60 protein-coding genes (1 of these 60 only partly in view) are annotated in these 57671 nt (G+C 41.6%); 43 read left to right on the top strand and 17 right to left on the bottom strand.

The genetic code is table 11. From position 1 onward, the window contains the following. Positions 1-161: 161 nt before the first annotated feature. The 4 genes from tkt (at position 162) to F946_RS16630 (ending at position 3765) form a co-directional block, all read left to right on the top strand. Positions 162-2150, top strand: coding sequence for a transketolase (tkt, locus tag F946_RS16645; RefSeq protein WP_004984922.1), 1989 nt, complete (start codon positions 162-164; stop codon positions 2148-2150). A gap of 115 nt (positions 2151-2265) precedes the next feature. Further along, the gene (locus F946_RS16640) at positions 2266-2481 is read left to right on the top strand and encodes a hypothetical protein (RefSeq protein ID WP_004696769.1); all 216 of its coding nucleotides are present in this window, start codon (positions 2266-2268) and stop codon (positions 2479-2481) included. A gap of 114 nt (positions 2482-2595) precedes the next feature. Then, positions 2596-3045 carry a GNAT family N-acetyltransferase gene (locus F946_RS16635; RefSeq protein WP_035327334.1) on the top strand — a complete coding sequence of 150 codons (450 nt, stop codon included), beginning with the start codon at positions 2596-2598 and terminating at the stop codon, positions 3043-3045. Between the two features lie 123 nt (positions 3046-3168). Next, positions 3169-3765, top strand: a complete 597-nt coding sequence (locus tag F946_RS16630; protein ID WP_004984916.1) for a YceI family protein — start codon at positions 3169-3171, stop codon at positions 3763-3765. A 103-nt stretch (positions 3766-3868) separates the two neighbouring features. Here the strand turns inward: F946_RS16630 and F946_RS16625 are convergent, their stop codons facing one another. Both F946_RS16625 and F946_RS16620 read right to left on the bottom strand, forming a co-directional pair. After that, positions 3869-4570, bottom strand: a complete 702-nt coding sequence (locus F946_RS16625) for a glutamine amidotransferase (RefSeq protein WP_004984914.1) — start codon at positions 4568-4570, stop codon at positions 3869-3871. A gap of 117 nt (positions 4571-4687) precedes the next feature. Then, positions 4688-5251, bottom strand: a complete 564-nt coding sequence (locus F946_RS16620) for a TetR/AcrR family transcriptional regulator (protein ID WP_004984911.1) — start codon at positions 5249-5251, stop codon at positions 4688-4690. 94 nt (positions 5252-5345) lie between these two features. Here F946_RS16620 and F946_RS16615 point away from each other — a divergent pair, with 94 nt between their 5' ends. Further along, positions 5346-6113 (top strand): SDR family oxidoreductase, encoded by a 768-nt coding sequence (locus F946_RS16615; RefSeq protein WP_004984909.1) that lies wholly within the window; start codon positions 5346-5348, stop codon positions 6111-6113. A gap of 11 nt (positions 6114-6124) precedes the next feature. Continuing rightward, positions 6125-6721, top strand: a complete 597-nt coding sequence (locus F946_RS16610) for a 2-hydroxychromene-2-carboxylate isomerase (protein ID WP_004984908.1) — start codon at positions 6125-6127, stop codon at positions 6719-6721. Positions 6722-6772: 51 nt separating this feature from the next. Here F946_RS16610 and eutC read toward each other — a convergent pair whose 3' ends face one another. The 4 genes from eutC to exaC form a co-directional block, all read right to left on the bottom strand. Further along, positions 6773-7588, bottom strand: a complete 816-nt coding sequence (gene eutC / locus F946_RS16605; protein WP_004984906.1) for an ethanolamine ammonia-lyase subunit EutC — start codon at positions 7586-7588, stop codon at positions 6773-6775. A gap of 10 nt (positions 7589-7598) precedes the next feature. Next, positions 7599-8984 (bottom strand): ethanolamine ammonia-lyase subunit EutB, encoded by a 1386-nt coding sequence (locus F946_RS16600; protein ID WP_004984904.1) that lies wholly within the window; start codon positions 8982-8984, stop codon positions 7599-7601. Between the two features lie 13 nt (positions 8985-8997). Further along, on the bottom strand, positions 8998-10443 hold the full coding sequence (gene eat, locus F946_RS16595) for an ethanolamine permease (RefSeq protein ID WP_004984902.1): 1446 nt from the start codon (positions 10441-10443) through the stop codon (positions 8998-9000). 258 nt (positions 10444-10701) lie between these two features. Next, entirely contained in the window at positions 10702-12213 is a 1512-nt protein-coding gene (gene exaC, locus F946_RS16590; RefSeq protein ID WP_004984901.1) for an acetaldehyde dehydrogenase ExaC, read from the bottom strand. Between the two features lie 198 nt (positions 12214-12411). On the opposite strand from exaC, the gene F946_RS16585 reads away from it, so the two are divergent. Continuing rightward, the gene (locus F946_RS16585) at positions 12412-13587 is read left to right on the top strand and encodes a helix-turn-helix domain-containing protein (RefSeq protein ID WP_035327329.1); all 1176 of its coding nucleotides are present in this window, start codon (positions 12412-12414) and stop codon (positions 13585-13587) included. A gap of 29 nt (positions 13588-13616) precedes the next feature. On the opposite strand, the gene F946_RS16580 is transcribed toward F946_RS16585, so the two are convergent. After that, complete coding sequence (locus F946_RS16580; RefSeq protein ID WP_004984894.1) at positions 13617-14588, bottom strand: alpha/beta hydrolase; 972 nt, start codon at positions 14586-14588, stop codon at positions 13617-13619. Between the two features lie 193 nt (positions 14589-14781). After that, positions 14782-15993, bottom strand: coding sequence for an iron-dependent methanol dehydrogenase (mdh, locus tag F946_RS16575; RefSeq protein ID WP_004984892.1), 1212 nt, complete (start codon positions 15991-15993; stop codon positions 14782-14784). A gap of 239 nt (positions 15994-16232) precedes the next feature. On the opposite strand from mdh, the gene F946_RS16570 reads away from it, so the two are divergent. The 3 genes from F946_RS16570 to F946_RS16560 all read left to right on the top strand — a co-directional run bounded on the left by F946_RS16570 (position 16233) and on the right by F946_RS16560 (position 21126). Then, entirely contained in the window at positions 16233-18197 is a 1965-nt protein-coding gene (locus F946_RS16570) for a hypothetical protein (protein WP_004984891.1), read from the top strand. A gap of 128 nt (positions 18198-18325) precedes the next feature. Beyond that, complete coding sequence (locus F946_RS16565; protein WP_004984888.1) at positions 18326-20041, top strand: AAA family ATPase; 1716 nt, start codon at positions 18326-18328, stop codon at positions 20039-20041. Positions 20042-20142: 101 nt separating this feature from the next. Next, a complete protein-coding gene (locus F946_RS16560) occupies positions 20143-21126 on the top strand; it encodes an ion transporter (RefSeq protein ID WP_004984887.1) in 984 nt (327 codons plus the stop codon). 86 nt (positions 21127-21212) lie between these two features. On the opposite strand, the gene F946_RS16555 is transcribed toward F946_RS16560, so the two are convergent. Then, the gene (locus F946_RS16555) at positions 21213-22433 is read right to left on the bottom strand and encodes an MFS transporter (protein WP_004984886.1); all 1221 of its coding nucleotides are present in this window, start codon (positions 22431-22433) and stop codon (positions 21213-21215) included. A gap of 247 nt (positions 22434-22680) precedes the next feature. After that, the gene (locus F946_RS16550; protein WP_004696797.1) at positions 22681-23139 is read right to left on the bottom strand and encodes a DUF441 domain-containing protein; all 459 of its coding nucleotides are present in this window, start codon (positions 23137-23139) and stop codon (positions 22681-22683) included. A gap of 136 nt (positions 23140-23275) precedes the next feature. Here F946_RS16550 and F946_RS16545 point away from each other — a divergent pair, with 136 nt between their 5' ends. Further along, entirely contained in the window at positions 23276-24010 is a 735-nt protein-coding gene (locus F946_RS16545; RefSeq protein ID WP_004984885.1) for a pseudouridine synthase, read from the top strand. 10 nt (positions 24011-24020) lie between these two features. Here the strand turns inward: F946_RS16545 and F946_RS16540 are convergent, their stop codons facing one another. The 3 genes from F946_RS16540 to F946_RS16530 all read right to left on the bottom strand — a co-directional run bounded on the left by F946_RS16540 (position 24021) and on the right by F946_RS16530 (position 25917). Next, on the bottom strand, positions 24021-24461 hold the full coding sequence (locus F946_RS16540; RefSeq protein WP_004696801.1) for a GNAT family N-acetyltransferase: 441 nt from the start codon (positions 24459-24461) through the stop codon (positions 24021-24023). A 93-nt stretch (positions 24462-24554) separates the two neighbouring features. Continuing rightward, on the bottom strand, positions 24555-24890 hold the full coding sequence (locus F946_RS16535) for a type II toxin-antitoxin system RelB/DinJ family antitoxin (protein ID WP_004984882.1): 336 nt from the start codon (positions 24888-24890) through the stop codon (positions 24555-24557). 112 nt (positions 24891-25002) lie between these two features. Beyond that, the gene (locus tag F946_RS16530; protein ID WP_035327326.1) at positions 25003-25917 is read right to left on the bottom strand and encodes a pseudouridine synthase; all 915 of its coding nucleotides are present in this window, start codon (positions 25915-25917) and stop codon (positions 25003-25005) included. 122 nt (positions 25918-26039) lie between these two features. Here F946_RS16530 and tsaE point away from each other — a divergent pair, with 122 nt between their 5' ends. The 4 genes from tsaE to hfq all read left to right on the top strand — a co-directional run bounded on the left by tsaE (position 26040) and on the right by hfq (position 30009). Then, on the top strand, positions 26040-26501 hold the full coding sequence (gene tsaE / locus F946_RS16525) for a tRNA (adenosine(37)-N6)-threonylcarbamoyltransferase complex ATPase subunit type 1 TsaE (protein ID WP_004984879.1): 462 nt from the start codon (positions 26040-26042) through the stop codon (positions 26499-26501). Positions 26502-26508: 7 nt separating this feature from the next. Next, positions 26509-28449: a DNA mismatch repair endonuclease MutL gene (gene mutL, locus F946_RS16520; RefSeq protein WP_004984877.1), complete on the top strand. Its 1941-nt coding sequence runs from the start codon at positions 26509-26511 to the stop codon at positions 28447-28449. 6 nt (positions 28450-28455) lie between these two features. Then, positions 28456-29400 carry a tRNA (adenosine(37)-N6)-dimethylallyltransferase MiaA gene (miaA, locus tag F946_RS16515; protein ID WP_004984875.1) on the top strand — a complete coding sequence of 315 codons (945 nt, stop codon included), beginning with the start codon at positions 28456-28458 and terminating at the stop codon, positions 29398-29400. A gap of 93 nt (positions 29401-29493) precedes the next feature. Continuing rightward, on the top strand, positions 29494-30009 hold the full coding sequence (hfq, locus tag F946_RS16510) for an RNA chaperone Hfq (RefSeq protein WP_004984873.1): 516 nt from the start codon (positions 29494-29496) through the stop codon (positions 30007-30009). Between the two features lie 112 nt (positions 30010-30121). On the opposite strand, the gene F946_RS16505 is transcribed toward hfq, so the two are convergent. Then, positions 30122-31426 (bottom strand): peptidylprolyl isomerase, encoded by a 1305-nt coding sequence (locus F946_RS16505; protein WP_004696818.1) that lies wholly within the window; start codon positions 31424-31426, stop codon positions 30122-30124. Next, positions 31426-33885 (bottom strand): LPS-assembly protein LptD, encoded by a 2460-nt coding sequence (locus F946_RS16500; RefSeq protein ID WP_004984870.1) that lies wholly within the window; start codon positions 33883-33885, stop codon positions 31426-31428. The genes F946_RS16505 and F946_RS16500 overlap by 1 nt, the downstream gene beginning before the upstream one ends. A 121-nt stretch (positions 33886-34006) precedes the next feature. Between F946_RS16500 and F946_RS16495 the strand changes: the two genes are divergently transcribed. From F946_RS16495 to pyrF, 28 genes are all read left to right on the top strand, one after another. After that, positions 34007-35023, top strand: a complete 1017-nt coding sequence (locus F946_RS16495) for an aminoglycoside phosphotransferase family protein (RefSeq protein ID WP_004984865.1) — start codon at positions 34007-34009, stop codon at positions 35021-35023. Next, entirely contained in the window at positions 35020-35709 is a 690-nt protein-coding gene (murU, locus tag F946_RS16490; RefSeq protein ID WP_004984863.1) for an N-acetylmuramate alpha-1-phosphate uridylyltransferase MurU, read from the top strand. Before F946_RS16495 ends, murU begins: the two co-directional genes overlap by 4 nt. An 84-nt stretch (positions 35710-35793) precedes the next feature. Further along, entirely contained in the window at positions 35794-36426 is a 633-nt protein-coding gene (rsmG, locus tag F946_RS16485) for a 16S rRNA (guanine(527)-N(7))-methyltransferase RsmG (RefSeq protein ID WP_004984861.1), read from the top strand. Between the two features lie 25 nt (positions 36427-36451). After that, a complete protein-coding gene (locus F946_RS16480) occupies positions 36452-37234 on the top strand; it encodes a ParA family protein (RefSeq protein ID WP_004984859.1) in 783 nt (260 codons plus the stop codon). Then, entirely contained in the window at positions 37231-38118 is an 888-nt protein-coding gene (locus tag F946_RS16475; RefSeq protein WP_004696828.1) for a ParB/RepB/Spo0J family partition protein, read from the top strand. The genes F946_RS16480 and F946_RS16475 overlap by 4 nt, the downstream gene beginning before the upstream one ends. Positions 38119-38154: 36 nt before the next feature. Then, positions 38155-38808 carry a MotA/TolQ/ExbB proton channel family protein gene (locus F946_RS16470; RefSeq protein WP_004984856.1) on the top strand — a complete coding sequence of 218 codons (654 nt, stop codon included), beginning with the start codon at positions 38155-38157 and terminating at the stop codon, positions 38806-38808. A gap of 8 nt (positions 38809-38816) precedes the next feature. After that, positions 38817-39239 carry an ExbD/TolR family protein gene (locus F946_RS16465; RefSeq protein ID WP_004696832.1) on the top strand — a complete coding sequence of 141 codons (423 nt, stop codon included), beginning with the start codon at positions 38817-38819 and terminating at the stop codon, positions 39237-39239. Further along, positions 39239-40966, top strand: a complete 1728-nt coding sequence (gene msbA / locus F946_RS16460) for a lipid A export permease/ATP-binding protein MsbA (protein ID WP_004984855.1) — start codon at positions 39239-39241, stop codon at positions 40964-40966. Before F946_RS16465 ends, msbA begins: the two co-directional genes overlap by 1 nt. Positions 40967-40969: 3 nt before the next feature. Beyond that, positions 40970-41974 (top strand): tetraacyldisaccharide 4'-kinase, encoded by a 1005-nt coding sequence (lpxK, locus tag F946_RS16455; RefSeq protein WP_004984854.1) that lies wholly within the window; start codon positions 40970-40972, stop codon positions 41972-41974. Between the two features lie 8 nt (positions 41975-41982). Continuing rightward, positions 41983-42744, top strand: coding sequence for a 3-deoxy-manno-octulosonate cytidylyltransferase (gene kdsB, locus F946_RS16450; RefSeq protein ID WP_004984853.1), 762 nt, complete (start codon positions 41983-41985; stop codon positions 42742-42744). A 19-nt stretch (positions 42745-42763) separates the two neighbouring features. Further along, a complete protein-coding gene (locus tag F946_RS16445) occupies positions 42764-43747 on the top strand; it encodes a DNA polymerase III subunit delta' C-terminal domain-containing protein (RefSeq protein WP_004984852.1) in 984 nt (327 codons plus the stop codon). 14 nt (positions 43748-43761) lie between these two features. Further along, on the top strand, positions 43762-44103 hold the full coding sequence (locus F946_RS16440) for a PilZ domain-containing protein (protein WP_004984850.1): 342 nt from the start codon (positions 43762-43764) through the stop codon (positions 44101-44103). 26 nt (positions 44104-44129) lie between these two features. After that, positions 44130-44903, top strand: coding sequence for a TatD family hydrolase (locus F946_RS16435; protein WP_004984847.1), 774 nt, complete (start codon positions 44130-44132; stop codon positions 44901-44903). A gap of 45 nt (positions 44904-44948) precedes the next feature. Then, the gene (locus F946_RS16430) at positions 44949-45563 is read left to right on the top strand and encodes a TetR/AcrR family transcriptional regulator (RefSeq protein WP_004696845.1); all 615 of its coding nucleotides are present in this window, start codon (positions 44949-44951) and stop codon (positions 45561-45563) included. A gap of 12 nt (positions 45564-45575) precedes the next feature. Continuing rightward, positions 45576-46145, top strand: a complete 570-nt coding sequence (locus tag F946_RS16425; protein WP_004984845.1) for a type II secretion system protein — start codon at positions 45576-45578, stop codon at positions 46143-46145. A 34-nt stretch (positions 46146-46179) separates the two neighbouring features. Beyond that, a complete protein-coding gene (gspI, locus tag F946_RS16420) occupies positions 46180-46581 on the top strand; it encodes a type II secretion system minor pseudopilin GspI (RefSeq protein ID WP_051064966.1) in 402 nt (133 codons plus the stop codon). Beyond that, complete coding sequence (gene gspJ, locus F946_RS16415) at positions 46578-47198, top strand: type II secretion system minor pseudopilin GspJ (protein WP_004984837.1); 621 nt, start codon at positions 46578-46580, stop codon at positions 47196-47198. The genes gspI and gspJ overlap by 4 nt, the downstream gene beginning before the upstream one ends. A 78-nt stretch (positions 47199-47276) precedes the next feature. After that, positions 47277-48227, top strand: coding sequence for a type II secretion system minor pseudopilin GspK (gene gspK, locus F946_RS16410; protein WP_004984832.1), 951 nt, complete (start codon positions 47277-47279; stop codon positions 48225-48227). A 122-nt stretch (positions 48228-48349) separates the two neighbouring features. Continuing rightward, entirely contained in the window at positions 48350-48946 is a 597-nt protein-coding gene (locus tag F946_RS16405; protein WP_004984830.1) for a 6-pyruvoyl trahydropterin synthase family protein, read from the top strand. A gap of 41 nt (positions 48947-48987) precedes the next feature. Further along, positions 48988-49701, top strand: coding sequence for a uracil-DNA glycosylase (ung, locus tag F946_RS16400; RefSeq protein ID WP_004696856.1), 714 nt, complete (start codon positions 48988-48990; stop codon positions 49699-49701). Next, the gene (locus F946_RS16395; RefSeq protein ID WP_004984828.1) at positions 49698-50819 is read left to right on the top strand and encodes an enoyl-CoA hydratase/isomerase family protein; all 1122 of its coding nucleotides are present in this window, start codon (positions 49698-49700) and stop codon (positions 50817-50819) included. Before ung ends, F946_RS16395 begins: the two co-directional genes overlap by 4 nt. 5 nt (positions 50820-50824) lie before the next feature. Then, complete coding sequence (tadA, locus tag F946_RS16390; protein WP_004984825.1) at positions 50825-51325, top strand: tRNA adenosine(34) deaminase TadA; 501 nt, start codon at positions 50825-50827, stop codon at positions 51323-51325. A 75-nt stretch (positions 51326-51400) separates the two neighbouring features. Further along, the gene (locus tag F946_RS16385; protein ID WP_004696860.1) at positions 51401-51832 is read left to right on the top strand and encodes an SRPBCC family protein; all 432 of its coding nucleotides are present in this window, start codon (positions 51401-51403) and stop codon (positions 51830-51832) included. Between the two features lie 17 nt (positions 51833-51849). Next, a complete protein-coding gene (gene cmk, locus F946_RS16380; RefSeq protein ID WP_004984817.1) occupies positions 51850-52533 on the top strand; it encodes a (d)CMP kinase in 684 nt (227 codons plus the stop codon). 113 nt (positions 52534-52646) lie between these two features. Next, the gene (gene rpsA / locus F946_RS16375; protein ID WP_004696863.1) at positions 52647-54323 is read left to right on the top strand and encodes a 30S ribosomal protein S1; all 1677 of its coding nucleotides are present in this window, start codon (positions 52647-52649) and stop codon (positions 54321-54323) included. A gap of 161 nt (positions 54324-54484) precedes the next feature. Further along, positions 54485-54790 carry an integration host factor subunit beta gene (locus F946_RS16370; protein ID WP_004696865.1) on the top strand — a complete coding sequence of 102 codons (306 nt, stop codon included), beginning with the start codon at positions 54485-54487 and terminating at the stop codon, positions 54788-54790. Positions 54791-54807: 17 nt separating this feature from the next. Continuing rightward, positions 54808-55173: a lipopolysaccharide assembly protein LapA domain-containing protein gene (locus tag F946_RS16365; RefSeq protein ID WP_004696867.1), complete on the top strand. Its 366-nt coding sequence runs from the start codon at positions 54808-54810 to the stop codon at positions 55171-55173. A 238-nt stretch (positions 55174-55411) separates the two neighbouring features. Beyond that, positions 55412-56092, top strand: a complete 681-nt coding sequence (gene pyrF, locus F946_RS16360; protein WP_004984814.1) for an orotidine-5'-phosphate decarboxylase — start codon at positions 55412-55414, stop codon at positions 56090-56092. A 127-nt stretch (positions 56093-56219) separates the two neighbouring features. Here the strand turns inward: pyrF and F946_RS16355 are convergent, their stop codons facing one another. Continuing rightward, positions 56220-57128 carry a LysO family transporter gene (locus F946_RS16355; RefSeq protein ID WP_004984813.1) on the bottom strand — a complete coding sequence of 303 codons (909 nt, stop codon included), beginning with the start codon at positions 57126-57128 and terminating at the stop codon, positions 56220-56222. A gap of 45 nt (positions 57129-57173) precedes the next feature. Then, positions 57174-57671: the final stretch of a flavin-containing monooxygenase gene (locus tag F946_RS16350; protein WP_004984811.1), read on the bottom strand. Its footprint extends 1008 nt past the window's final position; 498 of the gene's 1506 nt are visible here — the last part of the coding sequence; the start codon falls outside the window, past its right edge; it ends in the stop codon at positions 57174-57176.

The raw sequence follows: 57671 nt of genomic DNA, 5'->3' as shown, positions 1-57671 counted from the left end.
TGTGATTTTAGGCAATGCCCGCATTTATTAGACATTGATGATGAATAAATAGCGAAATATTGTCCATTAGGCTTTACCCATTCCTCTTTTTTTAAGACAATACACCTATCTTTGAATTCTATTCATCTTACTCTTTAAATCATTTGTTTGGACTCTGACCTATGACAACCCCGCTTAACGAACGTCGTATTGCAAACGCAATTCGTGTATTGGCAATGGATGCTGTGCAAAAAGCAAACTCTGGACATCCAGGTGCGCCAATGGGGATGGCTGATATCGCTGATGTGGTATGGCGTGAGTTTTTCAACCATAACCCGACTAACCCTCAATGGGCGAACCGTGACCGTTTTGTACTATCAAATGGTCATGGCTCTATGCTGCAATATGCGTTATTGCACCTTACGGGCTATGATTTATCAATTGAAGATTTAAAAGCATTCCGTCAACTGCACTCTAAAACGCCAGGTCACCCAGAATTAGGTTATGCACCAGGTATTGAAACTACGACTGGCCCGCTTGGTCAGGGGATTGCAAACGCAGTTGGTTTTGCTCTAGCTGAAAAAACCTTAGCAGCGCAGTTCAACAAAGATGAGATGAGTGTTGTTGACCATTTCACTTACTGTTTCTTAGGTGATGGCTGTTTAATGGAAGGTGTTTCTCACGAAGCATGTTCACTTGCAGGTACACTAGGTCTGGGTAAACTGATTGCTTACTATGACGACAACGGTATTTCGATTGATGGTGAAGTAGAAGGTTGGTTCTCTGACGATACAGAGCAACGTTTCTTGGCTTATGGCTGGCAAGTACTTAAAGCTGATGGCCATGATGCAGATGCATTACGTGCTGCAACTTTGCAAGCAAAAGCTGAAACGAAAAAACCAACGATCATTATCTGTAAAACAATTATTGGTCTAGGTTCACCAAACAAGCAAGGTAAAGAAGACTGCCACGGTGCACCGCTAGGTAATGACGAAATCGCATTAACACGTGAGGCATTGGGCTGGACTGAAGGTCCATTTGAAATTCCTGCTGACGTTTATGCAGCATGGGATGCAAAAGCAAAAGGGACGGCTTCTGAAGCAGCTTGGAATGAATTATTTGCTCAATATGCAGCAAAATATCCAACTGAAGCAGCTGAATTGAAACGTCGCCTTTCAGGTGAATTGCCAGCTGAATTCCTTGCTCAAGCAGATGCGTTTATTGCTGACACCAATGCAAAAGCGGAAACCATTGCTACGCGTAAAGCAAGCCAAAATACATTGCAAGCTTTCGGTCCATTATTGCCTGAATTATTAGGTGGTTCTGCGGACTTGGCTGGCTCTAACTTAACACTTTGGAAAGGTTGCCAAGGCGTTCAAGACAATCCAGCAGGTAACTACGTACACTATGGCGTACGTGAGTTTGGTATGACTGCCATTGCAAATGGTGTTGCGCTTCACGGCGGTTTCATTCCTTACGTTGCAACATTCCTCATGTTTATGGAATATGCGCGTAATGCAGTACGTATGTCTGCGTTGATGAAACAACGTGTAATCCATGTATATACACATGACTCAATTGGTTTGGGTGAAGATGGTCCAACGCACCAACCTGTAGAGCAAATTGCGTCTTTACGTGGTACACCAAACTTAAATACTTGGCGTCCATGTGACACAGTTGAAGCAGCTGTGTCTTGGAAATCTGCACTTGTACGTTCAGAAGGCCCATCTGCGTTGATCTTCTCTCGTCAAAACCTACCATTCCAAACACGTACAGATGCACAAATTGCAAATGTAGCGAAAGGTGGTTATGTATTGGCTGAAGAAAAAGGCGAATTAAAAGCGATTATTATTGCGACGGGTTCTGAAGTATCTTTAGCAATGGAAGCACATGCACAACTTGAAGGTGTGCGTGTCGTGTCTATGCCATGTGCAGAAGAATTTGTGAAGCAAGATGCAGCGTACCGTGAAGCGGTTCTTCCATCAAACATTCGTGCGCGTGTTGCTGTTGAAGCAGCGCACGTAGACTACTGGTGGAAGTTTGTAGGTTTAGACGGTCGTGTAATTGGTATGACGACTTATGGTGAATCTGCCCCTGCGAAAGACTTATACCAATACTTCGGTATTACGACTGAAGCAGTTGTTGCTGCGGTAAAAGAATTGACAGCTTAATTTTTAAAATTAACTGTTTGAAGGACGCTCCAGTTTAGGGGCGTCTTTTATTTTGAATGGCGTATATAATATGCAAGCTGCTGCTGAAGTAGCTGCATAAATTTTAGGTGATGATATGAGCTTGTACGATCAAATTCATGATGAAGTTGTATTGATGGATGCGGGCGAACAGAAGTGGATTGGACCAGATCTACCTTTGGAGGCGATGGTTGCTGTTGAACTGTTATTGCAAGATTTAGCAGAAGATAAGCAAATTAAGATCCGTCGTAAAAACCATGAAAAGCAGACAGGTATGAAGTTGATTGATCGGATTCTGATTGAAAAACTATGATGGTTGTCACGTCTAAAAGAAGCCTTATTGAAGAGATTCAATAGGGCTTTTTCTTTGTGACGATTTCAATTTAAATAAAAGCCGTACAAAAATAAATAGTACTTTGAGAGCAAAATAGAAGTACAAAATATTCATGTTGTGCCACTGACAGAAATCGATCAGTCGATCTGGACTACATTATGGCAAGCTTATCAGGCATTTTATCAGGTTGATTTATTGGAGCGGATATCTGAAAACACGTGGCATAAACTGACTGATTCTAAGCGTGAGCATATATATGGTTTTGCCGCACTTATGGCCGGTCAGGTTGTAGGCATTGTGCATGTGGTAGAACATAATAGCTGTTGGACGTTAAAGCCTTACGCATATTTACAAGATCTGTTTACGCATGAGGACTATCGTGGGCTAGGGGGTGCAAGGGCTTTAATCGAACACGTCAAAATGTATACCGAAAAGCGAGCATGTGATCGGGTCTATTGGCTCACCCATCAGGATAATTTGGTCGCACAGCAAATCTATAATAAAGTCGCGAAGAAAACTGGTTTTATTCAATATCGGGCGTAGCTAAGTTGCTACATTTAAAAACAATTATATCGTTCTAAAGTTGCAACATATCGTTTTATCTTTATAGATGTATTCGTTGTAGAACTCTATAGACTAAGCAGTATTCCAATGTGAGATAAAAACATGAACTTTAAAGCTTTAACAATCGGTTTGGCTGTTGCAACTGCGACTACGTTTGCTATGGCAAAACCTGTGGCATATCAAATTGACCCTACACATACAGCAACAGTTTTCACATGGAGCCACTTTGGTTTTTCAACTCCATCTGCAAACTTCAGCGACATTCAGGGTGTGATTAATGTTGACAATGCAAAACCTGCAAATTCATCGGTGAATGTAACGATTCCTTTATCTAGCTTAAACACCAACGTAAAAGCTTTAGATGAACACTTACAAGCGGCTGATTTCTTTGATGCAGCAAAATATCCAAAGATCACATTTAAAAGTACAAAAGTACAAGCTGTTGGCGCGAATAAGTACAAAATCACAGGTGATTTAACCATTAAAAATGTGACAAAGCCTGTCGTTTTAGATGCGGTGTTAAATAAACAAGGTGAGCACCCAATGACCAAAGCACAGTCAATTGGTTTTAACGCAACCACTTCATTTGACCGTTCTGCTTTTGGTGTAGGCGCATACGTGCCTAACGTGGGTGATAAAATCACTGTGAATATCACCACTGAAGCATCAGTTCCACAGCCTAAAGCTGCTGCGAAATAAGCGATACCTCCAAAAAAGCACCTTCATAGAGGTGCTTTTTTATGTCTGCTGTAAACTTAAAATTTAGAGCAATAGACCCGCCGAACGGAGTAAGGCTGAATTATTAAACCAGTGCTTTTAAATACGCTGCCAAAACTTGTCCAGAGACATGCTCTAATTGAGCTGCAAAGCGTTGATTGTCTGCACGCAATGCTGGAATATTGATGTTCGCTTGACGAAGTTCAGCAGTATGCCCGATTAGCCATTTTTCTAAACCATCCGCTGCGACTTCAGGATGGAACTGTAATCCAAGAATATTTTCTCCTACACGAAAAGCTTGGTTGGGATAAACTTCTGAGCTGGCCAACAGTTCAGCTTGAGCAGGGAGCTCAAAGGTGTCGCCATGCCAATGTAGTACTTCAGTTCCTACCAGTGCTTGTAATGGGTTATGTTCAACGGTATTGAGCTGTAACTGACTCCAGCCAATTTCTTTGATATGACCTGCATATACTTTTGCACCGAGTGCATGTGCAATCAACTGTGCACCTAAGCAAATGCCTAAAGTCGGTAAATTCTTTTCTAAGCGAACTTTAAGTAAGTCTATTTCTTGTTGTAAGAAAGGGTAGTCTTCAGTTTCATATACCCCAACTGGCCCACCTAAAATGACGGTTAGCCCTGTGTAGTTCAGCGCTTTAGCTAAGTCATCTTTGCCTGCTTCAAAATATCGTACTCGATAACCCAATTGATATAACACATCTTCCCATGCGCCCAAATCTTCAAAAGCAAGATGCTGAATCGCGTAAATGGTATCGGGTAGTGTCGTCATAGCAGGCTCGTTCACAGGGGGTTAAAAGAGTGTAAAAATGTACAGGGAAATGCGCAGAAGTTGAAGGCAAAAAATCAGAAAATATGTAGAAAAAAACTATAAATTCAATCCAAGATTTTACTTGAGCTGTAGCATATTTTTAATCATCCATTTGCTTGAGCTTAAAATTTCTCGTTGTAGATGTTCATCCGCCATGCTGCGTGCCATGACGATTGCACCGACCAGTTGACACAGTACCGCCCAAGCTTGTGTTTCACTGCCTAGATGTTGTGTAAAGAGTGCGTGACCACGAAGCATTTCCTGTTGAAAACACAGTTTTGTTGTTTCACTACTACGTGCTACCTCGGCTGCAAGAGAGGGAATAACACAGCCTTGATCTGGGCGTTGCACATGAGACAGCGCTAAATAACGTTCAATTTCGAAGTCAATCCACTCTTCGATATTGTCATGCGGATTGGCTTGCCATGCTTGAAAGCTGTGTTGTAACTCGGACTCGATCAGTGCTTCAAACAATTCATGTTTTGATGAAAAATGCGAATAAAAAGCACCGCTGGTCATTTGAGCCGCTTTCATAAAACCGTCGACGCCAGTATTGGTAAAGCCTTGCTTCTTGGCCAGTTGAGCACTGATTTTAAGCAGCTCTTGACGTTTTTCTTCTTTATAGCCTGTTTTATAGCGCATAGGAGTTTCATCAAAATAAAATTGACTGATGCTGAAAACTATAACATAGTGATCGTTATGATAACGATCGTTATTTTATAAAGGGAGTGTATTTATGGATGGATTACAGCCAGAACAGCAGTTGCAAAAGACTGATGCTAAAAAGAAGGTAGCATTAGTGATTGGCGCAGGAGATGCTACAGGGGGCGAAATCGCGAAACGTTTTGCACGTGGTGGATACATCGCCTGCATGACGCGAAGAAATGCCGAAAAACTCCAGCCCTTAATTGCAGAGATAGAAGCTGAAGGTGGCCTTGCATATGGCTTTGCTTCTGATGCACGTAAAGAAGAGCAAGTCATCGCTTTGGTGGAAGAAATTGAAGCCAATATTAGTGAAATCGATGTTTTAGTGTTTAACATTGGAGCGAATGTGCCATGTAGTATTTTAGAAGAAACTGCACATAAGTATTTTAAAATTTGGGAGATGGCATGTTTCGGTGCATTTTTGACAGGGCGTGAAGTGGCAAAGCGTATGGTCATGCGTGAACACGGCAGCATTATTTTCACGGGTGCAACCGCAGGCATAAGAGGTGCAGCAAACTTTGCCGCTTTTGCTGGGGCGAAACATGCACTGCGTGCCTTAGCCCAAAGTATGGCACGTGAGCTCGGTCCGAAAAATATTCATGTGGCACACGTGGTGGTGGATGGGGCAATTGATACCGATTTTATTAAAGACACTTTTCCTGAGATGTACGCGCGCAAAGAACACGATGGCATATTAAATCCCGTGCATATTGCAGAAAATTATTGGCATTTGTCGCAGCAACCGCGCGATGCATGGACGCATGAGTTAGATTTAAGACCTTGGATGGAAACGTGGTAAAAGGACAAAGCATGAAAAGCGTAGAATTCTATTTTGATTTGGGTAGCCCATATAGCTATTTGGCCTACTATCGTTTACTGCAAATAGCAGAGCAGCAAGAGATTCAGATTGTGTATAAGCCTATTTTATTGGGTGGGGTGTTTAAAGCAACAGGCAATCGTAGTCCGATTGAGATTCCTGTCAAAGGGGTTTATTCAATCTTAGATATGCAGCGCTGGGCGGAGTATTACCATATTCCAATGCAAATGAATCCGCATTTCCCGATGAACACTTTAACCCTAATGCGCATTTTGACAGGCGTTCAATTGTTGCACCTAGAAAAGTTTGAGCAAGTTTTAAAACTTTTATTCGATGCGATGTTTGGTACACCACAAAATCTGAATGAACCTACTGTCTTGGCAGAAGTGTTAAAACCGAGTGGCTTTTCTGTAGAAGATATTATGAGTATGGTTCAGTCGGATGTGGTGAAACAAAAACTGATTACTGAAACAGAACAGGCCATTCAACGTGGTATTTTCGGTGCACCGACATTCTTTGTGGGTGATGAAATGTATTGGGGGCAAGATCGTCTACATTTTGTAGAACAAGCGCTGAACAACGCTAGCTAAAGAACACGCTATTTAAGATCAGCCGTGAAATCACGGCTGATCTGCTCCAAATTAAAATAATCGTTTAGGAGTATGTTCCGTGTCTAGACTGACCATTTCATGTTCATCTTTTAAGTCGACACCTGAGTAGCCGAGTTTCTTAGAGCCACGCATCAGAGACATTAGTCGTTGTACTGCAACAGGAATGCTTAAGCCCGCAGGTCGAACATTTGAAATACAGTTCCGTTTAGCATCCAAAGTGCCTGAGGCTGCTTTCCATGTATAGTAAATGCCCATACTATCAGGTGAGCTTAGGCCAGGCCTTTCGCCAATCAGCATCACGAGCATAGTGGCTTGTAGGCACTCTGCAACTGGATCACCCAAAGCGACTCGGCTACCCGTTGCAATTACGATTGGGGCAACAGTCCAGTGTTCCGCTTGCAGATGTGAGATCAAATGCTGAATAAAAGGCACTGCATTTTCTTCAATCGCCCGTGCAGATAGTCCATCACCAATCACAATGCAGACATCATAGTTTTGCGGGTTACTGGCTTTAAAAACCTCTAAGCCATGTTGTGAAGCTGGACTTAGCAGGCGACCTAGGTCAGGACGTTTTAAGTATTCTTGTTTGTTTTCAGCTTGACTGTGTACCGTCAGACTATCCAAACCTAGTGTATTAAAACTTGCAACTAAGTGTTCGACATCTAAAGCTTGATGAACCGCATCCTGCGCTTCCGCATGTGCCAGTTGAAATTTCAGCAGTTCATGGGTCGGGATGCTACAGCCTGCACGTCCAATGGCGATACGAGCATCGGTAAATTTCTTTAAGTTTTCCCAAACATCCTGATGCTGTTCAGTTTGATAATTTTCTAGAGGAACAAGTGACATAAGTTGCTCCTTATATATGCAAAAGTTTTTCAAATTGTGGCGGGATATGTTCCGGCCAGAGAATGTGCTGCTGCTGTTGTTTAAAGATGCCTTGTTCCGCCAACCACAGATCAAACTCAGGTGCGGCTTTTAAGCCCAGAAGTTGCCTTAAATACAGCGCATCATGAAATGACGTGGTTTGATAGTTCAGCATGACGTCATCCGAACCTGGAATGCCCATAATAAAGTTCAGACCTGCTGCACCGAATAGGGTGAGTAGTACATCCATGTCGTTTTGGTCGGCATCGGCATGGTTGGTATAGCAAATGTCGCAGCCCATAGGTAAGCCTAGGAGCTTGCCACAAAAGTGGTCTTCCAAGCCTGCACGGATAATTTGTTTACCATTGTATAAATACTCTGGGCCAATAAACCCAACCACAGTATTTACCAGTAGTGGGTTAAATTTACGAGCCACAGCATAGGCACGGACTTCTAAGGTTTGTTGATCTACACCGTGATGTGCATTACTAGATAAAGCACTGCCTTGACCTGTTTCAAAATACATCACATTTTGTCCCACAGTCCCACGCTTGAGAGCCAGTGTTGCTTCATAGCCTTCACGCAGTAATTCGAGATTAATGCCGAAACCTTCATTGGCGCGCTGAGTGCCTGCAATCGACTGAAACATTAAATCAATCGGCACATTTTTCTCTGCCAGTTGAATCCCCGAACTGATATGCGTCAGCACACAGGACTGGGTTGGAATATGATGCTCTTGGATCACATGATCGAGTAGTTTGAGTAGCTCCGATAAATTTTGTAGGTTATCGGTTGCAGGGTTAATCCCAATGACGGCATCACCATTGCCATACATCAAGCCATCCAAAATACTGGCCGATATTCCCAAGAGATCATCGGTCGGATGATTCGGTTGTAAACGGGTCGAGAGATGACCTTTCAATCCGATGGTGTTGCGAAATTGGGTGATGACTTCACATTTACTTGCAACCAAGATGAGGTCTTGATTGCGCATAATCTTACTCACCGCAGCCACCATTTCAGGGGTTAAACCGAGCGCAAGTTGTTGTAATTTCTGCGTAGTCGCATCTTCACTGAGTAGCCAGTTACGAAAGTCTCCTACGGTAAAATGTGAAATCGGCGCAAATAAATCACTACGGTGCTCATCGATAATCAGGCGGGTTATTTCATCCTGTTCATAGCTGATCAACACTTCAGTTAAAAACTGCTTCAATGGAACATCGGCCAATGCCATTTGTGCGGCAACACGTTCAGTGGCATTTTCCGCTGCAACACCTGCAAGTTGATCACCTGAGCGCAGCGGGGTTGCTTTTGCCATTAAAGTTTTTAAATCATTAAACACATAGTGCTGATGTCCAATCAACGTTTTATAAGCCATGTCATAGGTCCTTCTATAAGTCTTGTTCTGCCTTACGAATACTTTCAAACTCTTCTTCAGGTGTACCTTGAACGAGTCGATGGCGACTATGGAAAATAAAGTAGGCAATAAAGACCGCATAAATAGCGGCAGCCATAAACCAAACTTTAGGATCCACCACAAAACCAGCAATCACCGCAATACTGGCTAAAACCAAAGCAATCGATGAGGTGAGAATCCCACCTGGAGTTTTATAGGGACGATGCAACTCTGGACGGCTGATGCGCAGTTTAATGTGAGAAAGCATCATCAAGACATAAGAAATGGTCGCACCAAATACCGCCATCAGGATGAGCAGATCACCTTCACCTGTCAGCGACAATAAAAAACCAATGATGCCGGGAATAATAATCGCTAAATAGGGCGCTTTGTTTTTATTGGTCAGTGATAATGAAGTTGGTAAATAACCCGCACGTGATAAGGCGAAAATTTGACGTGAATAGGCATAAATGATGGAGAAGAAACTCGCAATTAAACCTGCTAGACCGACAAAATTGACAAAACTGCCTAACCAGCTGTTTTGACCATAGACTGCTACCAGTGCATCAACTAAGGGTGCGCCTGATTCTTTAAGTTGTTCTGCGCCAGCGGCACCAGCACCTAAGAACAGAATAAGTAGGGCAAAAGCGGCCAAAATCAGCATCGAACCAATCAAACCACGTGGTAAGGACTTAGATGGATCTTTGGCTTCCTCTGCTGCCAGTGGAACACCTTCCACCGCTAAAAAGAACCAAATGGCATAGGGCACCGCCGCCCAAATTCCGATATAACCCATCGGTAGGAAGCTACTTGCACCGATATTTTCAGTCGGTGTAATGTTAAATAAGTTGGCGCTGTTAAAATGTGGTGCCATTGCGATGATAAAGACAAAAAGAGCTACGGCTGCAATGGCGGTAATTACAAACATGATCTTGAGGGCTTCACCTGCACCTTTGAGATGAATACCCATAAAAACCAGATAGCAGATGAGATAAATGATCCATCCACCGACACCAAATAAGGACTCGCAGTAGGCACCAATAAAGCATGCGATAGCCGCAGGGGCGATGGCATATTCAATTAAAATCGCCGTGCCTGTGAGATAGCCGCCAAATGGACCAAATGCGGTACGCGCAAAGCTATAGCCGCCTCCCGCAGTGGGCAGCATGGTGGCCATTTCAGACATCGACAGGCACATGCATAAGTACATGATGGCTACGACAACCGTTGCGATAAACATACCGCCCCAGCCACCTTGAGCAAGACCGAAGTTCCAGCCAGCAAAGTCGCCTGAAATGACATAAGCCACGCCTAAACCAACTAATAATAGCCAGCCTACAGCACCTTGTTTCAGTTGCCTTTTTTCAAAATAGTCGTCAGATGTGCTTACAGTTGAAGTAGAGAGTGGAGTCGTTGAGCTGTTAATGGGAGAATCGGTCATGTGAAGCTCCATATCTTGAGTTTTTATAGATGGCTTGATGGATGCAATATTTATGCAATTTCAGTACCAAGCGACTAGACGTCCTGTCTAATGTTTATATGACACAGTTTTGAATTATTGTTTTGATGGTTGATGGTTGATGGTTGATGGTTGATGGTTGATGGTTGATGGTTGATGGTTGATGGTTGATGGTGAGAGTGTTCAGGGTAACGAATCACCCTAAACACATAGAAAACAGAATACGAATAAGCTAAGAGCTTAGAAGAAGCCCATAGGCTTAGTTGCATAGCTCACAAGTAGGTTTTTAGTTTGTTGGTAATGATCAAGCATCATTTTATGGTTTTCACGACCAATCCCTGACTTTTTATAACCACCGAAAGCGGCATGTGCAGGGTAGATGTGGTAACAGTTGGTCCAAACTCGACCCGCTTGAATTGCACGACCTGCACGGTAAGACGTATGTGCTGAACGTGACCATACACCAGCGCCTAAACCATAAATAGTGTCGTTGGCAATTTTAATTGCATCGTCAAAGTCTTTGAATGTTGCCACTGAAAGCACAGGCCCAAAAATTTCTTCTTGGAAAATTTTCATGTCATTGGTGCCTTTGAAGATGGTTGGTTCAATATAGAAACCAGAACCTACTTCATTACGCTCACTACCACCTGTCAGTACTTGTGCACCTTCACCGCGACCTGTTGCGATACAACCCAAGATTTTCTCTTGCTGTTCAAGTGAAGCTTGCGCACCAATCATCGTTTCTGTATCGAGTGGGTGACCCGTTTTAATGCGTTTCACACGTTCAACTGCCATTTCAAGGAATTTATCCGCAATACTTTCTTGAACTAAAGCGCGTGATGGACACGTACAGATTTCACCTTGGTTAAGCGCAAACATGGCAAAACCTTCAAGGGCTTTGTCTAAGAACTCATCGTCTTGATCCATAATGTCTTCAAAGAAGATGTTTGGAGATTTACCACCTAATTCCAAAGTCACAGGAATCACGTTTTCAGTGGCATATTGCATGATCATTTGACCCACAGCAGTAGAGCCAGTGAATGCAATTTTAGCAATACGTGGATTGGTTGCGAGTGGACGACCCACTTCAACACCATAACCGTTGACGATGTTTAAAATACCGGGTGGTAGTAAGTCTTGAATGAGTTCAATTAAAACCAAAATACTCGTAGGCGTCTGTTCTGCAGGTTTTAAAACAATACAGTTACCTGCAGCAAGTGCAGGAGCAATTTTCCATGTCGCCATCAAAATTGGGAAGTTCCATGGAATGATTTGTCCTACCACGCCCAATGGTTCGTGGAAGTGATAGGCAATGGTATCTTCATCAATTTCAGAAATACCGCCTTCTTGCGCACGGATACAGCCTGCGAAATAGCGGAAATGGTCAATGGCTAAAGGAATGTCCGCTGCAAGTGTTTCACGAATCGGTTTACCGTTATCCCATGTTTCAGCCACAGCCAATTTTTCTAGATTTTGTTCTAGACGATCTGCAATTTTAAGGAGTAAATTTGAACGTGTAGTTGGAGAGGATTTGTTCCATTGTTCTTTGGCTTTATGCGCAGCATCCAGTGCAAGCTCGATGTCTTCTACAGATGAGCGAGGGACTTTTGTAAAAACTTTACCGTCGACAGGAGAGATATTTTCAAAGTATTCACCTTTTACTGGAGCAACCCACTCGCCACCAATAAAGTTGTCATACTGTGCTTTAAATTCTACTTTAGAACCAGATTGGTTAGGGTCTACATAGCGCATATTGAAGTTCCTTTGCTTATTGATTTTTTAAAAGCATCTACAGCTTTGGTATAAGGTACATCTGTACAATATTTAAGTAGCATAACTAATATAAGGTTGGAAAAAGGTTGGAAGGAAGGAGGTTTACACGGCTTTGACAAATGTTTACAACCAAGTAATACAGTGGACGTATATCAGGAATTGTTTTGAGAATAAGGAATGATGGCAATGCAACATTTAATACAGAAAAGACAAGAAATAGAAAAGCTTAGAACCAGTAGTAGTATTTCGACGGTACAAGCTGAACAACTGGGAAAAAGTATTGCAAGTTCATGGCAGCGCTCTAACTCCGCAGAAATTCCAAAAGATCGCTTTGCTGCGCCCATTTCGGAAGGTTCTATGTCACAAGGTTCAGCGCTACAACATGCTTTGAGTTATTGTGCAGATGAACTGAGACATATTGCACAACAGTCATCTATGGTGGTGGCTGTAGGCGATATTGGTAGTACCATTATTTGGAGTGCGTCCAGTAGACAAATGCGTAATGCGGCAGAAAGTGTACATTTTGTTGAAGGTGGGCAGTGGCGAGAGGAATTGGTGGGAACCAATGCATTGGCCTTGTCCTTAAAAACGCAACAGTCCAGTTGTGTCTTTTCAAATGAACACTACATGAGCTCCATCCATGATTGGGTCTGTTATGCTGCGCCGATTATCGACCCTTACTCAAAACACGTCCTAGGGGTGATTGATTTATCCACCACATGGAAAAATCATAATAGCCTTGGTCTACTCGCAGCAGAGCGCTGTGCATCTATCATCCAAACGGCACTCTTAGAATATCAGCGCCAACAATTATATATCCGTGCTTTTGGTGTGCCACAAGTACATTTCAATGGCAAAGTGATGATACTCACACCGCGACAAATTGAAATTTTGACCATCTTGGCGCTGTGCCCGCAGGGCATGACTTTAGATACCTTGCATCAGGCTTTATATGGTGAGCGTAAGGTGAGTGTAGGAACACTCAAAGCCGAAATGTCACAACTGCGTGACTTGCTTGGTGGCATGTTGGGATCTCGTCCTTATCGGATTTTGGCGCATATTGAGGCCGATTTTTTACAAGCCGAGCAGGCCTTAGATGCTGCGTATATCGAGACCGCGTTAAAGCTGTGTTCAGGTGTTTTACTGCCTAAAACGGAAAGTCCATTTCTATGTGCATGGCGCGACTGTTTGGAGTCACGTTTAAGCAGTGCGATTTTTAAAGCCAATGAAACTGATATGTTGTTTAAACATGTTGCACGTTACCCAGAAGCGATAGATGCCGTTGAGCGACTCATTGAGCTGACACCGAATGGACATCCTGCGCATCAGCTACTTGAGAAATATAAAATTTAAGAATTCTTAATTGTGTTGGAAAGGTATATTTACACTATTTTTTGCTCGAGCCATTGGAACAGCTCAGCATAAACTTCGGCACGAACTTCAGGTGCGGAGAGAACTAAGTCGTGTAAGCCATTGTGAATGGTCACTACACTGATGTCACCTTGTAAATTTTTGGCCTGCTTTTCAATGTCTTTAACATCTAAAATCACATCACTGGTTTGCGCGGCTTCGCCCCATTTCTTCGGGTTAAGCGTTTGATGTGAATGCATAATGAGTGCAGGAACAGAGAGCTTTAAACCACTGCGATGAATTTCTTTCTGTGCTTCATGAATTGCACGTACAAAGCTGATCCGAACCATAGAGTAGCTTGGTTGTTTCCACTCCAAATCAAAGTTCCATTCACCATGCTCGTTTTGATGTAGGCTTGGTACATACCATTTATTCAGTTCACTTGGAAACTTGAGGTCAGGAAAACGCTTTGCGAGTCGACTGAGTTGCGGCACGCCAAGTTTGCGCTTAATCGGATGCATATTAAAATCATAAAAAGGGCTATTGGCCCAAAGTGCTTTGATTAGCGGATGCTTAGGATTGTGCGCAGCGTATAAAGTCGTGATTAAGCCTCCTGTGGAGTGCCCTGCAAGTAGCACCGCAGTATGGCCTTCATTGCCAATGATCTCTAAGGCTTGGGTAATTTCAGCATCGTATTCACTTAGATCACGGACGTTGTAGTATTTTTGATGGCTCAAGTGAGAACGACCATATTTTCTTAAATCGAGCGCATAAAAATCATAATCATGCTGATTAAATTGTTCAGCCATTTCGGTTTGGAAAAAGTAGTCAATAAAACCATGGATATACAGCACAGCTTTTTGGGTATTTTGCGGGGCTTTTTTACGTACGAGAGTTGCGCAGATGGCACCTTCATAATCGTCTGGAAAATTGAGTTTTAATTGTTCATAGCCTTCGCCGAGGACATCAGGTTGATACGCAGGATGAGTTTGATTTGCTGACATAATTTGCTCTGGTTGTTATTGTCATGAGTTTTCTTATCCTTGATGAAGTGCAAAACTTTGTCAACCACAAATAAAAAAAGACAATTTAAGTGCACAGGTAAGCAAGGATTAGGCTTACCTGAATGAAACAGTATGGACGTCTGTTTCATTCCACTTAAATTGTCAAAGCAAACAAAAAAGTTAAGGAGAGAACTTAGACCGCTGCTTTAAAATCGACCACTGAAGCACCAGATTTGAGTGCAGCTTTGAAGATGTCGACCACTTGAGCATGGTTTGCTTTACGTGGATTCGTCAGCATGCAGGCATCTTTTTGTGCATTTTCAGACATAACACCCAAATCTTGCTCTTTCACACCCAGTTCAGACAAGCTCGATGGAATACCAATCGATGCAGATAGTTCACGAATCGCGTCAATTGCAGCATATCCAGCTTCTGTCACAGTTAAACCTGTGATGTTAACTCCCATCAGTTCTGCAATACGTGCATAACGGTCAGGGCAGGCAATTAAGTTGAACTCACAGACGTGTGGAAGTAGGACTGCATTACATACGCCGTGAGGTAGGTTATAGAAGCCACCGAGTTGGTGTGCCATCGCATGGACATAACCTAGAGATGCATTGTTAAATGCCATACCTGCTAAATATTGTGCATAACTCATGGCATCACGCGCTTCTAAGTTTTCACCGTTCGCAACTGCAGGACTTAACCATTCGCTAATCATCGAAATGGCTTTTTCAGCACAGGCATCAGTGATTGGGTTTGCTGCTGTTGAAACATAGGCTTCTACTGCATGGGTTAATGCATCCATACCCGTTGCTGCCGTTAAACTTGCAGGTTTTGCAATCATCAGTTTAGGGTCATCAATTGCAATCAGTGGAGTGCAGCGCCAGTCCACAATTGCCATTTTTACATGGGTATCTGTATTGGTAATAATACAGAAGCGTGTCATTTCTGATGCTGTACCTGCCGTGGTGTTGATGGCAATAAGAGGGGTCATTGGAACCGTACTTTTATCAATTCCTTCGTAGTCACGAATATGACCACCACCTGCAGTCACGAGTCCAATACCTTTAGCGCAGTCATGCGAAGAACCACCACCTAATGACACAATAAAGTCACAACCTTGTTCGTTATACGCAGTCACGCCGTTGTGGACATTGATGTCAGTTGGGTTCGGTTCTGCACCTGGGAAGATGTGGCTATCAACACCTGCATCTTTGAGATATCCTGCAATGGTGTCGGCTACGCCAAATTTAAATAAACCTGCATCGGTTACAATCAGTGCTTTCTTTGCACCGAGGTTTTGTGCTTTGCCACCAATTTCTTTGGCGCAGCCTGGGCCAAAAAGTGAAACACAAGGGATATAAAAACCGTTCGTTTGATCTGCAATATTTTTAAAAGCCATGGTGCGATTCCTTCTACCATTATTTATGTTGTTATCGGTGCTCATTACCGTTTTTAGAGTATTGAATGATTCAAAAAACTTGTGTACCTACCAAATACCTACCATGAGTAAGGGAATGAGGAGAAATGGCTTCAACGAACAAAATGGCTATCGATAAAAGGCATAGTCTGTGGTTCAGGATTTGTTTATATTGGTTTTGAAGTTGTGGTGAAAATAGCCAAATTCAAAGAGGAAAAGCCGTGGAGAAAAATGATAAGCTTAAGCAATATCAAAGTCTTGCTATACAGTTCAGACAAGTTGTTCCGAGTATTCAGCAGCTTTATCACGAGCAGGCCGCTTTTCTTTCCACACTCAATGTGCAAAACGTTTTAAGTGTCGATGTAAAACAACAACGGATTCAAATTTTAAATCATTGTTTTCATATTCAGTTTTATACACCGACGGAACAGGCGGAGCTGTGTGTTCCACAGTTTATTTATCAAGGACATTATGCAGAAGCGCTCGAAGAGTTTTGTTTACACGACATTGTGTTTTTAGTGGGTGATCAATCCCCACAACATTCTTTGTATTTGCGCAATAAAGTTAAACAGTTGCGGCAGCTGATTCTTCAACAGCTGTTTGTTTTGTTCGATGGCCCGAGTCGCGTGCAAACAATTTTGACTGAAATACGGCAAACGCAATCAGAACTCTTTCAACAGCTGTGCCAGCAAGTTGAATTAAATACAGCGGATCCAACCTCTGAGCGAGGTTTGCTGGCCGAGTTGCAGCGCTTATGCAGCTTAAATGCAGATCAGGCGGAAGATATTTTACCGCTACAGTCTTTGATGAATAGTTATGACGAGCTGTGTTGCAGTGCCAGTCAATTCTTAGAACCGCATGTTTATCGCATTGTACAAACGGCATTTCCCGAACGGTTTTCTTTACAAGAATTGATTGATCATGTGCATGATATTCATTTGTTATATCCGCATGCTAAAGAGCAGCCCCATATGCTTGGCTTTGTGCGGCTTATGCATCGGGATCTTTGGACATCGCGTGATTTGTTGGCAAAGCGACATTTTTTAAAAGCTGAAACTAAGACATGGCAAAAGAAGGTCGCAAAACTCCCGATTTTTGATGAAAGCCGTACCGTAAATTGGCTATTCAAACAAAAAGCAGTGGTGACAGACTGGGTTAGTCAAAATATCCAGCACAGTAGTATACGCGTTGCTATAACGGCTTTGAGTTATCTCGATACGCAGCCTTATCATCCCGAAATTATTGTGACTACCTTAAAGTACTTCCAACATGTTGCGGCGCGTTTATTTATACAAAGTTGCTATGAACATGCCTTACAACAGCATTGGTTTGAGCTTGAGGCCAACCAGCATGTGGTCTTAAAAAATAGACGCCAAGATATGGATGATCAGCGGATAGCGATTAGCCCGTCTATTTTGTATTTAGATGAATGGCTCGAACTGCTGCGCCGTGTGGTCGAACATCAGCCCGAATGGGGGAAACGGGTCTACACAAAATTGAGTCGCGTAATGCAGGCCTATATTCAGCATCTAGATAAAATTGCGCAGAAACTCCCTAAAGACTTAGTGGTTTATTTTAGCGAAGATAAGCAACAACACCATGATTTTTATCTTCAGTTAAAGCAACATAAACTGCATATTGAAAGCTTTAGACAGTTGTTTTATTTAAATCGTCTCCCTTTACGAATTTCGGTGTTTGATGCTTATGTGCGCGATTATTTGCCTGAACATTTTGAGACGCAAAAGGAAATTTTAAAAAATGTCACATGGAAGAGCCTATTTCATCAGGCTGTGCAGTGGCATGATCAATTGCATAGCCAAGAGCTACTTGCGGAGCTGAAACGAAAGCTTGGTTGTGTGTCATGGCAACCGATCAGTCATGAGGCTTATTATTTTATTGAGAGTTGGGTGCTTGAGGAGCTCAAAGATATTGATCGCATCATTGCTGAGTCACGTCGCTTTCAACATTGTTTAGCAGCCAGTTTTGCTGAGCGAATTATTGTGCGCGAATATGCTGCATTTCATATGGGTCATACCGATGCACAGCGGCACTTGACGCTTGGTTGTCATTATATTGCAGGGCAACTGTTATTTGATCAGCTTGAATATCCAAACAACCAAAAAGCGTTACCTGATGATGTTGTGGTCGCTGAACAATTTATTGCCATGCTGAATCAAACCGAGTAACCAAGCTCTTAAAAATTAAACAACAATGGACCTAATTTGTCGCACATCATTTACTGTGTGACGAGATCTGCTTAACTTTTTTGCAAAAACTCGGTAGGCTATAGCCGTTCATCAATGGTATAGGTCTTATGAAGCAAGAAACTGCACTCAAACTCTTAAAAGCGGGCGAAAATGTCTTTTTAACCGGTTCCGCTGGTGCAGGAAAAACCTATACGCTGAACCAATACATTAACTATTTAAAAGCTCGTAAAGTGCCTGTGGCGATTACTGCTTCTACAGGTATTGCCGCGACGCATATGAATGGCATGACCATTCATACTTGGGCCGGCATTGGAATTAAAGATGCGTTGGGGGAAGATGAACTCAAACGCATGAAAGAACGTAAATACTTAAAAGAGCATTTAGAAAATGCCCAAGTCTTAATCATCGATGAAATTTCGATGCTACATGCCAAGCAACTCAATTTGGTCAATAAAGTCCTTAAGTTCTTTAAGGAAAGTGAAGAGCCATTCGGCGGAATTCAAGTGATTGTTGCGGGTGACTTCTTCCAGTTACCGCCAGTTGGTAAAAATGAAGAACGCAATCGCGATAAATTCTGTTTTATGTCTGATGCTTGGGTAGAAGCCAAGTTTCGTGTGTGTTATTTGACTGAGCAGCACCGTCAGGGCAATGATTACCTTAATGATATTTTAAATGCCATCCGCAGTCAGAGTATTAACTCTCAGCACTTGCAGGCTTTACAAGCCACACGTCAGCAAGATATTGGAGAAATTTTTACACGTTTATATACGCACAATATGGATGTGGATACCATCAACTTCAAACATTTGAATGAAATTGAAAATGAAGGTCGACAGTTTGAGGCGGTGTGTGATGGCAATGACAAGCTTATTGAAACGTTAAAGTCTTCTGTGCGTGCACCTGAAAACCTAACCCTCAAGAAAAATGCCAAAGTGATGTTTGTAAAGAACAACTTTGATGTGGGCTATATCAACGGTAGCTTAGGCGAAGTGGTGGGCTTTGAAGAAGATGATGACTTTGGGATATTGCCGAAGGTCAAACTGACTGATGGTACTGTACTGGTGGTCGAGCCTGAAACGTGGTCAGTGGACAATGATGCAGGTAAAACCATTGCCAGTTTTCAGCAAATTCCATTGCGTTTGGCATGGGCCATCACCATTCATAAGTCACAAGGAATGACTTTAGCAGCAGCGGAAATTAACCTTAGTCATACCTTTGAAAAAGGGCAGGGTTATGTGGCTTTGTCGCGGTTAAAGACTTTGGATGGTTTAAGGCTACTGGGTTTTAATGAACAAGCTTTGGAGTTAGATAGTCTTGCCATTAAGGCAGACCGCCGCTTCCAAGAACTCTCCGATGAAGCCGAAACACATTTCGAGGCCATTGATTTGGAAGCACAACACAAGGCCTTTATTCGTCATTGTGGCGGAACGCTCAATGAAGTTGAGATTGAGCGTAATGAAAAGAAAATTGCCCGGAATGCAGGTAAAGCCAACTATGCCTCTGCAACACTTGATGAAACACGTGAACTGTTTGAAGGTGGTTATGAAATTGCCGATATCGCACAAGAGCGCGGTTTGACGGCTGCAACTATTATCAATCATTTGGCAAAGTTGCATAAAGAGCAAGGCTTGGATATTTCCGTGGCACATCCTGGGGAAGAAGTGGTTGAGCAAGTGCGGAAAATTTATAAACGCTTAATGAAGCGTCAGCAAACAGAACACTTTAGCGAAGATGGTGCGATTAAGCTTCGTCCAATTGTGGAACTGACAAATCCGCGTATGGGCTATGACCAAGTTCGTCTAGCGCTGTTATATATTGAATAACAGATTAAAAGTAGGGCGTTTCGTGCAGAAATTTCTTACTTACATTGCCCAGAACTTCAGTTAAACTGAATTTTAAGGGATAAGAATAACTTAGAATCGTAATGAAATTGACAGCTTGGTACACGCTACGCAAATTTGTTTATAACAATTTGCATAATGAGGATTATGAGACACCTTTAAGTCGAGGGTTGAACTATTTTCTCATTGCACTGATTATGAGTAATGCTGCTGCGGTCTTGCTGGAGTCGGTGCAAAAGTATTATGTGTTATATCAAGACTTTTTCTATTATTTTGAAATCTTTTCTATTATCGTTTTTAGCGTCGAATATCTTTTACGTTTTTGGTCGATTGCTGAATCTAATAGTTTTGAGTCGGATTGGAAAAACCGCCTAAATTGGGTCAAAAGTGGTGGGGCGATTATCGACCTCTTGGCTATTCTACCTGCGTATTTAAACTTTTTTGTTCAGTTCGACTTACGATTCTTAAGAATTGTTCGTCTGCTCCGACTTCTCAAGTTAACCCGCTACTTTGTTTCTCTACAAATTTTATTACGAGTCATCGAGCGCGAAAAAGGCTCATTTCAAGCAGTTATTTTCATCTTAATGATTATGATCATTATGGCGGCTGCAGGCGTGTATTTGATTGAAAGTCAGGCACAACCTGAAGTTTTCAGCTCTATTCCAGCTTCAATGTGGTGGGCCGTGGTTACACTGACCACAGTGGGTTATGGCGATGTGACACCTATTACGCCGTTAGGACGTTTTCTTGGTGCGATTATTACCATTTTAGGGGTAGGTTTGGCCGCATTACCTGCGGGTATTTTGGCGAATGGTTTGGCCAATGAACTTGAGCAGCGTAAAGAAAAACTTGAACTCAGATTTCGAGAACTAATCCAAAATAGCGATATTGATTTTGTTTTAGAAACAGAAAAAATTGAAGAAGTTCGTAAAGAAGTTGGGCTGACCAAAGAGCAAACACACGATATTATTTTACAGCTCATTCGTGAACAAAAAGAAGAATCTTTAAGGCAAGAGCGTGAGCAATATGCCTATTGTCCACACTGTGGGAAGAAACTACCTGAATAAATCGGTGTAAAAAGGCATGTGAACAACGTTAAAATTGTACATTTATACACATGCCTTACTTTATCTGAATAGAGATCTAGATTGGTCTAACAAGTCTGATTTGCATCGCTTTTACATGCGGATATCGACTTTTTCTCATGCTGAAAAGCCACTAGCAAAATAATTAGCCCACCCAAACTTAGTAGAACCCCGACCCAGATTGGAGCTAGCCAACCTAAACCTTGGCTAATTAACCAGCCGCCCAGAAATGCACCAAAAGCATTGGCAATATTAAATGCAGAATGATTCAGCGAAGCGGCTAAGCCTTGTGCATTACCAGCGACATCCATTAAGCGGGTTTGTAGTAAAGGCCCCAAGCCTGCAATACTGAAGCTGACCAAGAAGAGTGCAATAAAAGCAGTGGCAAGGTGATCCATAGATAAAGCACAAAGTACATAAGAGCAGGCGTTGGAAACTAAGACCCAAATAATCGCCTTGTTTAAGTTTTTATCGGCAAAGTGTCCTGCGACAACACCACCAATGACCAACCCGAGGCCAATACACGCCAACGCAAACGGAATGACTTGAATGCTAGCATGCGTGTATTCAGTCAAAATAGGCGATACATAACTATATACAGAGAATAGTCCACCAAATCCAATTGCACCGACAGCAAGCGTGATCCACATTTGTGTATTTTTAAGTCCACGTAGTTCATTTTGAATGCTGGCTGTGTGATCCAGCTGCATTTTAGGTAAGCCAAAACAAATTGCGACCACGGTCAAAAATGCGATAGATGCAGAAAATTCAAAACCTGCACGCCAACCATACAGCTGGCCCAGCCATGTCGCAAAAGGCACACCAATCACGGTCGCGACATTCAGCCCCATCATGAGCATTGCAACAGCCGAAGCGCGCTTTTGCTTTCCTGCAAATTCTGCAACCACCAAAGCGGCAATACCAAAGTAAGCGCCGTGAGGGAAACCTGCAATAAAACGTGAGACCAACATGGACTCATAGCTGTTTGCGAGTGCTGTACTGGCATTGGCGATACCATAAAATAGCATGAGTCCAATTAAGAGCATTTTACGCGGAACCTTTGCGGCCAAAATGGCAATCACAGGTGCGCCAATAGTCACGCCTAAAGCGTAAGCACTAATAAAATGCCCTGTGACAGGAATACTGAGCTTGAAACTTTGTGAGATCTCTTGGATGAGTCCCATCGCAACGAACTCAGTAGTCCCAATACAAAAACCACCGAGTGCCAATGCCAAAATAATGACAGATAAGTGGCTTTTTGGAGAGATGCTATTTTCTTGAGAGGACATAAATAGAGGAGAAAATGAAAAGTATTATACGTTCTTTATCACATGAAAATTTGGTTGTTCAAAAAAGTTATAAGTAAACTAAGCAAGCATAATATTCATACGAACCTTGAAGATTCTACACGATGAATATTTATTCATAGTGCTACATTAAGTGATCATTCTATAAAAGAAACCAAATTAAAAGGCAGCAAATACAGATCAATCCAACCTAGCTTGAGAATTTGGATTTGTTTTTGTATTCGCTAGGCTAGGGCTGTCCTGTACCAATGATTAGGGTAAGTAAACCAGCCGCAATGAGTGGGCCGACTGGAACGCCACGTAGTAAAGCAACTCCTGCAACGGTTCCGACCAGCAAGCCTGCAACAACATCGGGTTGGTTTGACATCAGTTTCACACCACGGCCACCTAGCCATGCAACCAAAACACCAATGGCGATAGCAAGTAACGATTTAACACTTAAAAAAGATTTAAAAATACTTTCACCGCTAATTCTGCCACTTGCAATAGGTACCAAAACTGCAATGGTTAAAATGATGATCCCTATATTTAATCCATGTTGTTGGATGAGTGGGAAGTATTCACTCAGTGGCGTCATCCGTAAAATAATGAGTACTGCCGCAGCAATGGTTACCGCAGAGTTGTGACTGAAAATACCGCAAGCCAGTAGGATCAGGAGGACGATCAAGTTCAAATCTAAGTTCGGCATAGGGAGCGAGACTGGTCAAAAAAACATGTGCATTGTAACGTTTTTTTAGCCACTTTGCCGAATGATCCGAGTCCTTTGATTGATGTTCCTGTATTTCAGTATAAAATGAGCCTTTATTTAAAAATGTGGTGTGCTGATGCTGTTGGAAAAAATGTTGCAGTCGCAAGGATTTGGTTCGCGAAAGCATTGCCAACAGTTGATTAAAAATGCAGCCATTGAAATTGATGGGCAGATCATTACTGACCCTAAACATAAACTCAAATTGGATGCGCTTCACTACAAGGTACATGGCGAGAGCTTTGAATACCGTGAAAAAGTTTATATCGCCTTAAACAAGCCACAAGGCTATGAATGTTCACATCAGGCGACACATCATTTTAGTGTTTTTGATTTGTTTGATGATTTTCTCTTGAATCGTGGTATTCAGTGTGTAGGTCGTCTAGATCAAGACACCACAGGTTTATTGTTACTCACTGATGATGGTCAGTTTTTACAAGCGCTGACACACCCTAAAAAACATGTAGCAAAAGTGTATCGGATGAAAACGGCCGACCCTGTTACAGATGAACAAGTTCAACAGCTGGAGCAAGGGGTGGAGCTGCGAAATGAAAAAGGGAGTTTTGCTGCAACAGATGTAAAACGCTTAGCTGAATGTGAACTGCAAATGACTGTGCATCAGGGGGTGTATCATCAAGTGAAACGTATGCTTGCGGCAGTGGGAAATAAAGTTGAGAGTTTGCATCGTCAGCAAATTGGAGCGCTCGACTTAACGGGGATACCAGATTTAGTCGAGGGACGTTGGATCTATTTAAATGCTGAACAAGTGGCTTTAGCCAAGACACGCAATGCTCTTGAGAGTGAAGGTCTTTAGACGCTGAATGCTATAGAAAGCAATGATAGGTCTTAAACTCATTATCCGCTACAAAGCCCATGGCTTCATATAAGCTGTGGGATTGATAATTATTTTTTTGCGTTTCAAGCGTAATACGAATGGCTTTTTCGTGTCGCGCAAACAAAATAGCGGTATCGATCAATTGTTTTGCTGAGCCATGGCGACGATGCGGTGGAGAAACATAAACATCATCTAAAATATAATAAGTTGCACAGGCCACAGAAGAGAAACCTAAATACAGCAGCACAAAACCTGTAATCACATCGTCTTTGACATGAATGAAGATGACGCTTTGTTCGTTTTCAAGGCGAAGTTTAAGGAACTTTTGGGAAAGCGCTAAGTTGGACGATGCACCATAAAATTGGCGATATTCATCAAATAATACAGCAAGTTTTTCTAAGTCTTCTAAAGTGGCACGTCTAACGATCATGTATTACTCCATGCTGTATTTATAATATTTACATGAAGCATACCTAAGTTTTGAAAGGGATATTTCTAAAATTTGTTTAGAAATGCAACACTGTTAAGTTTTGTCACTTTCTCCCAAGATTGCAGCTAATTCCTCAAAAAGATCAATATGTTCATCATCTGCAAATAAATCATTGGTTGCTGTTGAGTCTGCACTAGTGATGTGTTCAACCGCTTTTTGTTCTTGCTTGAGTTTACGTAGTTTAATCAGTTGTTCAATATTGATGTTCTGGTTTTCGATTGAGAAAGGGATGGATTTGGTTAAAACCACTTGTTTGAAGAACAAACGAACGGCTTGCGCAGGCGTAATTCCCAGTTGTTTAAACACTGCAAAAGCTTGTTTCTTTTCTTGGGAATCGAGTCGAATTTGATAGACTTCTGTTTTTCTCATGATTTTTTAAATAATTTGAACGACTTAAGGGTAGAAGTTATTTTAATCAATTCCATTGTAATTTCAATATTCATACAATGGAATTTTAAATTATTTTGTAATGACAAGCAGATTACAATGTCAATTCAGAATTGGAGCTAAACTGCATAAGCTGTTGAGTTATTGGGTCTTTAAATGAAAGATGCTTAGCTAAGAGTTGTAAAGGCTGACTAAAATCATCGTCGGCTTTATGTACAACTTTAGGATAGAACGGATCATTTTTAATCGGAAGACCTAAGAAGTTGAGGTGTACACGGAGTTGATGTTGCTTCCCTGTCTCGGGTTTAAGCTCATATTTTGCCCATGTTGCATCATGCTCTAAAAGCATGATCTCGGTTTCACTGTTTGGTGCTTTGTCTAGGACTTGCATGGTGTAGAACGGTTCACCTTTTTGCATATGCAGTTTTACTATGCGTGGAAAGTTGAGTTCGCGGTTAAACGGTGCAATCGCATGATAGGTTTTTTGAACCTGTCGATCTGCAAACATTTGCTGATACATCCCTCGACTCTGAATACATTTGGAAAACATCACCAAGCCAGCGGTTTCACGGTCAAGGCGGTGGATGGGCGTTAAATGCTCAATGCCTGTTTGTTTTTTCAGCCGCACTAATAGGGTTTGTTGAACATATTGCCCCGTGGGACTGATGGTCAAAAAGTGCGGCTTATCCACCATTAAGAAATGATCATTTTCAAATAAAATCTCATGCTGAGATGGCACTTCAATTTCGTGCGCTAAAAAGCGGTAATAAAACACATGCTGATTTTCAAGATATGCCGAATCTGTATGGAGGATATTACCTACAGCGTCATAGACCAAGCCATCATGAAAGCGTTGCTGCCATTCCGCTGCTTCAATGTGCTGAAATTGTGTACATAAATAAGCAAGTACGCTTTTAGGTGTATGTTCAAGTTTAGGTAAGTACACCTTGCTGGCACTGACACCATTGAGCATTGGTGGACAAAATTCAGAAGTTTGGTGGTTGGACATGTTTTTACAGGTAATATCTAAGCGGTTGATATAGGAAAATACGAGTTTTCAAACTTGCGACTTGGGCATTTTAGGGGTGCGGTGCTATCATAATTGCTCTTTTGCCACTTGTCGTGAGTATTATGCAGTATTCATTCAACTTAACACTCAATAATGAACAAGATACCCAAAATTTAGCGAAAATTTTGGCACAGCATTTTACGACGGGTGTAGTGTATTTGATTGGCGATTTGGGAGCAGGTAAAACCACCTTAACGCGTTATTATTTACAGCATTTAGGCCATCAAGGTTCCGTGAAAAGCCCAACCTATACTTTGGTTGAACCTTACCAAGTTCAAGGGCGTGATATTTTTCATTTTGACTTGTATCGTTTAAACGATCCGTATGAACTGGAGCTAATGGGCATTCGTGACTATTTGGAAACGCCCAATGCACTGTTTTTGTTTGAATGGCCGTCTAAAGGGGGCGATGAGATCCCTGAGGCGGACTTAATTATTGATATCCAAAAATCGGAAGATGAACTGACACGGTCTGCTACCTTAAGTTTCCATTCAGTAGCATTATTACAAGCATTAGAGAGCTAATTAAACAATGCGTGATGATTTAAAGATACGTCGTATTCATACTTTGAATCCTGCTCTAGCCAACCAAATTGCAGCAGGTGAAGTCATTGAGCGTCCAGCGTCTGTGGTCAAAGAGTTACTTGAAAACTCGATTGACGCAGGTGCGACAGAGCTGATTATTCGGGTAGAGCAAGGCGGCAGTACTTTAATTGAAATCATGGACAATGGTCGAGGGATTTACGCTGAAGATCTCCCTTTGGCGGTGATGCGACATGCGACCAGTAAAATCCAAACCGCTGAAGATTTACATGCAATTGTCAGTTTAGGCTTTCGCGGAGAGGCATTGGCTTCTATTGCAGCGGTGTCGCGTTTAACCTTGACCAGTAGTCAAGTGGATGATGGAATTGGCTATCAAGTTGAAGTCAATGGAACTGCATTTGACCATCAAGACATTCAGGCTGTAGCTGCACCGAAAGGTACGCATATTCGGGTACAAGATTTATTTTTTAATGTGCCTGCACGTCGAAAATTCCTCAAAAAACCTGGCACAGAGTTTGGTCATATTGAGGAAATCGTCCGACGTTTAGCGCTGACGCATTTCGATATTCGTTTTGTGCTTGAACATAATCAAAACATCAAATTGAACTTGCCGATTGCAGATAGTGGTGAGCTACGTTTTCAGCGCGTACAGCAGTTGCTAGGGCGCGCATTTACTGAAAATGCTTATTGGATGGATGCAGATAGCATCAACATGCGTTTAACAGGTTGGTTGGGACATCCCTCCGATGCGCGGGCTCAGGCTGACTTGCAGTATGTTTATGTGAATGGTCGAATTGTTAAAGATAAAACCATCTCTCATGCGCTGCGTATGGCTTATGATGGTATTCTGCATGGACATCAGCATGCGGGTTATTTGCTTTTTCTGGAAGTAGACCCTGAAAATATTGATGTCAATGTACATCCGACCAAACATGAAATTCGCTTTTTGAATCAACGTGAAGTACATGAATTTGTACGTCATTATGCCAAAGAGACTTTATCGCAGTTTCAAACGGCAACCGCAGATTTATCTGATGCCATGAAGGTTGCAGAGAATCAAGCTTTGATGTCTGTGCAACCTCGCTATCAAGAGCCTTTGCAGTTGCATCGTCATGTTGAGTCTGCACAAACTGGTGAGCAAGCCCCATCGGATATGCTCACTGACTTTAGTTCAAATCAACCACAAGGTGTCCATTATTCGGCGCAACCCTCACGCTATCAGGGCTCACAACAGCTCAATAATGCCTTGCAAAGCTATTTAGCTCCTTTGCGTGATACATCATCTGCTGTTGATCAAGCTCAGCCTTTGGTTGATGTTACAGTGCAAAGCCCTAAAGTCGACGAACATCCATTGGGAATTGCTATTGCACAATTGCATGGTATTTATGTGCTGGCTCAAAATACAGAAGGGCTGATTATTGTTGATATGCATGCAGCGCATGAGCGTATTCTGCTACAGCAAATGAAGTCAGCATGGGATAAACCAGAGTTTTGGACTTCTCAGCAGTTACTTATTCCCAAAGTGATTAATATCACGCGAATGCAAGCTACGCGAGTGGAAGAGCTCAAAGATCAATTGGCGCGTTTAGGTCTTGAAATTGATCAATATGGCGATGAGCAGGTCATTGTTCGTGGTGTGCCTGCGATTTTACATAAAGCCAATTTTGAGGCGCTGGTACCTGAATTACTTAACGATTTGGATCCAAATGATGAAGCGCAGGGCTTACTGCAAAAGCGTGATCAAATTCTAGCGGGTATGGCCTGTCATGGTGCTGTTCGCGCGCATCGCATTTTGGGTCTTTCTGAAATGAATGCTTTGCTTCGTCAAATGGAACAAACTGAATTTGCCAGCCAATGTAACCATGGTCGCCCAACTTGGCGCGCGTTTCCATTGGCTCAACTAGATAAGCTTTTTGCTCGAGGAGAGTAGTTGTACATGTCAACTCAATTGCCGGTCATCAATTTAATGGGGCCAACTGCAAGTGGTAAAACTGCTTTGGCATGTCAGCTCTATGAGCAAGGAAATTTTGAACTGATATCTGTAGATTCAGCATTGGTCTTTAAGCATATGGATATTGGTACAGCAAAGCCGACCAAAGAAGAGTTACTGCAATATCCACATCACCTTATCGATATTATTAGCCCATTAGAAGTCTACTCGGCAGCAAACTTTGTTGAAGATGCATGTGGTTTAATTGATGACATGCATGCACGAGGTAAAACCCCGATTTTGGTGGGTGGAACCATGCTCTATTTCAAGGCACTTTTAGAAGGCCTTTCAAGCAATTTACCGAGTGCAGATTATGCTGTTCGTGCTGAAATAGAAGCCAAAGGTGAAAGTGAGGGTTGGTCTGCGGTCTATGCGGAATTATGCAGTGTGGATCCACTGGCGGGCGAAAAATTTAAAGTGAGTGATAAACAACGTATTATTCGGGCTTTAGAAGTTTACAAGTTGACAGGGCAGCCCATTACTAAACTTCAAGCTGAACAGCCTAAAAATGTGCCTTATCGCTATAATTTTCATAATTATGCTTTGATGCCAGACCGTGCAGAATTGCACCAAAGAATTGCACAACGATTGAAAATTATGTGGAAAATCGGATTTTTAAATGAAGTGGAAACACTTATGAAAAAATACGATTTAGATGAAAATTTACCCTCTATGCGCTCAGTTGGGTATCGACAAGCACTCGAATTTTTACAAAAAGGAGATAAAACTGTCGAAAAACAACATGAAATGGAGGATAAATCACTTTTTGCGACACGACAACTTGCCAAACGTCAATACACTTGGTTAAGATCTTTGCAAGAGGCACATAAATTTACAACGTATTCTACTATCACGCAGGCACAAGAAGACTTGCGAAACTGCTACGGATAAAGCAAAATTTAGCTACTATCTTTTTTATAATTTTTAATTGAAAAATAAAGATAGTTTTTTGCGCTGATTTTTAAATTTTTTTGGAGTTATAACATGTCTAAAGGTCAAACTTTGCAAGATCCGTTCTTAAATTCTCTCCGTAAAGAACGTATTCCTGTCTCTATCTTCCTTGTAAACGGTATTAAGTTACAAGGTCATATTGAATCTTTCGACCAATATGTTGTTTTATTAAAAAATACAGTAAGCCAAATGGTTTACAAGCATGCAATTTCTACAGTTGTTCCTGCACGTAATCCACGTCCTGCTGGTGCACCTGCTGGTGCTGGTCAACAAGGTAGCTTTGGCGGTCAACAAGGCGGCTTTGGCGGTCAACAAGGCGGCTTCGGCGGTCAACAAGGCGGCTTCGGTGGTCAACAAGGCGGCTTTGGTGGTCAACAAGGTGGCTTCGGTGGTCAAGGTGGCTTCGGTGGTCAAGGTGGTTTCGGTGGTCAAGGTGGCTTCGGTAGTCAAGGTGGCTTCGGTGGTCAAGGTGGCTTCAGTGGCCAATCGACTGGTTTTGATGGCGAATCAAAATTTGAAGACACTCAAGATGACGAAAATAATCGTTAATTGATTGTTAAAAAAGCCTCTCACATGAGAGGCTTTTTTTATGCCAAATTTTTAGTTTTCGTCCAAGCGAAAAAAGACCAGCATGAATGCTGGTCTTTTTATGTGTTCAAACTTATGACTTGTTGTTCTTACGGTCTAAGTTAGGATCTTTAATTTCGACATAAGCTCTGTTGCGTGTTTCGCGTAACCAGCTATCAAGCTCTGCATCAAATTGACGCTCACCTAAAATTTGACGTGCCATACGTTCTTGGTATTCAGCAGTCATGTCTTGTTGACGTGTTTCAGTCACTTGAAGAATATGCCAGCCAAACTGAGTTTGAAAAGGTTTACTGGTTTGACCTACCGGTGTATTTTTCATGGTTTCTTCAAACTGAGGAACCATCACACCTGGGCTGACCCAACCCAAACTCCCGCCATCACGTGCTGAACCTGTGTCATTGGAGTAGGTGGAAGCCAAAACGGCAAAGTCTTCACCTTTTTGTACGCGGTTATACAAGCTTTCGATCATTTGTTTAGCATTTTCAGGGCTAACCACTTCAGACGGTTGGATCAAAATATGGCGTGCTTTGTATTGAGGTACAATCGCTTTTTGCTCAGCCCCTTTGCGTTCAACTAATTTTAAAAGATGTACACCATCTCGTACTGTAATTAAATCTGTGGTTTGTCCCACTTGGAGTGGACTCACACGTGCTGCAAGCTCGCTAGGGATGTCAGAAAGTGCTCTAAAGCCCATATCTGCACCTTCAACTTTGGTGCCAGCAGTACTGAACTTTTTAGCAATTGCAGCGACATCGTTGTCGTTTGCTAGTACCGTTTTAACTTGCTTAGCCACAGCGTCAGCATTGTCACCTGAAACACGCACATGTAGCACATGCACTTGGTTACCGAGTGCTGCTTGACCTTGTGGGGTATTTAAGAAGTTTTTAACGTCTTGGTCTGAAATTTGGATACGAGAGGTAACGATTTGCTGGCGCAAACGATTGATGGCTAAATCTTCAGCAACGCGACTACGCAAAGAAGCATAAGTTCCTGGTGCCATTTTATCGAGCTTTTGTTGGAATGCTTCTAGGCTTGTGCTACCAGATTGTTTTGCAACATTTAAAACCGCTTCATTCAAGCTTTTTTCATCAGGTTGAATGTTGTAACGCTTCACTTGTTCAAGCTGAGTCTGACGAATAATCAGTTGCTCTAATGCTTGTTGTGCCAAATATTGCTCTGGTGGGACTTGTTTCTTTTGGCTCTCAAGTTGATGTTTGAGCTCAGCCATGCTTGCTTCTAAGTCACTCTTCAAAATGACACTGTTATCGACTACAGCAACAACTTCATCCGACGCATGTACAAAAGTTGGAATAGCGGTTGCGAGAGCTAAAGCCAAAGCACTCGCTTTAAAAAATTGTTTGAACTGTTTTGTCTTCATTAACGGTCTGTCCAAGTCTGATTAATATTGTTAAAGCCTAGAATACGATTTTCTAGTAAGGATGAAAGTTTACTGTTGAGTCCGCCTAAGCCTTTAAGTGTAATTTCGGCCATAATTGCACGTTTAGGTTCTACACCTGCAGCATTGACGTCATCCAAGTCGTTATAGTACTCACGACCATAAACGGAGATCCCCCAACAGCAAGACTCGTAATTGACACCGAGGAGGTATTCACGAGCGACATTGTTGTCTAAGTCATATTGAGCATGGCCCATAATACGCCAGTTGTTATGGATCGGTTGTACGAAAGATGCAACCACTTGGTCGTAATGTTCTTGACGGTCTGCAATTTCTTTACGGTAGAAATAACCAACGTTATAGAGGTTGCCTTTATCACCCGTAAAGTAAAGTTGTAAGTCGCGTTGAGCATTATCGCCATTTGCCATCCATGCTGAGTTTGCACCGAGGGTAAAGTTTTGCGAGAGCTGGCTAGATACGCTGACAATTGGACCAGAGTGATTTTCTGTGTCAAAGACATCTGCTGTTTGGTCAAGCGTTACGCGGCGGTCTTCGAAATAATAGCTTTGGCCCACACTGGCTTTTAAGCGCTCTAGACCTACCGTATCAAATAAGCTATAGCTTAAGCCCAGTGACAAGAAGTTATTGTCTTCTAGACGGTCATGGCCATAGAAGCGATTTGCACTAAATAACTGATCATAGTTGATCGATGCTGTTGCAGAGTCAAAATTTGGTGCACCATCTTGATTTTTATAGGGTGCATAGGCATAGAACATGCGTGGGCTTAACGTCTGTAAGAAAGTGCCTTCTTTTTCAAAAGTCAAACCTGCATCAAAAGTCACCTGTGGCACGACATAAGATTTGTCATTCGATGAGCGGTTGGTGTTGTCAAACTCATTGATGGTATCTTGATCGTAGAATGTGTTTACATTACGAATAGATACTTCTGGAATGGCGAAAGCCCACGGTGTACGGTAGTTATAGCGTACAGAAAAGTCATTATAGACACGGGTGCCGCTTGGTTCAAAGCTATCGTTGGTATCGCCATCGATAGTCCCAAAGTCCTTTTTAAAGTAAGCCGTATCGTTGTTGAACTCGTACTCTAAACCGAGAGCGTTGCCTGCTTTATAGTTGAGTAAGAACTGTGGTAAACGTGCATACGGACGGTCAACGTAGGGTGTAGTTTCGTCTAGTGTTTGGAAGTCTTCAACTTTCAGTTGGGCTTTTAGACCAGGAATTCCATTTTTATAGTTTAACTCCCAAGCACGACGCAAGTTTAAGTCTGTCTTGGTGTTTGGGTTATTGCTTAAGTCAGTAAAGTAGTCTTTGTCTGAAGCATAGTTATATTCAAGGTTGGTTGAGAACTGTTCATTGATTTGCCAGTTATGTAAAAAGTGCAAATCTTTACGGTCTTCATCGTCATATTTTCGGTCAGAAGCTAAGTAACCCCCCCAAATTTGACCTGAACCAAAGTTTTCGGTTAGATAGCGGAACTCACCCTCAAACATTGGGCCGCGGTCGCTGATATAGCGCGGCGTAACGGTCGCATCGTAGTTAGGTGCTAAGTTGAGATAAACAGGCACTGCAAGCTCGACACCACCATCATTGGTGAAGCCAAAACTTGGTGTTAAAATACCGGTAGTACGACGGTCATCAATTGGGAAGTTAAAATAAGGAACAGCGAGAACGGGTACATCTTTAACATAAAGTTTTGTGCCGCGTGTTTCACCACGTCCAGTTTCTTGATTTAACTTAATTTCGTCTGCTTGGATTTTCCACGTTGGCGATTGCTCTGGTGGGCAGGTGCTATAAGTTGCATTTTTTAGCGTGGTGGTCGTTTGTGACTCACGTAGGATTTGGTCAGCCCGCCCATGTGCATGTTGTTCTTCTGAGATATAGAAGCTGTTTTTCAGATCGCCTTGCTGAGTTTTTAGGTTGTAATTGATTTGGTCACTTTGCGCTAATAAACCACTTTGCGCCATTTGCACACGACCTTCAGCATTGGCAAAGGTCTGGGTTTGATCAATGGTGATTTTATCGGCACGGATTTGACGACCTTCTTGATCAATCAGGACATTACCTTCAAGAACAGAGTCACCTTGTGGGTTGTAGTGACCATAGTCCGCTGTAATGGTGGATGTCGCATTGGCTGCGTCAGCAGCTTTGGTTTCAGGGCTTACAGGGGTTAACCATGTGCCTTGGCAATACGCGGAACTTAAGTAACGACCTTGGCGCTGTTGAGCTTCAGGAGATGACTTATCGACATAGTATTGTTCGAAAAACTTTTGCCCAGGATAGTTTTCTTGTAGTGCTTGTTTTAGCGATTGTTGTTCGTCTGAAATAGACGTGGTTGGTGTTGCAGCATAGCTTGTGATTGAGCTACCACAAAGAAGGGTAAATATCGCAGTCGCTAAAGGATTAAATTTAAACTGATGCTTCATGTGTCTCATTTACCAAGTATGCTTAAAACGCAATTAATTATTGTCGCATCATAGAGAAAAAGTTGATAAGTGGCTACACTTAGCACTTTAAAAACTCAGCCTGTATTAGAATTTATCGCAAATGAATACACAACGTGAACAATTGATACAAACATGGATTTCATCTGTACTTGGTTCAGATCAATTTGAAATTAACTTTTTAGCAGGCGATGCAAGTTTCCGTCGTTATGCACGAATCAAGTTGAATAATAAAACATTTATGCTGATGGATGCACCACCAGAAAAAGAAGATTGTGTGCCTTTTGTGACGATTGATGAATTTTTTGATACGAACGGTGTCCGTGTACCACATATTGTGGCGAAAGATTTGGAGCAAGGCTTCTTATTGCTTGAAGATTTTGGTGATGTGCTACTGTCAACACAGCTCGATGACAAGACTGTTGATGCACATTATGAGCAAAGTTTTAAGCAGTTGATTCAATTGCAATCTATTGATGGTGAAGGTCATTTCCCAGCTTATTCTTATGAGAAGTTAATGACCGAAATGTCGCTATTGACAGATTGGTTATTGCCAAGTTTACAGATTCAACCTTCTGATGATGAGTCTGCGCTGATTAAACGTACATTTGCAATTTTAGCCAATGCTGCTTTGGCTCAGCCTCAAGTGATTGTACATCGTGATTTCCATAGTCGTAATCTCATGCTTTTGGCAGATGAACAAGAGCAGGGCGTAATTGACTTTCAGGATGCGGTGATAGGTGCAGATACTTATGATCTGATCTCAATTACACGTGATGCGTATATCCAGTGGAATCCTGAGCGCGTTTATCATTGGTTTAAAGTGTTTTATGACCTATTGCCAGCTTCTGCTAAAGAAGGGCGTGACTTTGAACAGTTTAAGCAAGACGCTGACCTGATGGCAATTCAACGTCATATTAAAATTTTAGGTATTTTTGTGCGTTTATTTGAACGTGACGGAAAAACAGGTTATCTGAAAGATTTACCACGTGTGATGTGGTATTTACTTGAAGAAAGCAAACCATATGCAGAACTACAACCTTTCATGCAATTTATTTGCGATAAAGTGATGCCGAAATTTGAAGCAAAATATGGCAAATATGAGGTTGTTGCAGCATGAAAGCAATGATTTTGGCAGCGGGACTTGGCAACCGCATGCGTCCTTTAACACTTTATAAACCGAAACCTCTGCTTGAAGTTGGTGGTAAACCACTGATCGTTTGGCATATTGAAAAACTCAAGCAAATTGGTGTCACAGAAATTGTGATTAATTCTGCCTGGTTGGCCGATGTGTTGATTGGTGCACTTGGCGATGGTTCGCAGTTTGGAGTGACTATTCGTTGGACGCGTGAAGAAGAAGGGCTTGAAACAGCGGGTGGTATTATTAATGCTCTACCACTGTTGGGGACAGAACCGTTTATTTTAGTGAATGGCGATGTTTGGACCACTTTTGATTTTGCATCTTTACTTGATGTGCAATTGGACGCCGATTTTGCGCATCTGGTATTTGTACCCAACCCGACACAGCATCCCAAAGGCGACTTTATCTTAAATCAAGGGCGTGCTTATACCTTTGAACAAGAGCAGTCGGGTGAGGCGCTAACTTATAGTGGTGTTGCAGTTATACATCCACAGATGTTTGAGGGTTTAGAAGCAGGTAAGCGTCCGTTGGCTCCATTGCTAAAAGAAGCGATGTCTGCTGGAAAAATTTCTGCCGAGAAAATGCAAGCCGCATGGGTGGATGTTGGCACACCTGAGCGATTAAGTGATCTAGATCTACAGATTCGTCAAGGTATGTACGTTTAAGTGCATAATCACTAAGCGTTAGCTACTGTTCCACGGCTGAGAAATCGGTATACTTCAGTTTAATTTTATTGAGATGTCTTCTTTATGCATCCATTTTTTCAAGACTTAAAGCAAGGTAGTCAAAAGCTTGGCTTAGATTTGAGTGAAGAAGCATTAAATTTATTGCTGAAGTATCAAGACGCACTTGTGCTGTGGAACAAAGCTTACAATTTAACAGCGATTCGCGATCCTAAAGAAATGCTGGTGAAGCATTTATTAGATAGTTTAAGTATTTTAAAAGATTTGCCGAAAGGTCGTTTGCTGGATATTGGTACAGGCGGTGGTATGCCGGGCATGATTATTGCTCTATGCCAACCTGAGCGCCAATGTGTTTTGCTTGATTCCAATGGTAAAAAAATTCGTTTTTTAAAGCAATTTATTGCAGATTTAAAATTAACCAATGTAATTGCAGTTCAAACGCGTGTTGAAAATGAAGATAGCATCCATGATTTGGGTCAGTTTGATGTGATTACCAGTCGTGCATTTGCCTCTTTAACCGATTTTATCAATGCATCGAAGCCTTATATGCACCAAGACAGCATTATTGCGTCGATGAAAGGCTTGGTTCCGCATGACGAAGTTGAAGCGTTCAAAAACGAATTTAGTTGTGACATTATTGCGTTAAAAGTTCCACGTTTGGACGAACAACGACACTTACTTTTATTAAAACGTATCTAAAAAAATTCAAAGGATTGGGCGGGTCATGGCACAAATTATTGCGATTGCGAACCAAAAAGGTGGTGTAGGTAAAACCACAACCGCAGTAAATTTGGCTGCATCTTTAGCAGTACTTAAAAAGCGTGTTTTATTGGTCGATATGGACTCGCAAGGCAATGCGACCATGGGTTCAGGCATTCAAAAAAATGACCTACTGTATTCAGTGACCGATGTTTTACTGGGTGAAGTGCCTATAGAGACTGCGATTACCAAGGCGGAAGTGGGTTATAAGGTCTTGGGTGCAAACCGTGATTTGGCAGGCGTTGAACTTGCGATTGCTGAGCAAGAAGGGCGTGAGTTTATTCTGCGTGATGCGTTGCAAGAAATTGAACAAGCATATGATTACATCATTGTGGACTGTGCGCCAAGCTTAAGCTTGATCACGGTTAATGCATTGGCAGCGGTGGATGGTGTGATGATTCCAATGCAGTGTGAATACTATGCTTTGGAAGGCTTGGCAGATTTAACACAGACCATTGATCGCATTCAACAAGCATTAAATCCTGAGTTAAAAGTTATTGGTGTTCTACGCACCATGTATGATGCACGTAACGCGCTGACACGTGATGTGTCTGAAGAATTAGAACAATACTTTGGCAAAAAACTCTATGACACGGTCATTCCACGTAATGTGCGTCTAGCTGAAGCACCTGCGCATGGTTTGCCTGTGATTTATTTTGAAAAAAGCTCGAAGGGCGCAGTTGCTTATTTACATTTAGCAGCTGAAATGATTAAGAAAAGCAAAGTGAAAAAAGGAAGTAACGCATGACCGTTAAAAAACGTGGGCTGGCAAAAGGTCGTGGTTTAGATGCCTTACTCGGTTCCATTCAAAAAGAGAAATTACAACTTGAAGCACAAGCTCTTGATCACGGTCAGCTAAAACAAATCGATGTGCATCTACTACAACGTGGTGAATATCAGCCACGTCGTTTTATTAATGAGCAAGACTTACAAGAGTTAGCGGCATCGATTGAAAAACACGGTGTGATGCAGCCGATTGTGATTCGTCCAATTGATAATGAAAAGCACCCCTATGAAATTATTGCGGGTGAGCGTCGTTGGCGTGCGGCTCAACTTGCCGGTTTAACGCAAGTTCCAGCCATTGTTCGTGATTTAACAGACCAAGTTGCAATTGCACTGGCGTTGATTGAGAACATTCAACGTCAAGATCTTAATCCGATTGATCAGGCGATGGCTTTACAGCGCTTCCATGAAGAGTTTGGTTTAAGTCATCAAGAAATTGCAGATACTGTAGGCAAAGCACGTACCACGGTGAGTAATTTATTACGTTTATTAAGTCTAGCTGAGCAAGTTAAAGACTTTATGCAGCAAGGTTTACTGGACATGGGACATGCTCGTGCCATTTTGACTTTGAAAGGAAAAGATCAACTGAAAGTCGCTGAATTGGTGATAGAGAAGAGTTTATCTGTTCGCCAAACTGAACAATATGTTCGTGATCTCAATGCGCCGAAACAAGAAAAATCAAAAACGGAAATTGCACCAGATCTTCAACAATTGACACAGCGCTTAACAGATCGTTTTAGTGCAAATGTCAAAATTGATCATAATAAACAAGGGAAAGGCAAGCTCACGATTCATTATCATTCACTCGATGAGTTAGATGGTATTTTGAATATTTGCTTAGCTGAATAATTTTATTTTCTATTTTTAAATACTTGGGGAAGTGTTATGTGGGAATTGGTAAAAGCAGGTGGGTGGCTTATGCTGCCCCTTGTGCTCTGTTCGATCTTTACTGTTGCGATTAGCTTAGAGCGTTTGATTCGCTTGAAGAAATCCACTATTTTACCGAAAGATTTGCTATTAAATTCAGCGCAAAGCGTACAAATGGTTTTGCCTAAACTTAAACAAAATCAGGATTTACAGGCAACGACATTGGGTCGTATTTTGGAAGTTGGTTACCAAAGTAAGGCACAAGGTGAACAGTTTGCACGTGCGCAGATGGAAGCAACTGCTTCTCAGGAAATTGGTTATCTTGAAAAAAATATCAATTTTTTAGGGACATTGAGTGCTGTTGCGCCTCTTTTAGGATTGTTGGGAACGGTACTGGGGATTATTGAGTCATTTTTAATGATTGATATTGGTAATAGCAGTAATCCAACACTGATGATTCCAGGGATTTCTAAAGCGCTGATTACAACTGCGGCAGGAATGTTCATTGCGATTCCCGCATTATTTGCTTATCGTTATTTTCAGCGTTTGGTTCAAGAGTATGTTGCTGAATTAGAGCAGCAATCGACTTTATTTCATGCGGCTTTATTTTATAAGCAAACAGAAACTGTGCTTGAAAACCATGATGATGTTGTTGTGAAGCAAGCGAGCTAAGGTGAAGTATGAAATTCAAACGTTCACAAGTTGAAGATGTTCATATTAACCTTACACCAATGATTGATTGCTTATTATTTATTTTGGTGTTTTTATTGCTGACCACCACCTTCAATCAATTTAGTCGTATGAATTTAACCTTGCCTGATGCGCAAGGTGTTCCACCGAAAACATTTGATCATAAAATCGAAGTGGTGGTAGATTCCACAGGGCATTATTCAATTAATGGTCAGTCTATTGCATCGAAAGATGTTTCAGAATTAAATACCGCAATTAAACAGATTTCCAATGACCGTCGTGATCTAATGTTTGTGATTGCTGCGGATGCAAAAGCAACCCATCAGGATGTTATCCGTGTGATGGATGTGGCCGGTCAGTTGGGGTTTGTAAATATCAATATTAGTACCAAAGTGCCTTCCCGAGGTTATTAGTGAAACACGATTTAAAAGTTTATCTACGTCTACTGAGCTATTTAAAACCTTATTGGGGCGTAGCAATTCTTGTGGTGGTTGGTTTTGCTATAAATGCGGCGACAGAAGTTTCTGTTGCTAAATTACTTGAAAAAATTATTGAAGCAATTCAACATCGTGATCAAGGCTTTACCACCTTGTTCCCAATTTTAGTTGTTGTTGTGATGTTCTTCCGTGGGCTGGGTTTGTTCATGGGAGGTTATTTTACTGCGGTTATTTCAAGAAACTTGGTTTTTAACATTCGCCAAGAAGTCTTTGCTAAATTATTACGTCTTCCTTCGCAGTATTATCTGGACAACAACAGTGGTCATATCACTGCGAAAATTATGTTCAATGTAGAGCAGCTTACAGCCGCATCTACTGAGTCATTAAAAACCATTGTTCAGCAAGGTCTTATTACCATTGCACTTTTGGGTTACCTGATTTATAGCAACTGGCGTTTGACTTTATGTATTTTGATTTTTGCACCGTTGATTGGTTTGCTTATTCGTAAAGCAGCAAAGCGTATGCGTAAGCTTTCTATTCAAGTCCAAGATACCATGGGTGATGTCAACCACGTCGTACAAGAGACGGTCAATGGTCACTTGGTGGTGAAAGGCTTCGGTGGTCAGGCCTATGAGCAGCAACGCTTTAAAGATACCTCTTTAGAAAATTTACGTCGCGGCCTGAAAATGGTGGTTGTACAACAGCTAAACAGCCCAATTGTACAGTTGATCATGTCCATTGCTTTGAGCATCGTTATGTGGATCGCACTACGCCCAGAGATTTTACAGGATACGAGTGCAGGTCAATTTGTCGCTTACATTACTGCAGCGGGTATGTTGAGTAAGCCAATTAAAGCGTTGACCGACGTGAATGAAAAGATTCAGAGAGGTATGGCCGCAGCGCATTCAGTCTTTGAGCTTTTAGATTTACCTGAAGAAAAAAATACTGGGACTTTAACTCCAGTACTGAAAGGTAATATTGACTTTAAACATGTGAACTTGGTTTATGTGGATGGTTATCAAGCGCTGCATGATTTTAATCTAAGTGTCAAAGAAGGTGAGACGATTGCTTTAGTAGGGCGTTCTGGTGCTGGTAAAACCTCTCTAGTAAATTTACTAGTGCGTTTTCAAGATACGACCTCGGGCCAAATCCTCTTTGATGGTATTGATATTCACGATATTGAAATCAATAGCCTGCGTACTCAAGTGGCGATGGTCAATCAGCAAGTGGTTTTATTTAATCGCACTGTACGTGACAATATTGCCTATGGGCAGCTTGAAAATGCCTCTGATGAAGAGGTAATTGCAGCAGCAAAAGCAGCTTATGCACATGACTTTATTATGGCTTTACCACAAGGCTATAACACCAAGTTGGGGGCACAAGGTCTCAATTTATCAGGCGGTCAACGTCAACGTATAGCCATTGCTCGTGCGATTTTGAAAAATGCGCCTGTGCTGATATTAGATGAAGCTACCAGCGCGCTTGATAATGAATCAGAGTACTTTATCCAGCGTGCTTTCGATGCTGCAATGCGAGATCGGACCACGATTGTGATTGCACATCGATTATCCACCATTGAAAATGCAGACCGTATTGTGGTGATGGACAAAGGGCGTATAGTAGAGCAAGGTACACATGCTGAACTTATTGCAAAGCAGGGTGCTTACTATCAGCTACATCAGCGTAATTTTGAGGAAAACTAAGTCATGTCAGGTGCACAGTTTATTCAGGATGCTTGGAACTCACAGGCAAAGTGGTTAATTGTGCTTCGTCCGCTGTCTTGGTTATATCGTGGCGGTTTTCTTTTAAACCGTAAGTTGTATCGGTGCAATATTAAAAAAGCCTATACGGCTCCTGTACCTGTCATGGTGATTGGTAATATTACTGTGGGTGGGAGTGGTAAAACCCCTCTGCTCATTCACTTGGTGAGTTATCTGCAAAGTAAGAATATTCGAGTGGGTGTGATCAGTCGTGGTTATGGTGCCAAAGGCCCATTTCCGACTATGGTGGATCTCAACTCATTGCCTGAAAATGTAGGTGATGAGCCAACTCTCATCGTGCAATCCACTGATGTACCGATGGCAGTGGGTCCAAATCGTCAAGAAAGTATTGAACTGCTTTTATCTCACTATCCCATTGATTTGATTATTAGCGATGATGGGCTTCAGCATTGGGCATTGAATCGCCAAATTGAATGGATTGTCCTAGATAATAATCGTGGACTAGGCAATGAAAAGTTATTGCCCGAAGGTTATTTACGAGAGCCAAAGTCTAGACTGGATCAAGGCATAGTGATCGAACATGCAGATCATCCTACACGTAGTATGCACATGCACTTAGAAGTTGCAGAGCCTTACTTGTTGAATAGTACTGAGGCAAAAGCTTTCAATTCGCAAGATGATTTTTATGCGGTCGTGGGGATAGGTTTTCCGCAACGCTTTTATCGTACTTTAGAGCGTATGGGAGTGCAGCAGTTCCAGTGTCATGAGTTTGCTGATCATTATGAATATGAGTTAGAGGATTTGGTCTTTGATGATGCCAATCCCATCATTACCACTGAAAAAGATGCAGTGAAAATTTTAGCGCTGCTCAAACAAAACCCTAGTTTTGCCCGCGATATTTGGGTTGTTCCTGTCGATGCAGTGTTATCGACGGCGTGTTATGACACCTTACATCAACAGCTCGCCGCTGTAGGTATTGAAATTTCTTAAGGTCTTTTATGAAGCATATTGTTATTCCTGCGCGTTTCGCAAGCACACGTTTATCTGGAAAACCACTCCTTAAAATTCATGGCCGTGAAATGATTTTACGGGTCGTTGATCAGGCGAAGAAAGTGGAAGGTTTTGATGATCTCTGCGTTGCAACGGATGATCAGCGAATTTATGATCTTTGCATGGCTGAAGGCGTGGATGTAGTGTTGACCTCAGCGGATCATCCTTCGGGAACAGACCGCCTTAGTGAAGTGGCAAAAATTAAGGGCTGGGCTAGTGAAGATATCATTGTGAATGTTCAAGGTGATGAGCCGTTATTGCCAGCGGCTTTGGTTAAGCAAGTCGCGCAACTTTTAGAGTCACAAGCCGATTGTTCAATGTCGACCTTGTGTGAACCAATTCAGCATTTAGATGAATTTAAACGTGACAGTATTGTTAAAGTGGTGATGTCGAAGTACAAACAAGCACTTTACTTTAGTCGTGCCACTATTCCATATGACCGAGATGCTGCAAAGCAAGTGCAACAAACGTTGCATAAACAAGCCTTCCGTCATTTGGGCTTGTATGCTTACCGCGTGAAATTGCTCCAAGAATATGTGACATGGGATATGGGTACACTTGAAACGCTCGAAAGCTTAGAGCAACTGCGTGTTTTGGAAAATGGACATCGTATTGCCATTGATATCGCAGAAGCGAACTTACCACCGGGTGTGGATACACAAGAAGATTTAGATCGTTTAAATGCCATGGATGTGGCTCATTTTGCATAATAGAACTTAGGTCGTATACATGAAGCAAACGCTGCCTGAGGAGATTTATCCGTGGCATCAAAATGTTTGGGAAACTTTAACCACACGCTTTCCCAATATTGGTCATGGCTTATTGTTTTATGGCAAAAAAGGTTGTGGTAAAGAGATTTTTGCTGAGCAGTTTCTTGCTTGGGTCTTATGTGCGAAGCGGCAGCCAAATCATTTGGCCTGTGGGGAGTGTGGGAGTTGTCAGTGGTTAAAGGCGGATACACACCCCAATTATGTACACATCACTACCGATGAAGACAATAAGAAACAAAATGCCAAGATCAAAATTGAGAAAATTCGTGATCTGCTACCTTTTGTGCAGCAAACGGTAGATGGTTGGCGCGTCATCATTATTGAACCAGCCGAAGCTTTAAATACAGCTTCAGCCAATGCTTTATTGAAAACGCTTGAAGAACCAGGTGATCGTGTTGTTATCATTTTATTGGCAGATCATTATTTAAAACTGCCTGCAACCATTCGCAGTCGTTTGCAACATTTTGCTTTGGATCGCATAAATGAACAGCAAGCAGAGCAATTTTTAAATCAGTATTTGTCCCATAGCGATTTGGCACAGCAACATTTGTTGATGAATTTGTCCAATCATATGCCGCTGCAGGCAATTACATTGTCCGAGAGTGAATGGATTCCTCAACGTGCTGAATTTTTAAAAGATTGGCAAAAGTTGGTGATGGATAAAAATATGCCGATGGCAATTGCGACCAAGTGGAATAAAGCGCTGACATTTAGTGATTTTAGTCAAATGTTTGAGTACTTGTTGTCAGATTTGATTTGTGTCAAGCTAAATCAGCAATTAAAAAACACTGATTTGGATTTCAGTGTGCTGGCAGAACGGTATTCACTTGAAACTTTGTTTTCAATTTATGCCGAGTTGCAACAGTCAAAACAATATATTGAACAAAACGTACAAACTAATTTAGTGCTCGACCAATTGTGTATTCGGTTGATGGATGTTTAAAACAGGGGAATTTTATGCAACCACGTATGGGCGGAATCATTCAAGCCAATATTCCAGATAAAGCAACATTATATGCAAGCTATATGCCTTTTGTGGTTGGTGGAGGTTTATTTATTCCATCCAAACAACCTGTAAAAATGGGAGAGGAGGTCTTTGTTTTGGCAACATTGCCAGAGCAAGCACAGAAAATTCCTCTCACAGGTAAAGTGATTTGGATCTCGCAAAAGCAAAATGGAATCAAACTCCAAGGATTTGGTATTCAACTTTCTGGGGAGAAAGGGGTTTATTACAAATCAGAAGTGGAAAAGTTGCTTGCAGGTCTTAAGTCTGAAGGGCGAACTAGTTACACTATGTAATTAAGTATATGAAGTAGGAAATGCCTGTGTTTGTAGATACACACTGCCATTTAACCATGCTGGATTTAACCCCTTATGATGGGGATTTGGATTTAGCATTAGCGCAAGCACGTGCAGCGGGCGTTCATCGCTTTATGAGTATCTCGGTTGATCTTGATGATCATCTTGAGCTAGCAAAAATTGCGGCACGGCATGATGATGTGGGCTATAGCGTCGGGGTGCATCCTTGTGAAGATCCTGAAACCATGGCCCGCGCGACCACAGACTATTTAATTGAGTTGGCACAGCCTGAAAAAGTTTGGGCAATTGGTGAGACTGGGCTCGATTATTTTCATAGTACAGATTTCATCGCTGAGCAAAAAGACTGTTTTGCACGACATATTCATGCTTCACGAGCTGTAAAAAAACCAGTTGTTGTGCATACCCGTTCTGCCAAGCACGATACTGTCGATATTATTCGCGCCGAAAAATCGACCCATGGGATTTTGCATTGTTTTACCGAAGACTGGGAAACGGCCAAAGCTGTCTTAGACTGCGGTTACTATGTGTCATTTTCAGGGATTGTATCTTTTAAAAATGCGCAAGACCTGCGTGATGTGGCGAAGCAAGTTCCTTTAGATCGCCTATTAATTGAGACAGATAGTCCTTATTTGGCACCGATGCCATATAGAGGAAAGTCTAATGAGCCAAAGTACGTTCCTTATGTAGCCAAAGCCTTGGCAGATGTATATGATAAGTCCTTGGAAGAGATGGCTTTCATCACAACACAGAACTTTGAAAACCTTCTCAACATGAAGTAAATAAATTGAAACGATAAAAGCGTATAAGAGAGTACTAGGGTGAAAATGGATCGTCAGGCTCAGTTTCGAGCAAGAGAAGCGTTAATTTTCCAAGTGGCTGAACAGTTGCTTTTAGAGAATGGCGAAGCAGGGATGACCCTTGATGCATTGGCTGCAGAATTAGATCTAGCAAAAGGTACGCTTTATAAACATTTTCAAAGTAAAGATGAACTCTACATGTTGCTCATTATTCGTAATGAGCAAATGTTGCTTGAAATGATTAAAGATACAGATAAACAATTCCCTGAACATCTAGCATTTTTTATGTTACATCATTTGCATCATCCTGAACGCACCGTGTTGTTTCATCAAATAGAAGAGCGATTATCGACCACGGGTGTTGGGATCTATCATTTATTTACTGAACTTTATCAAATTCGAAAGCAACGTCTACGTTTAATTATTCGTATGACCGAGCGGTATTTGGAGTCGATAGAAAGTCAAATGACAGTTCGTGATTATTTGGCATCGATTTGGTCTTTGACGCATGGTGCCGCAGCGATTTTGAACTCTAGTTTTTATCAACGATATTTGGGTTCGCGCGATACTTTGCGTGTGGCTTACATTGACCAAGCTCTGGCTATGCCTAAACAAACGGGCGCAGCAGGATATCTTGCCTAGCGGATAGAATGTATGAAACAGAAACCATCTTCAAGGATTCAAGGATTTACACTGGTTGAATTGATGGTGGTTATTGTTATTATGGCCATTATGGCGTCATTGGTGATGTTGAATATCAATGGAGTCGATCAACGTAAAGCAGCGCAAGCCCGTGATTTTTTTATCATGGATGTACAGAAAATTGCACGTGAGGCAAATGATCAAGCACGTGTTTTGGCACTAGAGGTTCATCCTGCGACCGATGTGGCTGATTTTTCTTATGCTGTTGTTGAATATAAAAATCCTCAATTTACAATACCCACAGAACAGCAAAATAATGCAATGCTGAATCATCAAAAATGGCAAAAATATAATGAGTTCCCGCAGCAAGTGTTAGCCAAAAATGTTTCTTTTGCTGTGCAATCTTTAGACTATGATGTTTCCCAAGCCCGAAACGATGATTTAACCCAAGAGAATGCACCTAAACTGATTTGGTTGGGGAATGGCGAAGCCAAACCTGTTCGTATTCAATTTTATTATGCCAATGAGCCCGTGGGTGCAGAAATTGAAATTGATCATTTGGGTAAAATAAATGCGAGCTAAAGATTTAAAGAATAGTCTGCCGGCTTGCGCTCGGATGAAATGCCATCTCATTAATCCTCGCTCAGGATTTACATTGCTGGAAGTGATGGTGGCGCTGGCTATTTTTGCTACAGCAGCGGTCGCTTTAACCAAAGTGGGTATGCAATATACTCAGTCTACAGCCTATGCCATCTTGCGTACCAAGGCACAATTTGTTGCCTTGAATGAAATTTCTATGATGGAAATCAACCGTGATTGGCTACAAGGCACGGCCTCTAAACAAATCACCCAACAAGGTGAAACTTGGCAAATTGATAAATCAGCGCAAGCAACGATTAGTGCTAATGTGCAACGCGTCAATGTACAAGTGAGCTTGGTGAATACTGAAACTGGAAAAGTAGATTCGGGTGTTACGAGTTTAGTTTTTTTTAACCATCGTGATGGAAGCCAACCATGACAAAACGCTCAGGCTTTACTTTGGTTGAGTTATTGGTGGCAATCGCGATTTTTGCTGTGCTTTCAGCTTTGGGTTGGAAGGTTTTTGATTATCTGATCAAGATTAAAGAGCGTAATACCCAACATGAACAGCGCTTAGGTCAACTACAAGAAGCATATCAACAAGTGTTACGTGACACTGTGCAAATTGTACCAATTACTGCCAATGTTGCGGGGCAGGTTCAACCCGCAGTCATGTTGCAAAATGGTCAGTTGACCTTTAGTAAAACTGGCGTGACTGATCCTTTAATGCAAGGTATACCGCCTGAAGAGCGAGTTGAATATATTTATAAAGCAGATGAAAAAAAACTGTACCGTTATAAATATAAAAATTTAAATCAAACAGGTAATGATCAACCTGAAACCAGTGTTTTACTTGATTCAGTTGATCAATTTCAAATTATGTTACTCAATCCCAATGAAATGGCACAATGGCCTGAGGTGGCATTGAGTGAAAATGATGTGACTCAGGCAAAAATACTACCGCGCGGTTTAAAAATAAACCTCACTGTCAATGAAGTGAGTTATGAATGGGTGTTTAGTTTATTAAATACAGACTTTTTAAAACAAAAAAATTAAGTTGCAGGATATGAAACTCACGGACTCTATGCAAAAACATTTTTCCTTAAATGTATTCGTTGTAAATAGGTGGATGTTTTGAAGCGCTCTCAGAATGGCATTGCATTGATCACCATTTTGGTGATGGTGGCTTTAGCAACTATCCTTGCGGCTACGATTGCGAAACATCAGCGTAATACCGCAGAGAGTACAGCCTATTTAATGCGACAAAACCAAGCTCTGTTATATGCAAAAAGTGCTGAAGCTTTTTTTTCTGAGTTATTGGTGGATGATGCTCAAAATGCAGCAGAGGTTGATCATCTACAAGAAACGTGGGCAAAGCCTATGCCTGCTTTTCCAGTGGAAGATGGTTTTGTTTCTGGACGTTTAGAAGATGAGTCGGGAAAATTTAATTTAAATGCTTTAGTTAAGTCGGATAAAAAGCCGAATGAGGCTGCAAAACTTTGGTTTGAAAAGCTGTTGGTACGTGTTGGATTGCCTGCACAGCTTTCAGAAGCAGTGATTGATTGGCAAGATGAAGATGATGAAGTCAGTGGCCCGATGGGTGCTGAATCTGCTTATTATCAAAGTTTAGCTCAGGGTTATCTGACATCAAATCGTGCTTTTTATAATGTTGAACAGTTGAAGTTGGTGCGTGGGTTTGAGGGGCGTAACTATCAACTGATTGCACCTTATGTGAGTGCTTTACCGAGTAATGAATTAAAGGTGAATGTAAATACTGCACCTGCGCTGGTGTTGGCCAGCATTGATCCTAAGTTGGATGTATCTGCTATTCAAAATTTACAAAAGCAAAGACAGGCCAATTTGGAGCATTTTTCCAATATGAATGAACTGTGGGAGGTCGATCCGTTTAAACAAGTGGACGAAGCTCAGCGGGCTACTGTTAATGATTTTCTCGGAGTTCAATCGAACTATTTTAAAGCCAGAATTGAAATCTTGTTGAATGAGCGTAAGCGTCAGTTTAGTAGTGATTTGGTGCGAAAAGATCAAGCGGTATATGTGGCTTATCGGAGTATGTCACCTTTTTAAAGGCTAAATGTAAGGCTGATATGATTTACCAATTGGATTGAACAATAAAATAAATGAGCATAGGTTTACTTTTGCTTTATAATTAAAGTCAATTCTCAGAAAGTTTGATTGCATTACGGCATATGTTAATTCGTAAGTTATTTAAGTTTGAAAATGCCCATATTGTACGCAACTGTACATCGGATCGTTGTAAACGCTCCATTCATGGTCATAGTTATAAAGTTGAATTACTCCTCAAAGCATCGAAATTAGATCATGGTCAAATGGTTTATGACTTTGGCTTGCTGAAAGGGGTGATTAAAGACCTTTATGACTCTTTTGATCATGCGATTTGTTTTTGGCAAAACGATGATCCAGAATATATCCTAGCATGTAAAACCTTTAGTGCACGTTGGGTGTCGCTACCTGTTTCGCCATCGGCTGAACAATTTTCACGTATTTTCTTTTATCTTGCACAGCAAGTACTTGCGTCGACCGTGACTCAAAACGGTGAAGGCGATGTGGAAGTGTACTCGGTGATTGTGCATGAGACCGATACGGGCTATGCGCAGAGTTTTATTGAAGATATTGAAAATACACAGATGGGGCTTTTAGATTTAAGCCAGATTGAGTTTTCAGAACAAATCCAAGCGGAATGGGCGGACACTGAAATGTATACCAAATTAAAAGAAGGTATCCAATTTCACAATCCGAATGTAGAATTACAAGTCAAACTGTGAAATTTGTCACAGAATATACAGTAAGGGAATAAGGCACAAGTATGTCTTTAACAGAACAACAGCAAACCAAGCTTGATAAAATTCAGCTGGATGCCAGTTGGAAGCATGGATTAAGTGACTTTTTGCTTAGTACTAAGATGGATGCGTTAAAGCAGTTTCTTGTTACAGAAATAAAAGCGAATAAAGTGATTTATCCGCCAAATGCGCTGATTTTTAATGCATTTAATACGACGCCTTTGGCGAATGTAAAAGTGGTAATACTCGGACAAGACCCATATCATGGGCCGAATCAGGCACATGGGCTCAGTTTCTCTGTGCAAAAGGGGCTTGCTTTACCACCATCTTTACGTAATATTTTCCATGAGTTAAATAAAGATTTAGGAATTGATATTCCTAAACATGGGGATTTAACTCGGTGGGCGCAGCAAGGCGTTTTGCTGTTGAACAGTGTATTAACCGTTGAAGCTGGTCAACCCACATCACATCAAAAACAAGGTTGGGAAGACTTTACCGATCATGTGATTGATGTTTTAAATGAACAGCGCGAGCATATTGTTTTTATTCTTTGGGGAGCATATGCGCAGCGGAAAGGACAACGGATTGATCAAGAAAAGCATTTGGTGTTAAAGGCGGCACATCCGTCACCTTTGGCAGCAAACCGTGGTGGATTCTTCGGTTGTAAAGTTTTTTCAAAATCCAATAATTATCTTAAACAACATGGCATTGAGCCTATAGATTGGCAGCTGGACGCATGACATATTCTCCCGTTTCTAAAAACTACCATCCAGATTTGATTGTAGAAGAAGCAAAAAATGGTTGGCGCATTGTTCGTCTGAATAGACCAAAATCACTTCACGCTTTAGATGAAACGATTGTTTCAGCTTTATTTGAAGTGTTTCAAGATTTTCATAGTGATGACGCAGTAAAAGCCATTTGGTTGGATTCAACCACACCAAAAGCATTCTGTGCGGGTGGTGATGTACGTAAACTTCGTCAACTGGTTATTAATGATGAAGTTGAAACAGCTAATCAGTTCTTTGAGCAAGAATATGCTTTAGATTTATTACTGCACAACTATGCTAAGCCTGTCTTGGTATGGGGTGAAGGTTATGTCATGGGCGGTGGTTTAGGTCTGTTTATGGCAGCGCCATTCCGTTTGGTGACACCGCATTCACGTTTAGCGATGCCTGAAATTAATATTGGTTTGTACCCAGATGTGGGTGCAACACGTTTCTTGGCGGATCGTGGAGCAATTGGTCTGTTTACAGGTTTAACGGGTTCAATCATGACGGCTGCGGGCGCATATGGTATTGGTTGGGCAACACATATCTGTGATGCACAGCGTAATACGGTGCTTGAGAAAGTCATTAATATTGACTGGAGTCATTATCCAGCAGGTGATTTTAGAGCCATTGATGACACATTAAACAGTATGCATCGTCCGGTAGGTCCAGGCCCATTACAGAACTCTTTGGATGTCATTCATAGTGTATGTCGTGGTGTGAACTTCGAGCTTGATTATGATGCTATTGTTGGTTTAAGTGATGCGCGTAGCGATTGGCTTCGTCAAGCCAGTGAGAACTTACAAAAAGGCTCACCAACAACGGCTGCATTAACATGGTTGTTATGGCAGTGGGGTAAGCAGGTTCATTCTTGGAATGAAGTGTTTGAGCTTGAAACGCAAATTTCGGACTGGAAAATTCGTCATGCAGACTTTGTTGAGGGTGTGCGTGCGCGTTTAGTGGATAAAGACTTGTCACCAGCATGGAAACAAGGGGTCAATAACAGCTTAAAGGGTATTTTCGCTGGTAATCCACCAACAACGAGTATTGAAAGCTGGAATGAACTCCTTAAACATTATGATGTAATCTAATCTTTATGACTGATGTTTTAAAAACAGATAGTGAATGGATGCAGCTTGCTTTAGAGCAGGCTGCTATTGCAGCGTCAAAAGGTGAAGTCCCGGTCGGGGCAGTCATTGTGAGTCAAAATAAAATTATTGGTTCGGGCTTTAATGCGCCTATTACGCTAAATGACCCTACCGCGCATGCCGAGGTTCAAGCACTTCGCGATGCTTGCCAAAATACACAAAATTATCGTTTACCTGATGATGCGGTCATGTATGTGACGCTTGAGCCTTGTACCATGTGTGTAGGTGCTTTGGTGCATGCACGCGTTTCAAAAGTGGTATTTGGTGCGACAGAGCCGAAAGCGGGCTCTCTTATAAGTGCACGTAAATTATTTGAAACGGGCTATTATAATCATCAGTTCTTGGTTGAGTCGGGTTGTTTACATGAGCAATGCTCACAGCAGCTCAGTCACTTTTTTAAAATGCGCCGCGAACAAAAGCGACTATCTCGTCTACAAGAAAAGGGGTGAATCCATTCGTAAAATAATAATTTCATGTAAAATGAAATGACAATAATTATTGTCAAATAAGGCGTTGGAACCACCATGAACAATATTCAGATTAAAAAAGAATTTAATGCACCCGTAGAGCAGGTGTTTGATTTACTTTCTAAGCACTCAACGTATAACGTCGCTTTTGCACCAGTTCAAGTGGTGCGAGTGAAAGATTCGGCAGATCCAGAACGTCCAGATGGGCTTGGTTCTGTGCGTCGTATGGGTTTTGGCCCAATTAAGCCGTTGCAAGAACAAATTACATTAATGAATGTGAATGAGCGCATTGAATACAAAATTATTAAAAATCCACTCATCAAACATCATTTGGGTATTATTGAGTTTGAGCCGATTGACTCGAATAAAACTTTAGTGACCTATACGATTGAATTACAGGCACGTGCACCTTTTGTGAGTAAATTAATCCTTGCACAGCTTAAATCTGCGATTAAACTAGGTTTTTCAAAACTCGCTAAATCTGTATAACAAACTTTGGGTAAGCAATGACAGTTCAAATAATCACAATTGATGGTCCAAGTGGTTCGGGTAAGGGCACACTGGCTGCGAAAATAGCAGCTCATTATCAATTTCATTTACTTGATTCGGGAGCGTTATATCGCTTGTTGGGCCTGTCATTGCATCAACAAGATTTGTTAGATGCTTTGTCAAGCGAACTGAGTCAATGTGTCGAAATTGCTAAACATTTAGACATACAATTTTTAAGTTCCGCACAAGGCACACAAGTCTTGCTTAATGGCGAAGACGTTAGTCAAACCATTCGAACTGAGCGAGTTGGTGAGTTTGCATCAAAAGTTGCAACAATTCCTGAGCTTAGAGCTGCGTTAGTCGACCGTCAGCATGCTTTTGCACAAGCACCAGGCTTGGTTGCAGATGGCCGAGACATGGCAACATCTATCTTTCCAGAGGCTCAAGCCAAGATTTATTTAACCGCTTCAGCCCAATCTCGTGCTGAACGCAGAGTAAAGCAGTTGCAGGGTATGGGGCTGGATGCTAAAATAAACGATATTTTAGCTAATATTGAGGCGCGTGATAAACGTGACATGGAGCGCGAAGTTGCTCCACTCAGACCAGCAGCTGATGCCTACATCATTGATAGTTCTGAATTGAACATTGATGAGGTATTTCAGCTTATGACGGCTTATATCGATAAGCAATTAGCAAACTAACGAATTTTTATATTCAGCAGAAGCATAGCTTGATCAGTTCAAAATGGACTATGTAGACGCTTAACTAAACCGGCCTTGTCTGATCCAAGACCGCTGACTTTATCAGGTATATCATGACCGAATCTTTTGCAGCCCTCTTTGAAGAAAGCGAATTAAACCTCAACGTTGAAAAGGGTGCTGTCATCCAAGGCGTTGTAGTAAACATCGATTCTGATTGGGTAACAGTTGACACTGGCCTTAAATCAGAAGGTATTGTTGACCGCGCTGAATTCTTAAATGAACAACGCGAACTTGAAGTTCAAGTTGGCGACACTGTTGATGTTGTTGTTGAAGCGCTTGACAACGGCATGGGTCAAACAGTTTTATCACGTGAAAAAGCGAAACGTGCTGAAACTTGGACTAAACTTGAAAAAATCTTTGAAGACGGCGAAATCGTTACTGGTGTTATCTCTGGTAAAGTTAAAGGCGGTTTCACTGTTGACATCGGTCCAGTTCGTGCGTTCCTTCCAGGTTCTTTAGTTGATACTCGTCCTATTCGTGATACTACTCACTTAGAAGGTAAAGAGTTAGAATTCAAAGTAATCAAACTTGATGCTAAACGTAACAACGTTGTTGTATCTCGTCGTGCTGTTATGGAAGCTGAATCTTCAGCTGACCGTGAAGCTCTTCTTGCTCAGCTTGAAGAAGGTCAAACAGTTACTGGTACTATCAAAAATCTTACTGACTACGGCGCATTCGTTGACCTTGGCGGTATTGATGGTCTTCTTCACATCACTGACATGGCTTGGAAACGTATCAAGCACCCATCAGAAGTTGTTGAAGTTGGTCAAGAAGTTACTGTTAAAGTACTTAAGTTTGACAAAGAACGTAACCGCGTATCTTTAGGTCTTAAGCAATTAGGCGAAGATCCATGGTTAGCGATCATGAATCGTTACCCTAAAGGTTCAATCGTTAAAGCTCGCGTAACTAACTTAACTGACTACGGCTGTTTCGCAGAAATCGCTGAAGGCGTTGAAGGTTTAGTACACGTTTCTGAAATGGACCACACTAACAAAAACATCCACCCATCTAAAGTTGTTCAGATTGGTGATGAAGTTGATGTTATGGTTCTTGAAGTTGACGAAGAGCGTCGTCGTATTTCTCTTGGTATCAAACAAACTCGTGCTAACCCATGGGAAGAGTTTGCTAAGAACCACGACAAAGGTGAAAAAGTTTCAGGTACGATCAAGTCAATCACTGACTTCGGTATCTTCATCGGTCTACCAGGCGGTATCGATGGTCTAGTTCACTTGTCTGATATTTCTTGGAACGAGCAAGGCGAAGAAGCTATCCGTCGTTACAAGAAAGGTGACACAGTTGAAGCGGTTATCTTGTCTGTAGACGCTGAAGGCAACCGTATCAGCCTTGGCATCAAGCAAATGAACAGCGATCCGTTCAACGATTTCTTAGCTGCTAACGAACGCGGTGCACTTGTAAAAGGTACTGTAACTGCTGTTGACGCTCGTGGCGCAACACTTAAGTTAGCTGACGAAGTTGAAGCGACTCTTAAAGCATCTGAAATCAACCGCGACCGCGTTGAAGATGCAACTAAGTTCCTTGAAGTTGGTCAAGAAGTTGAAGCGAAAATCATCAACGTAGATCGTAAATCTCGCTCTATCAACTTGTCTATCAAAGCGAAAGACGAAGCTGAAGAGAAAGAAGCAGTTGCTAACTTGAAGACAGCAACTACTGGTCAAGACAATGGTCCTAAGACTATTGGTGATTTGATCAAAGCTCAAATGGGCAACTAAGTAGATGTTTGAATTGTATTGTTAATGTAAGTTAACTAATACTTTTTACACAAATACAATAAACGGTAGCGTAGTATTCACTTATTACGCTACCGTTTTGTATTTAAACAGGTTATTATCAATCTATCTACAAGGTAGCTTGATAATTAAAGAGGTCGCAGATGACTACTGAAGCACTTAATAAGTCTGACTTAATAGAGCGTATTTCTCTTAAAAACCCGCACTTAGCAGAGCCATTAGTGGAAGAAGCTGTTAAGATTATGATTGATCAAATGATTGCATCTTTGTCTTCTGATAATCGTATTGAAATTCGTGGTTTTGGTAGTTTTGCACTCCATCACCGTGAACCTCGTGTTGGGCGTAATCCTAAAACGGGTAAGTCGGTAGAAGTGGCTGCTAAAGCTGTTCCACATTTCAAACCAGGTAAAGCATTACGTGATGCAGTAAACGAGACTGCAGGCGAATAAAATTTATTGGGGTGCTTATGCGTTACGTATTATTCGCATTATTAATTGTACTGTTTGGCTACTGCCTAGCTTTAGTGCTACAAAACGGAACTGAGCTAACCGTTGATCTGTTGTTTATACAGGTTCCAGCAATGCGTTTAGGCCTATTGTTATTATTAACAATGGCTTTAGGGATTGTGTTGGGTTTGTTAATTGGTGTTCAGGTATTTCGTGTATTCCAGAAAGGTTGGGAAATTAAGCGACTACGTAAAGACATTGATCACCTTCGTAAAGAGCAGATTCAATCCGCTCAGTTGGCTGCTGCTGAAGCTGCAGCACATACAAGACATGAAAAAACAGTGTTAGATATCAATCCTAATGATCGTCCATCTACACCGCTTTAAGCCACAATATGAAGTAAGATTTCTATCTTAGAAGTATTGAAGCAAGTTTGATTTAAACGCCTTTGGATATATAGCCAAAGGCGTTTTTTATTGTGCTTTAAAATATTGATAACTATATAAAAAGCATATGAATAAAGAACTTAGTTTGAATTTTAAATGGTTTTTAGAAAAATAGTCTTGGTCGTTTTAGGCTTAATCCGTATAATGCCATAATTTTGTGAGTTTGAAGGGTCTCCCCATGAGTATTATTGTTGCCTTAGACGCAAAAAGTCATTATGACGCAATGACGATTGCTGGGCAATTAGACCCTCAATTATGCCGTGTAAAAGTCGGTAAAGAATTATTTACCCATGAAGGCTCATCTATTGTTAAAGCTTTACATGGTGAAGGCTTTGAAGTCTTTCTAGATCTAAAATTTCACGATATTCCAAATACGACTGCGCAAGCGGTATGTGCTGCTGCAGATATGGGGGTTTGGATGGTAAACGTCCATGCTTCAGGTGGCCGTAAAATGATGGAAACCTGTGTTGAGCGCTTAAAGGCTGGCAATTATAATACTCAACTAATTGCAGTAACGGTGTTAACCTCGATGGGCCGTGAAGATTTAGCCGATATTGGTCTAGATATTGAACCATTTGAACAAGTCAAGCGTCTAGCAAAACTGACTAAAGACAGTGGTTTAGATGGTGTGGTATGTTCAGCGCAAGAAGCAAAAATGCTGCGTGAGGCTTTGGGTTCAGAGTTTGCCTTGGTGACGCCGGGCATTCGCCCTGAGGGTTCAAGTGCGGATGACCAAAAGCGTATTGTAACGCCAAAACAAGCAATGTTAGACGGTGCAACACACCTAGTGATTGGTCGACCAATTACACAGTCTGCAAACCCGTGTCAGATGCTCAAAGATATTTTAGCGACGCTTTAAGCGACTAGAAATCTAAAAAGCCTTTCATTCGAAAGGCTTTTTTATGGATTAAATTTTAAAAAGAATTGTTGGTGAGCGAAGTGGCAATAGCAAAATAAAAAGACAGCATTGAATAGAGCGCTACGCTTTATAGTGCAGCCAATACGCTGACGACAATTGGTGCCAAAACTGACAGGATGAAACCGCTCACCATGGCATGTGGAATAAAGTCATTCCCACAGGCTTGTTTGACCATCGGTAGTGTAACATCCATTGCTGTAGCACCTGCAGATGAAATCGCAGAGCGGGGGTAACGCCAGCCAATGATATACATAAACACAATCGCAAAGATTTCTCTGAACAAATCATTCATCAGTGCAATACTGCCTAAATGTGCATTCTTTAACTCTGTGACCACAATGCCAGTCATGGAGTAGAAACCATAACCTTGAGATAACATAATCAAGTCTTTTAGTTGAATGCTCGGCACAAAATAGGCCGTTACAAACGCCCCGATAATTGAACCCAGAATACAACCAAGTGGAACGAGCAGTATTTTCCAGTTCAACCATGAGCGATCAAGTGGTGAATAGGCCAAATCAAGCCCGATCAGGAACATGAAAACCAGTAACAAGTTCCATGTACTGATATGAAGTGTATAGCCGAAACCTGAAGATAGCTCTGCCAAGCCATAACCCAAGGCCAGTGCGATAAATGCATAACTGATATTGATTAATGACTTGCTCACAAGGCTCATGGATACTTTGCCATGACTCGGTTGGTAGCCCAAAAGTTTAAATAATATGTAACAACAGACGAAAGCACCGATACTGGTCATAACTGCTAAAAGCGCTGCATGATTGAGTATCTGCCAAGGTTCGGCAATGCTATGCAAAGTCGTTGAAAACTCAATCGCAATTGCGATTAAGAGAATATACGTAAAATAGGGCAGGATTTGAAAGGCAAGTCGTTCAAGCCATTTGGGTAAACGACGCGCCAAAACAAATCCAAGTGCTAAACAAATAAGAAGCTGAAAAATCAACCAAAACGATTGCATGTCAAATAAAGTGTGAAAAAATACTAACTTATTATGACCGCGATCTTAATTTATTGCTTGACTATCTTGCTTAGAATTTAAAAAACGATAGTCTGCTGGATTGGCTTTTCGTGTTTTTAGCCAATACTTCCATGTATAGCTGGGCCATAAAGAGAAATTTTTCCCATCCGCTTGTTGATACCAGCTGACGCAGCCAGATTGCCAAATGGTATCTGTAAATTGACTTTGTAAATGCTGATTAAATTGATCTTGAATATCTGCTTTCACAACGATCGCTTGAGATTGGGCTTTTTGTGCCATCTCGATGAGCTGTAGAATGTAATTTACTTGTGACTCAATCATAAAAATAACCGAGTTATGACCTAAGACCGTATTAGGCCCTAAAAGCTGAAAAAAGTTTGGGAAACCTTTGGTGCTAATTCCATAGTAACTTTCGGCCCCATCTTTCCATGCGTCTGTAAGCTCGACATGATTCAGTCCTGTACAGCTAAAGGATTTAAGATAAATACGTGGGTCAGTCACAAAACCTGTGCCATAGATGAG

It is taken from the genome of Acinetobacter johnsonii ANC 3681 (genome assembly GCF_000368805.1).
GTDB classification, from domain to species: Bacteria; Pseudomonadota; Gammaproteobacteria; order Pseudomonadales; family Moraxellaceae; genus Acinetobacter; species Acinetobacter johnsonii.
The sequence above is the reverse complement of the archived record's forward strand: the minus strand, read 5'-3'. Positions and strand labels throughout refer to the sequence as shown.

What these genes read in the sequence shown, in the direction of transcription:
- tkt (WP_004984922.1), top strand. Translation starts at nt 162, where the DNA reads ATGACAACCCCGCTTAACGAACGTCGTATTGCAAACGCAATTCGTGTA.
- F946_RS16640 (WP_004696769.1), top strand. Translation starts at nt 2,266, where the DNA reads ATGAGCTTGTACGATCAAATTCATGATGAAGTTGTATTGATGGATGCG.
- F946_RS16630 (WP_004984916.1), top strand. Translation starts at nt 3,169, where the DNA reads ATGAACTTTAAAGCTTTAACAATCGGTTTGGCTGTTGCAACTGCGACT.
- F946_RS16625 (WP_004984914.1), bottom strand. Translation starts at nt 4,570, where the DNA reads ATGACGACACTACCCGATACCATTTACGCGATTCAGCATCTTGCTTTT.
- F946_RS16620 (WP_004984911.1), bottom strand. Translation starts at nt 5,251, where the DNA reads ATGCGCTATAAAACAGGCTATAAAGAAGAAAAACGTCAAGAGCTGCTT.
- F946_RS16615 (WP_004984909.1), top strand. Translation starts at nt 5,346, where the DNA reads ATGGATGGATTACAGCCAGAACAGCAGTTGCAAAAGACTGATGCTAAA.
- F946_RS16610 (WP_004984908.1), top strand. Translation starts at nt 6,125, where the DNA reads ATGAAAAGCGTAGAATTCTATTTTGATTTGGGTAGCCCATATAGCTAT.
- eutC (WP_004984906.1), bottom strand. Translation starts at nt 7,588, where the DNA reads ATGTCACTTGTTCCTCTAGAAAATTATCAAACTGAACAGCATCAGGAT.
- F946_RS16600 (WP_004984904.1), bottom strand. Translation starts at nt 8,984, where the DNA reads ATGGCTTATAAAACGTTGATTGGACATCAGCACTATGTGTTTAATGAT.
- eat (WP_004984902.1), bottom strand. Translation starts at nt 10,443, where the DNA reads ATGACCGATTCTCCCATTAACAGCTCAACGACTCCACTCTCTACTTCA.
- exaC (WP_004984901.1), bottom strand. Translation starts at nt 12,213, where the DNA reads ATGCGCTATGTAGACCCTAACCAATCTGGTTCTAAAGTAGAATTTAAA.
- F946_RS16585 (WP_035327329.1), top strand. Translation starts at nt 12,412, where the DNA reads ATGATGGCAATGCAACATTTAATACAGAAAAGACAAGAAATAGAAAAG.
- F946_RS16580 (WP_004984894.1), bottom strand. Translation starts at nt 14,588, where the DNA reads ATGTCAGCAAATCAAACTCATCCTGCGTATCAACCTGATGTCCTCGGC.
- mdh (WP_004984892.1), bottom strand. Translation starts at nt 15,993, where the DNA reads ATGGCTTTTAAAAATATTGCAGATCAAACGAACGGTTTTTATATCCCT.
- F946_RS16565 (WP_004984888.1), top strand. Translation starts at nt 18,326, where the DNA reads ATGAAGCAAGAAACTGCACTCAAACTCTTAAAAGCGGGCGAAAATGTC.
- F946_RS16560 (WP_004984887.1), top strand. Translation starts at nt 20,143, where the DNA reads ATGAAATTGACAGCTTGGTACACGCTACGCAAATTTGTTTATAACAAT.
- F946_RS16555 (WP_004984886.1), bottom strand. Translation starts at nt 22,433, where the DNA reads ATGTCCTCTCAAGAAAATAGCATCTCTCCAAAAAGCCACTTATCTGTC.
- F946_RS16550 (WP_004696797.1), bottom strand. Translation starts at nt 23,139, where the DNA reads ATGCCGAACTTAGATTTGAACTTGATCGTCCTCCTGATCCTACTGGCT.
- F946_RS16545 (WP_004984885.1), top strand. Translation starts at nt 23,276, where the DNA reads ATGCTGTTGGAAAAAATGTTGCAGTCGCAAGGATTTGGTTCGCGAAAG.
- F946_RS16540 (WP_004696801.1), bottom strand. Translation starts at nt 24,461, where the DNA reads ATGATCGTTAGACGTGCCACTTTAGAAGACTTAGAAAAACTTGCTGTA.
- F946_RS16535 (WP_004984882.1), bottom strand. Translation starts at nt 24,890, where the DNA reads ATGAGAAAAACAGAAGTCTATCAAATTCGACTCGATTCCCAAGAAAAG.
- F946_RS16530 (WP_035327326.1), bottom strand. Translation starts at nt 25,917, where the DNA reads ATGTCCAACCACCAAACTTCTGAATTTTGTCCACCAATGCTCAATGGT.
- tsaE (WP_004984879.1), top strand. Translation starts at nt 26,040, where the DNA reads ATGCAGTATTCATTCAACTTAACACTCAATAATGAACAAGATACCCAA.
- mutL (WP_004984877.1), top strand. Translation starts at nt 26,509, where the DNA reads ATGCGTGATGATTTAAAGATACGTCGTATTCATACTTTGAATCCTGCT.
- miaA (WP_004984875.1), top strand. Translation starts at nt 28,456, where the DNA reads ATGTCAACTCAATTGCCGGTCATCAATTTAATGGGGCCAACTGCAAGT.
- hfq (WP_004984873.1), top strand. Translation starts at nt 29,494, where the DNA reads ATGTCTAAAGGTCAAACTTTGCAAGATCCGTTCTTAAATTCTCTCCGT.
- F946_RS16505 (WP_004696818.1), bottom strand. Translation starts at nt 31,426, where the DNA reads ATGAAGACAAAACAGTTCAAACAATTTTTTAAAGCGAGTGCTTTGGCT.
- F946_RS16500 (WP_004984870.1), bottom strand. Translation starts at nt 33,885, where the DNA reads ATGAAGCATCAGTTTAAATTTAATCCTTTAGCGACTGCGATATTTACC.
- F946_RS16495 (WP_004984865.1), top strand. Translation starts at nt 34,007, where the DNA reads ATGAATACACAACGTGAACAATTGATACAAACATGGATTTCATCTGTA.
- murU (WP_004984863.1), top strand. Translation starts at nt 35,020, where the DNA reads ATGAAAGCAATGATTTTGGCAGCGGGACTTGGCAACCGCATGCGTCCT.
- rsmG (WP_004984861.1), top strand. Translation starts at nt 35,794, where the DNA reads ATGCATCCATTTTTTCAAGACTTAAAGCAAGGTAGTCAAAAGCTTGGC.
- F946_RS16480 (WP_004984859.1), top strand. Translation starts at nt 36,452, where the DNA reads ATGGCACAAATTATTGCGATTGCGAACCAAAAAGGTGGTGTAGGTAAA.
- F946_RS16475 (WP_004696828.1), top strand. Translation starts at nt 37,231, where the DNA reads ATGACCGTTAAAAAACGTGGGCTGGCAAAAGGTCGTGGTTTAGATGCC.
- F946_RS16470 (WP_004984856.1), top strand. Translation starts at nt 38,155, where the DNA reads ATGTGGGAATTGGTAAAAGCAGGTGGGTGGCTTATGCTGCCCCTTGTG.
- F946_RS16465 (WP_004696832.1), top strand. Translation starts at nt 38,817, where the DNA reads ATGAAATTCAAACGTTCACAAGTTGAAGATGTTCATATTAACCTTACA.
- lpxK (WP_004984854.1), top strand. Translation starts at nt 40,970, where the DNA reads ATGTCAGGTGCACAGTTTATTCAGGATGCTTGGAACTCACAGGCAAAG.
- kdsB (WP_004984853.1), top strand. Translation starts at nt 41,983, where the DNA reads ATGAAGCATATTGTTATTCCTGCGCGTTTCGCAAGCACACGTTTATCT.
- F946_RS16445 (WP_004984852.1), top strand. Translation starts at nt 42,764, where the DNA reads ATGAAGCAAACGCTGCCTGAGGAGATTTATCCGTGGCATCAAAATGTT.
- F946_RS16440 (WP_004984850.1), top strand. Translation starts at nt 43,762, where the DNA reads ATGCAACCACGTATGGGCGGAATCATTCAAGCCAATATTCCAGATAAA.
- F946_RS16430 (WP_004696845.1), top strand. Translation starts at nt 44,949, where the DNA reads ATGGATCGTCAGGCTCAGTTTCGAGCAAGAGAAGCGTTAATTTTCCAA.
- F946_RS16425 (WP_004984845.1), top strand. Translation starts at nt 45,576, where the DNA reads ATGAAACAGAAACCATCTTCAAGGATTCAAGGATTTACACTGGTTGAA.
- gspI (WP_051064966.1), top strand. Translation starts at nt 46,180, where the DNA reads ATGAAATGCCATCTCATTAATCCTCGCTCAGGATTTACATTGCTGGAA.
- gspJ (WP_004984837.1), top strand. Translation starts at nt 46,578, where the DNA reads ATGACAAAACGCTCAGGCTTTACTTTGGTTGAGTTATTGGTGGCAATC.
- F946_RS16405 (WP_004984830.1), top strand. Translation starts at nt 48,350, where the DNA reads ATGTTAATTCGTAAGTTATTTAAGTTTGAAAATGCCCATATTGTACGC.
- ung (WP_004696856.1), top strand. Translation starts at nt 48,988, where the DNA reads ATGTCTTTAACAGAACAACAGCAAACCAAGCTTGATAAAATTCAGCTG.
- F946_RS16395 (WP_004984828.1), top strand. Translation starts at nt 49,698, where the DNA reads ATGACATATTCTCCCGTTTCTAAAAACTACCATCCAGATTTGATTGTA.
- tadA (WP_004984825.1), top strand. Translation starts at nt 50,825, where the DNA reads ATGACTGATGTTTTAAAAACAGATAGTGAATGGATGCAGCTTGCTTTA.
- F946_RS16385 (WP_004696860.1), top strand. Translation starts at nt 51,401, where the DNA reads ATGAACAATATTCAGATTAAAAAAGAATTTAATGCACCCGTAGAGCAG.
- cmk (WP_004984817.1), top strand. Translation starts at nt 51,850, where the DNA reads ATGACAGTTCAAATAATCACAATTGATGGTCCAAGTGGTTCGGGTAAG.
- rpsA (WP_004696863.1), top strand. Translation starts at nt 52,647, where the DNA reads ATGACCGAATCTTTTGCAGCCCTCTTTGAAGAAAGCGAATTAAACCTC.
- F946_RS16370 (WP_004696865.1), top strand. Translation starts at nt 54,485, where the DNA reads ATGACTACTGAAGCACTTAATAAGTCTGACTTAATAGAGCGTATTTCT.
- F946_RS16365 (WP_004696867.1), top strand. Translation starts at nt 54,808, where the DNA reads ATGCGTTACGTATTATTCGCATTATTAATTGTACTGTTTGGCTACTGC.
- pyrF (WP_004984814.1), top strand. Translation starts at nt 55,412, where the DNA reads ATGAGTATTATTGTTGCCTTAGACGCAAAAAGTCATTATGACGCAATG.
- F946_RS16355 (WP_004984813.1), bottom strand. Translation starts at nt 57,128, where the DNA reads ATGCAATCGTTTTGGTTGATTTTTCAGCTTCTTATTTGTTTAGCACTT.